This is a genomic window from Pseudoalteromonas sp. SR45-6, assembly GCF_014163545.1.
In the GTDB taxonomy this organism is placed as follows: domain Bacteria; phylum Pseudomonadota; class Gammaproteobacteria; order Enterobacterales; family Alteromonadaceae; genus Pseudoalteromonas; species Pseudoalteromonas rhizosphaerae.
Window position 1 is genome coordinate 1 of sequence record NZ_JACJDM010000015.1, and the last position, 57671, is coordinate 57671.

A 57671-nucleotide genomic window follows, 5' to 3' on the forward strand; every position below is an offset into this window, starting at 1 on the left:
GTAACAATAGCGTTTTGGACCCACCTGACCCCATGCCGAACTCAGTAGTGAAACGAAACAGCGCCGATGATAGTGTAGCATTTGCTATGTGAAAGTAGGACATTGCCAGGCTCCAAATTGAGAAACCCGTTACAGCGATGTGACGGGTTTTTTGTTGTCTGGAATAAAATGAAAACACCAAGCCAAGACCCCATGGTGAACTCAGTAGTGGCCGCTCTTGCATATCCTGTGCTTCACGGCATTCGTATTCCTATACATCAAACAAACCAGCTCGAAGGCGAGCCCCGCACAAGGCCGCCCCGACACAAAGATAGTGTCGCATTTGCTATGTGGCTCTCTACCGCTGTGGGCACTACGACATCGCCAGGCTCCAAATTGAGAAAGCCCGACTAGAAATAGTCGGGCTTTTTTACGTCTGGAATAAAGAAGGTTCGAGGTGAAAGGTAATAGGTTAAAGGAAAAGAATAAGAGCCTAAAGCCTACTCTATACATTTGCTATGTGGCACTCTACCGCTGTGGGCACCACGACATCGCCAAGCTCCAAATTGAGAAAGCCCGACTAGCAATAGTCGGGCTTTTTTACGTCTGCAGGAAAGCTATTGGCTTCGAGCCGTCAGTGTTAACCTTTGACATGCGTGTACTGCCACTTTTTAATCTTAAAAAACTCGCGCTACCCATAAGAAAATGCAAGCTCGCACTCTTTGTAAGTAAAAGGCAAATCAGCATTATTCATAAGTGACTGTAAGCGTGTTTTATTAGGTATTATTTGAGTAATAAAGTCAGTCTGCTTTTCTTCTAATATGGTAGAATTTTATTTCTGTTTTCAATGCCAATGAGGGTTACCTTGCCTACCTCTGATTATCAACAAGTCTTAAATGAAATTACCGCTGAGGTGCAACCACTGTTATCACAAGGTAAAGTGGCGGATTATATTCCAGCATTGGCTGAGGTTGATGCTAACCAATTTTCTATTGCTATATATACGACTGATGGCCAGACATTTTGCGCAGGCGATTGCTCGCAACGCTTTACAATTCAATCTGTTTCTAAAGTAATGACGTTAACGTTAGCGCTGCAGCGCTATGGTAATGAATTATGGCAACGAGTCGGCAAAGAGCCGTCAGGTACTGCGTTTAACTCTTTGACTCAGCTTGAGTTTGAAAAGGGTATACCGCGTAACCCTTTCATAAATGCCGGTGCTATCGTTACCTGTGATGCGTTATATAGCCGCTTGTCTGCACCTATGCATTCAATGTTAGAAACATTTAGGTTATTGTCTGGAAATAAGGGCATAGTGATTGATAAGAAAGTCGCTAATTCTGAGTATGAATTTCGTCATCGTAATGCTGCAATGGGGCATTTAATGAAGTCCTTTGGTAACTTTAAAAACGAAGTTGATGATGTGTTATGGGCATATTTTAATTTTTGTGCAATAGAGCTCAATTGTGTCGAATTGGCTAAAGCATATAACTTTCTGGCCAATAAAGGGATAGATAACGTGTCTAATAGACGCGTACTTTCAAGTCTGCAAAACAAACAGCTCAACTCATTATTATTTACCAGCGGCCTCTATGATGCGGCGGGCGATTTTGGTTATAGGGTTGGTATGCCGGGTAAATCAGGAGTATCGGGCACTATATTAGCGGTGTTACCGAATAAGTTTACAGTGGCAGTATGGTCGCCTGGGTTAAATTCATTTGGCAACTCGGTGGCAGGAATAGCAGCCCTTGAGCTGCTATCTAAAAAACTTGATATCTCTATTTTTTAACTAATATGTATTGGGAGTTGTTACTGCTCCCAATAAACCTGTTCGAGGCAGTCTTCACGCTCAGGTAAACCACGAGATAAGCGCGGTGAATGCTGTACTAACACCTCAAAACTGGCACGGTTAGCATACTTACTAATTTGTGCTAATGATGAGTAGGTCATTGCCGGTTGCTGGTGTTTAGCTGAATTACCAACATTGAGCTTATGGTAAACATTTGCCGATAAGTCATGTAGTACCGCCGCTAATGCACAATCTCCTGCACCATTGGTGTTCTTAATAGAGTCTGGACCACCCATAAATGGCGCTGTATGGCTGTATGCACGAATTGGCTGCTGACAGTCAACTTTGCGCATAGCGCGCGAAAACTCATAACGATTGAAATCTGGTATTGCGCCAGGCAGCAATGGGTATTCTGTTTCTCGTTTAAATTGCTCATCGATGTAGCCTGCCATAAACAAGCCTTTTTCACCTGCGGTACAGATCACTAAATCTACCCAATCAAGTGCTTTATCAGCAGCAAGTAGAGGGTCTTCAAAGCCAGTTATTGCCAGCCCTTCTTCCTCATTCATTGCTAAAATATCAACATGTTTTTCAACAAAACTAGCCCACCAAGTAGGGTCTTGCTCGATTAAAAACTTAGTACCAAGAGTGAGTACGACAGGGATGCCAGCATCATTGGCATATTTGACAGCTTGCATTGTTGCTTCTGTCATCGTCTCAGAACCTTGCGTACGCATTAAGTAAGCACTGATCACTAATGCCGATGAGTTCTCTATTAACTCCTGATCGATTGATTCAGGTCGTAGGTGGTTCATCAGCCCTGCGCTGATGGCAAAAGTACGTTCACCAGTATCGTCAATGAGTGTAAAGCAGCGACCGATCGGACCATCTACCGGTTGTAAGTAGTCGAGATCGACACGACTTGAGGTGTTACATAAAAAGCGATAAGCGTAGCTACCAATTTTAATGTTTTCACTCATCACACCCAGTAGTACAGAGCGGTCATCCGCTAATACTGAGTAGTTGTGCATAGTGTTGCCGATAGTACCGCCTGCAAACTCATAATCGATCATATCGTTGAGTTTTAAGCGGTCATATAATGCATTGGTTATATCACTATCAATAACTTGCGACATACCTCGGCGCAGTTGAAATTCGTCAAGGAAAGCTTGATCGACTTTAGCTTCTATATCAACTACGATTTGATCTATCCCTGTGATGTAGCTGCGTTGCAACTTATCACTGGCGTTGAGTTGATTAGTAAGTGGATCTTTGGCTTCCACTGGAAAATAATGTTTATGCCTGCGGCGTCCAGGAAATTTCATTTGCTACCCGTGTGTTGTGAGCTAAATAAAAAAAGCGAGAGATTATATCGTAAATCGCACGGGGTGAGCCATGTTAAAGCTGTTTTAATTTGTTTTATTTTTATCACTAATCAGTATATTTAGCGTTTTAATGGCCTAAGTGAGTATAATTAAACAATAATTAGTTAAAGATTAAGTCAATGAGTGAACAATTGAACGATCAATATTGGATGGCGCAAGCTCTAGAGTATGCAAAAAAAGCGGAGCAGTTGAATGAAATTCCTGTCGGTGCTGTACTGGTCAAAGATAATCAGTTGATTGCAGCTGGCTATAATCGTTCGATTACCGATAACGATCCTTCTGCTCATGCAGAGATGATTGCGATACGCGAAGGTGGCAAGGTCGTTAATAATTACCGCTTGATTGATTGTACTTTATACGTCACGTTGGAGCCATGCTCTATGTGCGCCGGGTTGCTAGTACACAGTCGTATCAAACGTTTAGTGTTTGGTGCTGCGGATGAAAAAACAGGATCAGCAGGCTCTATTATGAATCTATTACAAGATCCTAGATTAAATCATCAGGTTGAAGTTGAGGCCGGAATACTAGGTGAGTTATGTGGGCAAACTATTTCTGATTTTTTTAAACGCCGCCGTCAAGAAATAAAAGCTGCAAAGAAAGCTTTGCGTGACCTGAAGGCTTAACCTGCAGGTGCTGCAATGGTTAACTCTGCCATTTGTTGCATTGCAAACATTCTGCGACGCCAAATTACTTTTCTATGTAAATTACGCAGCATTATTCTGCGACGGGTAGATGATGAATAAATAACATTTCGTTTGAACGAATGTGTACGCCGACGTTTCAGCATGGTTTCTCCTGAAAATGTGAGAGTGAGAAAAGATATAAGTTAATTATATACTTGATACTACACATTAGTGATCATTTGATGACAAGTAAATAGATATTTTAGTTTGCGCGTACCTATCGCATTTAAAGTTATTTTTATTGTTCGCCGTTATCTTTTTTTTGCGGTGCTTGCTCATCGATACTGTCATCTTTTGCTGGGGAGACCGTGGTTTGTATTGTGGCAGGCTTTGGATTTTTAATCTCAGCAGCTTGGGTAGTAGGTTGATCTATTTGTTCAGCATCATCGGGTTCAGTAGTCGGTGTGCTGATCGCGTCATTTTCATCTAACCAAACTAGTGCATCGTAGTAACGACGAATATTATCCACATACTTGACTGCAACGTCACCGCGCGAATAGCCATACTTGGTTTTACGGTAGTAACGTTTTTTGATTAATAGCGGTAAGCGTTTTTTCACATCAGCCCATTTATCAGGGCTAGCACCTTGCTGCTCGGTAATAATACGAGCATCGTTCACGTGACCCCAACCAATATTATAGGATGCTAAAGCTAGCCAAGTACGATCTGGCTGAGGAACGCGGTCGGGAATTCGTTTTTCTAGCTTCGTCAAATATTCTGCGCCGCCTTTGATATTTTGCTCAGGAGCAAGACGATTAGTTACGCCGACCTGCTTTGCAGTATCACGAGTGAGCATCATAATACCACGAACTCCTGTGGGGGATTTTGCTCGCGGATTCCACATTGATTCTTGATAACTTAAAGCTGCAAGTAATCGCCAATCTAGGCTGCCTGCATATTGCTCAAACCAAGGTTGATATTTTGGCAGTGTTTCTTTAATTGCTTCAATATAGGCAAGGGTATTAACGTAGTTAAATTGGCGGACATGGCCAAAATATTTTTCTTCAAGTACATAAAGCTGATTACTTTGTTTTACTTCACCAAAAAACGGCACCATTAACGCATATAACGAATCGTCGCCGTCTTTGCGCAGCAGCCAAGCAATGGGATCGTTACGAGTGACAGAAAAACCAATACTAAGATTAGGGTGATAGCGACGAAACAACGATAGGGTATGTGAGTCGGCAAGAGTGTAATCAATATCACCATCGATCACTGCTTGTAATAGCTCTTCTTCGTCGAGATCTTCTGTTTCGCGCCAATTTAAATTGGGGTGAGTTTGTTTAATTTGTTGCAGTGCCAATGAATGGCTACTTTTGGCAAGTACTGTCAGGTTATCGGTTAGATCATCAAAATCACGAGGTCTTACTCTACCTTGTTTATAAACCAGTTTTTGGCTAATTGTGCGATAGGTTGGGCCAAAACGGTAATCTTGGGCGCGTACTTTATTGTACGTTAAACCAGAGGCTATTAAGTCTAAATCGCCGCTATCTAAGCGTGAAAACATGTCGGATAAGTTAAAAAATGGCACCATCTCCAGTTCAACCCCAAGGTGATCTGCAAACTCTTGCGCTAACTCATATTCAAATCCTTGTTCACCTTGCACTGCTTGATAATAATTACTTGCTCCAGCTAACGTACCTACTCTGATTTTGTTTTGAGTTTTTATTTGGCTGAGTTGAGATTGCTGCTGTTGCATATCGCAGGCACACAAAAGCATTACTAACGTAATGATTGTTATTAGCTTTTGTTTAAACATACTGTGCCCCTTGAATGCTATTACACCCTTATATCAAAACTTTGCGATGACGTCACTTGGCGATTTGTCATAGTTGACTTTACTGTGTTTGATATTTCATCTGCCACTAGGCATTATTAGTAATAAACGATGCTAACTTATAGCGCTCTTGCCGCAATTTTAATTCCCTGCTTAACCTGTATTTCCGAGTTACTTGAGTATATAATACCCGCCTAAAATATCGTTCAATCCCTAACCCCGGATGAAAATACCTATGTTGATCCTTCGTGGTGCACCAGCACTTTCCGATTTTAGAGTTCAGAAAATTTTAGCCCGTTGCCAACAGGCGCAACTTCCAGTCACTAATGTATACGCTGAGTATGCACACTTTGCAGATCTAACCGCACAGCTGTCAAGTGATGAGCAAACTAAGCTTGAGAAGTTACTTACCTATGGTCCAACGATTGCCGAACATACACCTGCAGGCACTTTGGTGTTAGTAACGCCTCGTCCTGGCACAATCTCGCCATGGGCTTCAAAAGCGACGGATATTGCACATAATTGTGGCTTAACTCAAGTACACCGTGTTGAGCGCGGCATCGCTTATTATGTTGAAGGTGACTTAAACGCTGAGCAATTAAATCAAGTTGCAGCCTTATTACATGACCGCATGACCGAAGCAACGCACAGCGCAATGGACGACGCTGCGACGTTATTCCGTACTGATGCACCGAGTCAAATGTCATCAGTTGACATTTTAGCCGGCGGCCGTGAAGCGCTAGCAACTGCAAACGTTGAGCAAGGTTTTGCCCTTGCTGATGACGAAATTGATTACTTGGTAGAAAACTTCCAAAAGTTAGGGCGTAACCCGAACGACATTGAATTATTTATGTTTGCACAAGCAAACTCAGAGCATTGTCGTCATAAAATTTTTAATGCAGATTGGACCATCGATGGTGTAGTTCAGCCTAAATCGCTATTCAAAATGATTAAAAATACCTACGAGCTAAACCCTGAAAACGTATTATCTGCTTATAAAGATAACGCCGCAGTAATGAAAGGTTCGAAAGCAGGTCGTTTCTTCCCAAATGCTGAAGGTGAATATGCATATCATCAAGAGAACATTGAAATCTTGATGAAAGTTGAAACCCATAACCACCCAACTGCGATTGCTCCATTTTCTGGTGCTGCTACCGGTTCAGGTGGTGAAATTCGTGATGAAGGTGCAACAGGCCGTGGCTCTAAGCCAAAAGCAGGTTTAGTTGGCTTTACTGTATCAAACTTACGTATTCCTGGTTACGAGCAACCGTGGGAAACTGATTTTGGTAAGCCTGCTCGTATCGTTACAGCATTAGATATTATGACTGAGGGCCCATTGGGTGGCGCTGCGTTTAATAATGAGTTTGGTCGTCCAAACTTAGTCGGTTACTTCCGCACTTATGAAGAGCAAGTAATCAGTCATAATGGCCTTGAGGTGCGTGGTTACCACAAGCCAATTATGCTTGCCGGTGGTTTAGGTAATATTCGTACTGACCATGTACAAAAAGGTGAAATTCCTGTTGGTGCTAAGTTGATTGCGTTAGGTGGCCCAGCGATGAACATTGGTTTAGGTGGCGGTGCCGCTTCATCAATGGCGTCAGGCCAATCAAATGAAGATTTAGATTTTGCATCAGTGCAACGTGAAAACCCAGAAATGGAACGTCGTTGTCAAGAAGTCATCGATAAATGCTGGCAGTTAGGTGATGCTAACCCAATCGCGTTTATTCACGATGTCGGCGCGGGCGGTTTATCAAATGCATTCCCTGAGCTTGTTAATGACGGTGGTCGTGGGGGCAAATTCCAACTGCGCGATATTCCAAATGATGAGCCGGGCATGGCACCGCATGAGATCTGGTGTAACGAGTCTCAAGAGCGTTATGTACTTGCTGTCGCGGTTGAAGATTTTGACCGTTTTGAAGCCATTTGTAAGCGTGAACGTGCGCAATATGCAGTGATTGGTGAAGCGACTGAAGAGCGTCATTTAACCGTTGCAGATAGCCATTTTGGTAACAACCCCGTTGATTTACCACTGGATGTGTTATTAGGCAAAGCACCTAAAATGCACCGTGAAGCGCAATCTCAACAAGTTATTGGTAAAGCGCTGGATACTACAAATATTGACGTAAGTGAAGCGGCAACACGTTTATTACGTTTACCTGCGATTGCTGAAAAGACGTTCTTGATCACCATTGGTGACCGCTCAGTAACAGGGCTAGTTGCTCGTGACCAAATGGTTGGTCCTTGGCAGGTGCCAGTTGCTAACTGTGCCGTAACTGCAGCAACGTATGACACTTACCATGGTGAGGCAATGTCTCTTGGTGAGCGAACACCTGCAGCATTGCTTAATTACGGTGCATCAGCACGTTTGGCCGTAGCTGAATCATTAACCAATATTGCTTGTGCTAACATTGGACCGCTTGAAAACATTAAGTTGTCTGCTAACTGGATGGCAGCAGCTGGTCACCCTGGCGAAGATGCGGGTCTTTACGAAGCAGTTAAAGCGGTGGGTGAAGAGCTTTGCCCTGCGCTTGGTTTAACCATCCCTGTGGGTAAAGACTCTATGTCGATGAAAACCCAGTGGGATGAGAATGGCGAGCAGAAGTCAGTAACCGCACCATTATCACTTATTATCACCGCGTTTGGTCGTGTTGACGATGTACGTAAAACGGTTACTCCGCAGCTACGTACAGATAAAGGTGAAACCTCACTTATCTTGGTTGACTTAGGTGCAGGTAAAAACCGACTAGGTGCTTCAAGTTTAGCGCAAGTTTATAAGCAATTAGGTGATGTAACGCCAGATGTAGATAGCCCTGAATTACTAAAAGGCTTTTACAATGCAATGCAAGCGTTAGTCGCTGATAATAAGTTACTTGCTTATCATGACCGTTCAGACGGTGGTTTATTTACCACAGTGGCTGAAATGGCATTTGCGGGTCATACTGGTGTGACTGTTAATTTAGATGGTTTAACAGGTTCTGACATTGAAGCACTTTATAATGAAGAGCTCGGTGCGGTAATCCAAGTTGCTAACAGTGATTTAGAGGTCGTGAATGCAGTATTTGCTGAGCATGGCATTGCTGCAATCAGCCATGAAATTGGCACACTTAACAGTGACGACAGTGTGGTATTTAACCGCGCTGGTAACCCTGTACTTAGTAATACGCGTACTGAATTACGTACTATTTGGGCAGAAACCACCTACCAAATGCAAGCACGTCGTGATAACCCTGATTGTGCTAAGCAAGAATTTGATGCAAAGTTTGATGTTAAAGACCCTGGTCTTAACGTTAAACTAAACTTCGATTTAAATGAAGATGTGGCAGCACCGTATATTGCGACAGGCGCTAAGCCTAAAATGGCTATCTTACGAGAGCAAGGTGTTAACTCGCATTTAGAAATGGCAGCTGCATTTAACCGTGCTGGTTTTGCGGCAGTTGATGTACACATGAGCGATATTCTTGAAGGGCGTTTAAGTCTGGAAGAGTTTAAAGGCTTAGTGGCATGTGGCGGCTTCTCTTACGGTGACGTGTTAGGTGCTGGTGAAGGTTGGGCTAAATCAATCTTATTTAATGATATGGCACGTGAGCAGTTCCAAAGCTTCTTTGAGCGCCAAGACTCATTTAGTTTAGGTGTGTGTAACGGTTGTCAGATGTTATCAACATTAAAAGAGTTGATTCCTGGCACTGAACATTGGCCACGCTTTGTGACAAATAAATCGGAACGTTTTGAAGCACGTTTTAGCTTAGTTGAAGTGCAAGAGAATCCTTCGGTATTCTTCAACGGTATGGCGGGCTCTCGTATGCCTATCGCTGTGTCTCACGGTGAAGGTCATGCTGAGTTTGCTAATGATGCAGCAGTGAAAGCAGCGCTTGAGTCAGGTACTGTAGCGGTTAAGTTTGTTGATAACTACGGTAACCCTACGACACAATATCCTGCTAACCCGAACGGCTCGCCAGAAGGTATCACAGGTATTACTTCAGCTGATGGCCGTGCTACAGTAATGATGCCACATCCTGAACGTGTATTCCGTGCGGTTGCTAACTCGTGGCACCCAGATGAGTGGCGCGAAGATAGCCCATGGATGCGTATGTTCCGCAATGCACGTAAAAATGTAGGTTAAACTATATTTATACACACTAGATTCATTATCTAGTACTAGAATAAAAGGCTGCACTATGCAGCCTTTTTTGTTTATGCTGGTCAAAGGTCAAAGGTCAAAGGTCAAAGGTATTTTAAGGATAATATGTTTAAGCGTGTAGGTTGGGGGTTATTAATTCTAGTGCTAAGTGTACTTTCACTTGGTTATATTTTTCGCATGCCGATCACCTTGCATTTTGTTGCTCCTTCACTGCATCAAGCTGGAGTTGAACTGCATTGTTTGGATTGGTCGTTAACAACCAATCTGGATCTCCATGTACAGCGAGCATGTATTGGCTATCAAGGGCAGTTGCTTGAATTAGCTGATATTACGGCCAATACTCAAAACATCACGGTTAACCGTGCAAATTTAATACTGGTAACTCCCGATTCTTCGACTCAGCCTAGTGTGGCTAAAAAGCTTGCTTTGGCGTTACCGCAAGCTCGCCCGTTGTTACACCTAAAACGTTTAGTGATCACTCAGTCTCAATTAAAAAAACCACTTATTATCAGCATAAATGAGCCGGTGTTAAATCAGTTTGTTGTTACTGGTGATGTGAAAGCTGAGGTTGACGTTAAAAATACCAAGTTGGCAGGAAATATTGAGCTTGATGAGCGACTACTTTCTACAGTTAAGGCCGCGACTGTAAACTCGATTGCAGGACTTAATTTAACTAGCCAACATAGATTCGCTTTTGATGGTATTGTACTCGATATAGATACTCAGCTAGGTGCTGATTTCACTTACGCCATTAATACCTGCTCGATGACAATTAAAAGTAGTGGCAAAGTCAGCAGTCACTATAACTTAAATTCAAAAACATTAACCCTAGATGCTCAGCAATTAGCAACAACACTCAATGGCAAAAATGAGTGTTTACAAAGTTTGGCTGGTGTTATCGATGATGATGCACAGCAGCAATTTGTTACTCGGCAAATACCGTTAAATTGGCGATTAGTTTTACCTAGTAAGATAATTGTGCAAGACACTCAATTGACATTAGATCAGCTAACATTGCAGGCAGGATCACAACTGCTCATGAATGTTAAACAGTTAGCGGTTGATATAAAGAACCCTTTAGAAACCCTATTGGCACAATTCGCGTTGTCGTTTTCGAGTGATGATATTGCATTATTAGATATAGCCGCGAGTGTTGTTAGCAGTGATATTGATGGTAACTATCAGTTAAAAGTGGCTGCGCTGCCTGATTTTATCGATGTTGATGCGCAGCATATTAGTGCACAAGGGCATTTTTCAATAAATAGCATATTGGCTGCACAGCCTGCTCTCGAATTGTCAGCACAATTAGCGCTGGGGCAATTAAAAGTGCATGATATTGGTATTGATAATTACCAAGCAACTTTTAAGGCGAAGCTACAAAGTAATCAATACTTAACCGCTAGCTTATCGAGTCAGATTGATACTGTTAATATGGGGAGTATTAAACTATCTCAGCTGACGAATCAGCTAACTGCTGCAGGAAGTTTGTCAGCAGGGGAATTGTTTTTTGATTTAACTAGTGAAACAAAGTTAGCCAAGCTACAAACGGAAGAGTTACGACTTAACGATATTCGTATAAGCTCAACAGGTTTACAAAGTCGTGCTCTGCAAGCATCTCATCATATATATGTAGAGGGGATAGAGCTTGTGGCAATGCATAATATAACAAGCACAGCTCATCCATTTGAGGTGATAATTTCAGAGCAGTTAGTTACTAAGCTTAACCCACTGCTTCATCAATTTGTGCCGCTTGCAACCTTAACAGATGGTAAAGTCAGTGGCCGTATTGCTGGTGATATTAATCTGCAACAGGCCGATCTCTCTTTACAGCTAGTCGGTGTAAGTGGTTTATACACAGATTACCTTGCTAAGCATTTTAATACTCAATTTACAGGTCGTTATGATTCAGGGCAGCTTAATGTTGTGCCTTCTACATTTGAACTAAATGAATTACGAGCTGGTGCTGTGGTGAAGCAGCTAACAGGGTTTTGGCAAGTACAGGCAAATGAACTTGCTGTTACGGAGCTTACAGGGAAGGTTATGGGAGGGCATTTTTTGCTGGATAAATATCGCCTTACAGAAGAGCCGCAACAAGCATTAGTTACATTTGACAATATAGATGCTAGCAAGGTCATTACCCTTGATGCTAAATCGGGTATTAGCTTAACTGGAAATGTAGCTGGACACTTGCCTGTTTATTTCACAAAAGCAGGTATTGAGGTTAAAGGTGGGCAGCTTGTTAATCAAGGTGCTGCTAAATTACTTATCACTGATAATGCAGCTTTTAATTCGGTAAAGGCTCAACAACAAGAGTTAGGGCCTATACTTGGCTTGCTTGAAAATTTAGATATTCAGAGTATTAAAAGTAGTGTTAACTTAAAACCTGACGGCTGGATGACCTTAGGCGTTAATTTGCAAGGGTATAATCAACAGCAAGCACAGCAAGTTAATTTTAACTATAATCATGAAGAGAACGTGTTCACACTATTACGAGCACTGCGCTTAAGTGATGAAATTACGCAAAAAGTTGAACAAGAGTATTCAACAAAAGGAAGTAATAATGACTAAATGGTTAGTAATATTAACCGCATTGGGATTACTCAGTGCATGTACGCATCGTGTTGAGGTGGCCGCTAAGGAACCTATTACAATTAACTTAAATGTTAAGGTCGATCATGAAATCCGCGTAAAAGTTGATAGAGAACTCGACAGTTTATTTAGTGATGACAGCGAATTATTTTAAGGAGCAAGTATGAATATAGTAAAAAATAAAAAACTAAGCATTGTCACTTTATTAAGTGCGGTGTGTTTGTCGTTTTCGGCTTGGGCCATTTCGTTAGATGATGCAAAAAATCAAGGGCTAGTGGGTGAGGACAGCTCGGGTTATTTAGGCCTTGTGGTGCAAAATGCAGAGGCAAAAGTGGTTGTCGATGAAATTAATGCTAAACGTAAAGCACAATATTTAAAGCTCGCTAAAAAGAACAACTTGTCGCTTTCTCAAGTAGAAGCGCTGGCAGCTGCTAAAACGATTGAAAAAACCCAATCGGGTCACTTTGTTGAAGTGAACGGAGAATGGGTTAAAAAGTAACATTCCTTTTTACTAAAAGCTGAGTGATTAAGCACTCGGCTTTTTACATCCAGCAAGTAATTGTTGCCAAAAGTCGATGCCTTTTCGGCGAGCTAAATTGATGTTGTGATCTGGAATTGATTCAGGTTCATTATAATCATCAAGTGCTGCACTCATACTAGCCTCACGAATTAGATGTAAGGTAGGAAAAGGCGCGCGGTTAGTGTAATTTGCTGCATCATTGTCATCGCTATCAGCAAACACATAGTCAGGATGAAAGTTGGCTATTTGATATTTACCTTCAAAGCCTTGGGCAACTAATAGCGCATTGGCTAAATCCACTAAATCTAAAAATTCCTCAAAGTCAGTAAAGCCTTGTTCAAACATCAATAATGTAGTCTCTCGAGCCGGTTGTTGATCAAGTTCAATACATTGTTCGATCATCTCCATCACAGCATCATCAATGCTGGTTGCTTGGCTGGTTTGATAATGAATGCAATTATTTTCAACTTCTTTACGGGCAAAGGGGCAAAAGTTATATTTAACAATGACATTAGCTACCCATAAACGGGTTTGTTGTTCTGGTAAGGTTAGTTTTTTTTGTTCAGTCATTGTGTGGCTCTAAAAACTTGTTAATGATGGCGATCGTTTTCGCGATGGCGCCTTGGTTGTTAGCAACACATTGTGCTGCCTGTAGACCTAGCTGCTGGCAAAACGCTGGTTGTTGATGAAGCTCGTATAGTTGCTCCGCTAACATCTTTGTATCGCTTACTTGTATACACCCACCTGATGCAATCAGTTCAGGGTAAACATGGTTGAAATTATAGGTATGCGGGCCTGTTAAAACACCGACAGAAAATGCCGCTGACTCGAGAGGGTTATGCCCGCCACGTGCAATTAAACTGCCGCCAATATAATTGATGTTGGCCATACCATATAAACATTGCAATTCACCTAAAGTATCAGCAAGGAGTACTTGCTCGCTTTGATAGTTATTTTTACTGCGGCGGCTAAAGCTTAATGGTGAGTCTTCAAGCAATGTGGCGACCTTATCAAATTGTTCTGGGTGGCGCGGCGCAATAACTAGCAGTGCATCTGGAATCTGTTTTAGCAGCAGCTGCTGAGCAGCTAATATCAGCTCATGCTCACTAGGGTGCGTGGAACCGGCAACCCAGATAAAACGCTGATTATTGTATTGGCTTTTTAGGGTATCGACTTTGTCTAACTGCTCGCTAGTTGGCTTTATATCAAATTTAATTGAGCCAGTAATATGCACTTTTTGCTCATTGAGGCCAAGCTCAATAAAGCGTTTAGCGTCTTCATGATTATGACTAGCTAAAGCGGAAATTGATTGCATTATAACCTTAGTTAATGGCGCTACTTTTTGATAACCTTGTTGCGATTTTGCTGAAAGCCGCGCATTGAGTACCAGTACAGGAATATTTTGTTGTTTGCACTGCGCCATAAGATTAGGCCAAAGTTCGGTTTCTAAAATACACATTAACGTGGGTTTAACACGCTTTAAAAAGCGCGCTGTAGCACAAGGGTAATCAATAGGTAAATAGGCGCACTGTACCGAGTCTTTAAAATTATTATGTATTTGTTCACGGCCTGTGGGGGTGTTACAGGTTATCATAAATGAATTACTTGGCTGCTGGTATTGTAGCTCTTTGAGCAAAGGCGTTGCAGCAAGTACTTCACCAACTGAAGCGCAGTGGATCACTATTAGATCATCTTTTAATACTGTGCTTTCTTGTGAGGTATTTTTTATCGTAATGAAGCCAAATCGTTCCGCAAAGTGCGCGCGATAACCTGCGTTCTTTTTACCTCTAAGTATATATAAATAATAGGTTATGAGAGGACTAAGCAAATAAAGAATCAGTGAATAAAAAAAGCGTGCCATTTTCCAGCCTCGAATTATAAACACTAATGATAACGCGGATACCCTTTAAGCAAAATGCGAAATTGTTAAAAAGCGTTAGAACAGAGAGTTTTGGGTGTTTAGTTGCAGCTAATTTGGTAATATTTAACTACCATTATGAAAAATACAGTCGTTATGAAATTCAAATTGATAAAAGCCGTGGTATTAACCAGTTTTATGAGTTGCGCATTGCCTTCACTTGCAACACCAACTGCTTACTTACCAATTGGCATGGATGCACAGCTTGATCATCAGCTCGATACGTTATTTGCCTTGACGTCAGGCACACCGATGACAAAGCCTTATCGCTTAACGGAAGTTGAAGCGGCGCTTACTAAATTGCAAAATGCACAGCCAAGTTTAGTCGCGGCAATACGTGCTAAAATTAAGCCTTATCAAGGCAACGATAATATTACTCGAGTAGGTGTTAAGCTGCGTGCTGATGGCAGCAATGCAACCAAGCTTGCCAATCAACGTGGTGTGAGCTCTGATGAATGGGGGCAAGTGTTCTTTGAGGGTATTTGGCGTCCTAATGACTATACCTTGATGCAAGTGGGAGTTGATTATCGCGCGAAGCAAAATAAATTCGTTAATTATAACAGTTTTGTCAGTTTTGCTGGCGATGACTTGCAGTTAAATATTGGTTATAAAGAGCATTGGTTTTCGCCGTTTAAGCAATCAGCGCAGATTATTTCTACTAATGCCCGTACCTCGCCATCTATTTCATTAGGGATGGTGGCACCAGCCCATAACTGGTGGAACTTTGATTTTGAGCTTTATTACTCCGAGCTTGAACATGTTGAAAAAGGCATATTATATCAAAATGAATTGCATGATGGCACGCCTCGCTTAGCTGGCACACATATTAGTTTAGAGCCTGTAGATGGGTGGAAAATTGGCATTAATCGTATGATGCAATTTGGTGGTGGGCCTCGTGATGTTGGTTTTAGCGATGTAGCTAAAGCATTCTTTGACCCTGCAGGTAATGATAATGGTGCAATAGCGGGGGGCCCTGATAATGAACTTGGCGACCAGTTTGCTTCAATAACGAGTGTTGTGAACTTTAATTGGGGTATGCCGGCAGAGCTTTATTTTGAGTATGGCGGCGAAGATACCAAAGAACACAAAAACTACCAATTTGGTAATATTGTTTATAATTATGGCGTGTTCTTACCTCAATTAACTAGCGATCTGTCACTTCGCTACGAATATACTAGCATGCATAGTCTTTGGTATATGAATTACATATATCCAACAAATGGCAATACTAATGATGGCTATGTTATTGGTCATTATGCTGCTGATAAACGTTATTTTGGTGATGGTGTGCCTTCGAATATACATAGCCTTGAGGTCTCTTATGCAGCCACACAGGATTCTTTTTGGCGTACAAAGTTTACTTTAATAGATAACGAGAGTGGCTATGTTAACGATTTTGGTGGTGTTAGTGAGCAATATAAACAAGCCATTGAGTTACAAATCAGTAATAACCGAAAGTGGCAAGAATATAATATTGAAACAACTTTAACTTACGGCGAAGATGTCTTTGGTGATAACTATACGTGGTTGTCAGTGGCACTTTTTTGGTAGTAGCTAGTCAGACTAATTTTGAGAGGATTACCCATGTCTAATATTGATTCTGTAGCGAGCAGCTACCTTGAAAGTTTAACCCGTCACCAAGTATTGTTTGAAACGATGGAAACCTACCACCCTCAAGTAATGCAATTGCTTGAAGTTTGCCACAGTACTTTGCAAGCTGGTGGAAAAGTAGTTTGGTTTGGTAATGGTGGCAGCGCAGCAGATGCTCAGCATTTAGCTGCAGAGTTTGTCGTACGCTACAAATTAGAACGTGGCCCATTAGCATCTATGGCGCTAACAACCGACACTTCCATCTTAACTGCGCATAGTAATGACTATCACTTTGACACAGTTTTTGAGCGTCAGGTTCTTGCGTTGTGTAAGCCTGAGGATTTAGTGATTGGTTTAACTACCTCTGGCACTAGCGCTAATATTAATATAGCGTTAGCTGCTGCAAATGAAATAGGCGCTTATACAGTTGCATTTACAGGCCGCGATGGCGGTAAAGTAAAAGATATCGCTAAATTATCCATTATTATTAAAGATGACGAAACAGCACGTATTCAAGAAGCACATATGTTTATTGGTCATTGGTTATGTGAAGCCATTGATATGGTTGTAGCGGGGCAGAGTTAATGGATTTAGCGTTATTAAAAAACCTATCTAACGCTAAAATATTAGTGGTTGGGGATGTGATGCTTGACCGTTATTGGCATGGTGATTCAGGGCGCATATCGCCAGAAGCACCTGTGCCAATAGTGAAAGTAAGTAAATTTGAAGATAAAGCCGGTGGCGCCGCAAACGTGGCAAAAAATATTGCTCGTTTAGATGGTAAAGTTGGCTTGTTGGGTTTAATTGGTGAAGATGAAAGCGGCCAAATCTTAGAGCGAATTCTAGCTGATGAACGTATAGATTCACAATTAGTCAGTGTTTGTGATTTGCCAACTATTTCAAAAATGCGTGTGATTAGCCGTCATCAACAAGTCGTTAGACTTGACTTAGAAGAGATGTTTACTGAGCAACACAGTCAATTACTTTTAAACCGTCTGGAATTAGTATTAGATGAGTACGACTTTGTTTTATTCTCAGATTATAATAAAGGCTCATTAAGCTTGATCCAGCAAATGATAAAACTTGCTAAAGGTGCTGGAAAAACAGTTCTAATTGATCCTAAATCCTCAGACTTAAACTTATATCGCGGTGCTGATTTTATTACTCCTAACTTGAATGAATTTAAGCTTGCCGGTGGTAAAACAGATTCGGAACAGCATTTAGCAGACAGTGCTCGAGCACTGATCAGCGATGCAGGGATCGCGGCCATGCTATTGACTCGCTCAGAGCAAGGTATGTCACTTATTAGTGCCGATGAAAAACACGATTTTGCAGCGCAACAGCTTGAAGTCAGTGATGTTACCGGTGCTGGTGATACTGTTATTGCAACTCTGGCGGTGATGTTAGGTGCAGGAATGCAGCCTAAAGATGCAGTGGAAATTGCTAACCTTGCGGCTGGAATTGCAGTGAGTAAATTAGGGGCAGCTACGGTATCGCCTGAAGAGTTAAGTCGTAAGTTAGGTCAATACTTACAAAAAACCGGTGAGCATTATCAAACCCCATTTGATGATGTGCTTCAGCATATTGAGTTTGCAAAGCAAAATGGTGAAACTATCGTGTTCACCAATGGTTGTTTTGACATTTTACATGCGGGGCATGTGCGTTACTTAGCACAAGCCAAAGCACGTGGAGATCGTCTAGTCGTCGGTTTAAATAATGATGAATCAATAACGCGTTTAAAAGGTCCAGAGCGCCCTATTAACCCGCTTGATGAGCGTGCTATGGTGCTGAGCGCTTTGGCATCAGTTGATTGGGTAATTCCATTTGGTGCAGTTGAAGAAAACGATACACCCGCTAAATTAATTGAGCTGATCAGTCCTGATATCTTAGTAAAGGGTGGAGATTACACTGTTGAACAAATTGCAGGCGCTGATCATGTACTTCGCCATGGCGGAAAAGTTGAAGTACTTGAGTTTTTAAATGGCTGCTCTACGTCAAAAGTGATCAGTAAAATAAAGGCTTAACGGCTATATTTTAAGAGTGGACTGGTATGCTGTGTGTAACTGCTGCCAGTCTGTAGTTTGCCAATGCATTACTTTATTTCGGCCTTGCTCTTTATGAAACGAACGAGCAAGGCGGGTCATATTAGCTTGTTGCCAATTACTGGCGGGGAGTTTTAGTTCACCGCGGTCAAAGTCAATAATGTATATCTCGCCCGTTTCATCAAATAGAATGTTGTTAATATTCAAATCAGCGTGATACACCCCATGATTATGAAAATCCGCAATCGTGTGTGCTACTTTAATTAACTCTTGTGCGCTAAAGGGACGTTGTTTTAATATATCAAGCACACTTTGTGCGCCTGCAACAGCTTGAGTAATTATATCGCCACGGTAAATTAAGCCAGCTTGCGATATTTTAGCTGCAATCGGCTTTGGTACATTTAGACCTAATTCGCACAGTTTCATCATTAATGAAAACTCTTGGTAAACACGGGTTTTTTCCAGTCCAAAAAACACATATTGATCACTTAGCACTTTACCCACTAAACCGCCACGCCAATAATGCCTGAGCACTGCTGTTAGCCCGTTATGGCAGAAAAACCATGCAGTTGCGCGACCTTTTTTGGCGCCGACAATTTTTCCTTGCTGCTGCCAATATTCATTATCAAACCAATTTAAGCTAATTTCGGCACTATGCTCAGGATGGCTTAAAATAATGTGTTCATTGATGGTTTGCTGGTTAAACATGGCGTACTTATTTTATTGCAGGTGATAGTGCTATCTTAACCTGTTTTAAAGCCGAGCATAAGTGCTTGCAATAGTGGGTGGTTAATTTAAGATCATGGTAATTATCCAGCATAAAGCAAAGGACACCTGTGACTGACTCAACCACCTATTCAGATATTTGTATTTTAAGACTCTCAGCAATTGGTGATGTTTGCCATGGCGTATCTGCAGTGCAGGCAATTCAAAAAGCGCACCCCAATGCAAAAGTTACCTGGGTGGTCGGCAAAATTGAAGCCATGTTACTAGCTGATTTACCCGGTGTTGAGCTGGTGGTGTTTGATAAAAAACAAGGCAAAGCAGCCTATCAGCAATTAAAACAAAAATTTAAAGGGCGTAAGTTTGATGTGTTGCTGCATATGCAAGTGGCACTTCGAGCTAACTTAGTGGCGCGTTGTATTCCTGCAAAAGTTAAAATTGGTTTTGATTGGGCGCGCTCAAAAGAATTGCATAGCTTGTTTATTAACCAGCGCATTGCACCACAGCAGCAGGCTCATGTGTTAGAAGGCTTTAAAGGCTTTGCGCAGGCGATAGGTGTACCTGATTGTCAACCAAACTGGCAAATGCCAGTCAGCGAACATGATCAAAGTAATGCTGATGGATTACTTGGTACGGAGCGATTAGAGGGGCGAATTTTTGTGATTTCTCCAGCTGCCAGTAAAAAAGAACGCAATTGGTTGGCTGAACGCTATGCTAAGCTTGCAGAACATGCCTACAAGCAAGGGTTTCATGTGGTGATCACGGGTGGCCCGACAGAGCTTGAAGTGACGCTCAGTGATGACATTATTGCAGCCACTACAACGCCAATCCTTAATTTAGTGGGTAAAACCAAACTCAAAGAGTTGCTTTGCGTACTTAAACGAGCTGCATTGGTATTAGCACCTGATACAGGCCCTGCTCATATGGCCGTCACCGTAGGCACTCCCGTTATTGGTTTATATGCCCACTCAAACCCGAAACGCACTGGACCCTATTTATATCAAAATTACGTGGTTGAGGTGTATCACCAAAACTTACTCAAGCAAACTGGTAAAACCGCTGAGCGATTACCTTGGGGTACGCGGGTTAAAGGCAGTGATCTAATGAGCCAAATAAGTGTTGATGAAGTAGCTTTGATGTTTGACCTTGTGGTTGAGAAAGAGCAATTATGAGCAATATCAATAAAGCCTTATTTTTAGACCGTGATGGCGTGGTTAATATCGATCATGGTTATGTTTATGAGTCGGATAAATTTGAATTTGTGCCAGGCGTATTTACTGCATGTAAGGCGTTTGCGGATGCAGGCTATAAACTGATCATAGTGACTAATCAATCTGGTATTGGCCGTGGTTACTATTCAGAGGCGGATTTTCACGCTTTAACACAGTGGATGATAGCCCAATTTGCTGCGCATCAAGTAAAGGTGACGGATGTTTACTTTTGCCCACACCACCCGAAAAAAGCATTACCCGAATACCTCAAAGAGTGTGATTGTCGTAAACCAGCTCCGGGCATGTTACTGCAAGGTATCGCTGATCATCATATCAATCCAGCTTGCAGCATTATGGTTGGAGACAAACTAAGCGACATGCAAGCGGCAAGTAAAGCGGTTATTGGCACTCGGGTGCTTGTACGATCCGGGCAGGAGTTTGATGCGGTAGCCATCGACTCGGCAGATCATGTTTGTGATTCGTTAGCAGACTTACCCTCAATATTGCTATAGCCCAATGTAAACTGGCAGCATAAGTTGTCAGTTCCTTATTTCTGCGATGAACTACAAACAGTGCATTTGTTTGACTAAACTTTTACAATAGCCACAAAGATGAGCCGTGTTAACTTAAGTACGCTCACCCCGTTCAATAATTTGGAGATTACAGATGAGAGCATCTGCGTTTTTTACTCAGCTTCAGCAGCAAATTGAAGATGTAAAAGCCGAAGGCTTATATAAAAATGAGCGTATTATTACTTCGCAGCAGCAAGCACAAATTCAAGTTGCTTCTGGTGATAAAGTTATTAACTTCTGTGCAAATAATTACTTAGGTTTAGCGAATAGCCCTGAGCTGATCCAGGCTGCACAAAACGGCTTAAATGACCATGGCTTTGGTGTTGCGTCAGTACGCTTTATTTGTGGTACACAAGACATTCATAAAACATTAGAGAAGAAGATCAGTGAATTTTTAGAAACTGAAGACACGATTTTATATTCATCATGTTTTGATGCCAATACCGGTTTATTTGAAACAATTTTAGGCGCTGATGATGCGATTATCTCTGATTCGTTAAATCATGCCTCTATCATTGATGGCGTTCGTTTATGTAAAGCAAAGCGCTTCCGTTATGCAAATAATGATATGGCAGATCTTGAAAAGCAATTGATTGCTGCCGATGAAGCGGGTGCAAAAACAAAATTAATCGCCACCGATGGTGTGTTCTCAATGGATGGGGTTATTTGTAATCTTGAAGCGGTCTGTGACCTTGCTGATAAATACAATGCACTTGTTATGGTTGATGACTCTCATGCCGTTGGCTTTGTCGGTGAAAACGGCAAAGGCACACCTGAGTACTGCAACGTGCTAGACCGTGTTGATATTATCACTGGCACTTTAGGTAAGGCGCTTGGCGGTGCATCGGGTGGTTATACATCAGGTAAAAAAGAAATAGTTGAATGGTTACGCCAGCGCTCTCGCCCATATTTATTCTCAAACTCATTAGCGCCTTCAATCGTTACAGCATCAATCAAAGTATTAGAAATGCTCGAAAATGGCAGTGAATTGCGTGCTAAGTTATGGTCAAACGCTAAATACTTCCGTGAGCAAATGGAAGCGGCTGGATTTACCTGTGCGGGTAAAGATCACGCGATTATTCCAGTAATGTTAGGTGATGCTAAAGTTGCGTCGGCAATGGCTGATAAGTTATTAGCAGAAGGCATTTACGTCACTGGTTTTTCATTCCCAGTGGTGCCAAAAGGCCAAGCGCGTATTCGTACACAAATTTCTGCTGCGCACAGCATTGAGCAATTAGATACCGCAATTGACGCCTTTACCCGTATTGGTAAAGAAATAGGCATTATCTAATTAATTTATTTTAAACCGTTGCCTTCGCAGCGGTTTTTTTATTGAGTGTGATTCATGAAAGCATTATCTAAATTAAAAGCAGAACCAGGTATTTGGATGACGGATGCGCCAAAACCTGAAGTTGGGCATAACGATTTATTAATCAAAATTCGTAAAACCGCTATTTGTGGTACTGACGTACATATTTATAAGTGGGATGAGTGGGCGCAAAACACTATTCCTACGCCTATGGTAGTAGGTCATGAATATGTCGGTGAAGTGGTTGATATGGGTCAAGAAGTTCGCGGTTTTAGTGTTGGTGACCGAGTATCGGGCGAAGGGCATATTACCTGTGGCCATTGTCGTAACTGTCGCGCTGGGCGTGTTCATTTATGCCGTAACACCACTGGTGTAGGTGTTAACCGCGAGGGGGCTTTTGCCGAGTATTTAGTGATCCCAGCGTTTAATGCATTTAAAATTCCAGACAATATCAGTGATGAGTTAGCTTCTATTTTTGACCCATTCGGTAATGCAGTACACACAGCACTGTCATTCGACTTAGTGGGTGAAGATGTATTGATCACAGGTGCAGGCCCAATTGGTATTATGGCTGCTGCAGTTGCAAAACATGTTGGCGCACGTCATGTAGTGATCACCGATGTCAATGAATACCGATTAGACCTTGCACGTAAAATGGGCGCAACGCGTGCAGTTAATGTGGCTAATGAAAAGCTTGAAGATATTATTAAAGAGCTTGGTATGACAGAAGGCTTTGATATTGGTCTAGAAATGTCAGGCGTACCGGTTGCATTTAATAGCATGTTAAATAACATGAATCACGGTGGTAAAATTGCCATGCTAGGTATTCCACCATCTGATATGGCGGTTGATTGGAACCAAGTGATTTTTAAAGGCTTAGTGATCAAAGGGATTTATGGCCGTGAAATGTTTGAGACCTGGTACAAAATGGCCAGTCTTATTCAGTCAGGGCTCGATCTAAATCCAATCATCACTCATCAATATTCAATAGATGACTTCCAAGCTGGCTTTGATATGATGATTTCAGGCCAATCGGGGAAAGTAATTCTTAACTGGAATTAATTATCCACTTGTTAAGAGAATTAAAGGCGGCATTTGTCGCCTTTTTTGTAATTATAAGAGAGTACTATGGCATTTAAGCATATTTCAATTACCGAAACTCAAGCACTACTTAATAAAGATGATGTCGTGATTGCTGATATTCGCGATCCTAATTCGTATCAAGCAGGGCATATTCCGGGTTCAGAGCATTTATCAAATGCCAATATTGGCGAATTTATGATGAACAAAGAGTTTGATCAGCCAATTATTATTGTTTGTTATCATGGTATGAGCTCACAAGGCGCAGCCAACTACTTAGCTGAGCAAGGCTTTGAAGATGTATACAGTATGGATGGTGGTTTTACCCAGTGGGAAACCCAATTTCCGGAGCAAGTGGAACGATGATCGAACTGGGTAGTATAAATAATCCACGTGCAGCACAAGGCTTTATTGATTATATAAAAAGCCAAGGCTTACAGGGCGAGCTTCGATCGCAAGATGGAAAAACGGTAATTATTTGTGTTGCCCCAGAGCATTTCCATCAAGCTCAGCCATTATGGCAAGCGTTTGTAGAAAACCCCAATCATGCCCGTTATCAAGAGGCATCTTGGCAAGTAGGAAGTACGCAATCACCGTTGAGCTATCAAGGCCATGACTTAAATTTAAAAGCACGCTTTAAAGCATTGAGCTGGTTAAACCAAACGGTCACTTTATTATGTGTAGGTATTTACATTGCCTTCTTACTCGGTGGCTTTGAGTCAATTTATAGCGTATTACAGTTTAAACCCAATCAACCATTAACTTGGCTTACACCTGCAATTGTGCATTTTACTGCTGTGCACTTAGTGTTTAATATTATGTGGTGGATCATGCTAGGCGATGGTATTGAAAAGCTCAGTGGTAAAAGTACTTTAGTAGGTCTTTTTTTAGTGACCGCGCTATTTAGTAATTGGGCTGAGTTTATTATGGTTGGCCCTAACTTTGGCGGCTTAAGTGGCGTTGTTTATGGTTTACTTGGGTTTTGTTGGATCCATCGGGCATTGAACCCGCAACAACCGGCTTTAGTAACTAATGGTATTATTGGTTTTATGCTGATTTGGCTGGTACTAGGCTTTGCTGACATGTTGTTTGTAAGTATGGCTAACTGGGCGCACTTAGGTGGGCTATTAAGCGGTATGGCTTACGCGTTTACCGCTCAATTGTTTACTAAAAAAACAGCTTAAGATACTCAGTTATATAAGTACTTAGTGATATAAATATTTAGTAAATAATACTTCGCGAATGATCTCTTGCCCTGTTTCTTGTTTTAACAGGGTTTTGAGTTTTTCGGCACAACGCTTTCTGATCTCTTCACGGCCGGTGAGTGATTTAATTTTTTCTTCAGGCTCTTTTGATAAAATTTCTACCAATGCATCTCTAAGTAACGGGGTGTGATGCTCAACAATAGCAATGTTTGACATATCACTGAGCATTAAATCTACAGTAATACGCACATAACCTAACTTTTTATTACTCTGACCAATATAGTTGGTAATGATATCGGGTTCGAAACCAAAGTAGCCCACAGTTGATTCAGCTTTGCTTGCAAAGCTGCTAAACAAGCTAATAAAGAAAGTGCTAATTAATATGCCAGCGTAAAGCGTTTTTTTCATATTCAGTAGAGAGCCCTGTAATTAATTGTTATTAGTCTATACGTAATAATGGCTAAGATACAGGCTGATGCAGCTATTATATTCATTAATCATCACTTTTTCCCCGACGCGGGCAGTGGTATCATTTAAAGGGTTATTATTAAATAGAGTTATCGTGATCACATTTCCTATTTCTGTAACTGCGGATTGGCAGTTAGGTACATCAATCAATTCTTTGTCTTGTAACGAGCAAGACTGGCTACTTGAACCCAACTCACTGACGGCTAAATTAAAAACACAGTGTGGTGAATTCTCTGTAAAAGTGCTTAGTGAGAAAGAGTTTGAATTGAGTATTTCACAACAACAATTATTAGATTGTTCACAGCGTATTGGTATTAATCGTGAGGTTTTGTTGCTTTGTGATGGCATCCCTATGGTATACGCACAAAGCTGGCTGCCTGCCACCGATGATATGCAACAACAGCAATTATTGGCACTGGGTAATCGGCCTTTAGGTGATGTTATTTTTCAACATCCGGACTTAAAACGTACCGAAATTGAAATAGCACGTTTTGATTGTCAGCACCCAGTACAGCAGCTTGTTAGCCAATACTCTGCAGCTACAAAACCCTTGTGGGGGCGACGCAGTATTTTTTCGTTGGCGCAAAGCCGTTTTTTAGTAGCTGAAATATTTTTACCAGAGGCTTATCTATATTTATGAAATTTGCTGCCTTACACATTGCTCATATACCGTATTATAAGCAGTTAATGCGCACCGATAAGCCTATCGGTACTTTATTGCTGTTATGGCCTACATATTGGGCATTGTGGCTTGCAAGTGATGGTATGCCAAGCCTACTTAATTTTGTGGTATTTAGCTTTGGTGTATTTGTTATGCGCAGCGCAGGTTGTGTTATTAATGATTACGCAGATCGTAAAATTGATGGCGCGGTAAAACGCACAGCACAAAGACCCTTAGCTTCTGGCTTGGTGAGTAGTGGCGAAGCATTAAGCTTATTTTTGTTGCTTATCATAATTGCTTTCATACTGGTGTTGTTACTCAGTTGGCAAACCATATTATTGTCAGTCGGGGCATTGCTATTGGCATTTAGCTACCCATTTATGAAACGTTACACTAATTTACCGCAAATAGTGCTAGGTGCAGCTTTTGGTTGGGCTATTCCGATGGCTTTTATGGCTGCAACAGATAATATCCCACTGCTTGGCTGGTTGTTATTTATCGCTAATATTGCGTGGACTACGGCATACGATACTATGTATGCCATGGTAGACAGAGATGATGATTTGAAAATTGGCGTAAAGTCTACAGCGATATTGTTTGGTAGTGCCGATCGAATCATTATTTTTGCGCTAAATGGTGTATTTATAGGTTTGTTGGCTTTAATTGGTTATACGAGTCAATTAGCAATGCCGTATTGGCTTGGTCTATGTGTGGCATGTGGCTTTTTGGTTTACCAACAATTTCTAATTCATAGTCGTAATAGAGAGCATTGTTTTAAAGCTTTTTTAAATAATCATTATGTCGGTATGGTCGTTTTTATTGGCTTAGTGGCGTCCTTGCCATTTAATCTATAGTGTTAGCGAGGTGGATCAATAACGCCACTGATTGAAGTGTTTTTCCTAAACCAACCCGCAACTGAATAGCGATTATCAATTGTCGGCAGTACTTCATGCATAAAGCGTTCGCTTTCAAACATCACGAACGTGCCAGCTTTGGGCTGAATAGTGATTTCAACGTCTTTACTTTTAGGTTTGTAAATCACTAACTCACCACCAGATTGCACTGTATTTAAGTAAAATACAGTAGTAAATACACGGTTCGAACGCCCTTTAAATGCGTCGTAATGCTTTTTATAAAAGTCGCCATGCTGGTATTTCGCATAGTGACACTCATAATCAAATAAACCCATAAAGAAATAACGATTCAAGTTTACTCTAATATCTTCTAGCGCATTTTGATAATCAATTTGAGCTTGGCTACTACCATCAAACCAAAAGGTCTTGTCGGTGCGTATGCTCTTGTCTATTTGTAAATCCTGCTGACGGCCAATACCTGCTGATTTGAAATTGGGGTTGATACGATAACAATCTTCTATCAACGCGTTAGTCAGTGTTTCAGCAAACATATTTTCGATCACGGCGTAGCCATGAGTTTCTATGTCAGTTAAATAACGTCCAGGGATCAGGTTAAGGCTCATTAATTGTACTATATAGCAGGGAAGGCGCGTAGTTTAGCTTAAAATGATGCAAAGGTACTACTGAAGATTTAGAAACCAAGCCTGAGTTCTGCTTTAGGCTTGGTTTTCATGCTGTTACTTAAGAATTAATTGATAACGCTGTCTTTTCTATTAATGACAGGAGCTGGTTTATTGGGTCGTCAGCAGTAACTTGCTGGCTGGTTTGTACAATCAATTGCTCATGAGCTAAGTTCTTATTGGTTTTTAACTGGAGCAGATTATTATTCTCTGCGACCGAACTTGCATGTTCAATACTGCTAATTGCAACATGGTTTGATTTACACAACCCGTCCATTACTTGCTCAATACTGCCAACTTTTATACTGCTGGTCTTGTTTAAGCCATCGACAGCCTCATTCAACATAGTTTGAATTTGTTTTGATTGTGAAAAACAACTATACATAGGGTAATCATTTAAATCTTGTTTGCAAAGATTGTTCTTATTCGCAAGAGGATGGCTTTTTGCAACGAATAAAATAAGTTGATCAGGTAAGTGTATGTCATTGCCAATACTATTAACTGCTTGCGAACAAACGCTAATATCAATTTCACCTAATTGCAGTTTACGAACCAACTCACTTTGTTCTTGTAGTTGCATTTCGATTTTTACATGAGGGTATTGTGCTAAAAATTGGCCACATGAAATAGGCACTATGGCACTAGCATTATTGGTATAGCCAATCACCAGCTTTTCACTTGCACAGCCATTAACGGATTTAAATAAACGCTTTTTAGTTTCTTCGAGCTTGCTTAGAGTGTCTTGTGCGTACTCTAAAAAAAGCTCACCTTCAGTTGTTAGCTTCACGGAGCGAGTCGAGCGTTTGACTAATTCATAGCCAACTTCATCTTCTAAAGTCTGAATACTGCGCGTCAATGCTGAGGTACTAATTTTTGTTGTTTCGGCCGCTTGGCGAAAATGTCGTAGCTGGCCTAAAGCTACAAATTGCTCTAATTGTTCAAATCTCACTTTTATAGTCCTTTGTATAAGTAAGCCGCACTACTGGCGAACATAATTGATATTATTTTAATAGATAGTAATCCATTGTACCCAATTTGAAAAGCGCATTTCACACAATTGTTACAAGTATCAGTTAGGGTAACGCTCTTTTATCTCCAAAAAAAGTGTTAAATTGTTAATAAATATGTCCACAAGTTTTGGCTCAAACTGTTTGCCACTCTGTTTCTTGAGCAAATCGAGTACTTCTTCAAGTGGCCAAGCTTTTTTATAGCAACGATCACTGCCAAGGGCATCAAAAACATCCGCTAGAGCTGTAATACGACCAACAATGTGAATATCTTTACCTGCAAGTTGATTAGGATAGCCTGAGCCGTCCCATTTCTCATGATGTGTATGAGCAATGATTGAACCACATTTTAATATTTCGTTATTCGAATTCTTTAGAATATCATAACCAACTTCGGCGTGAGTTTGCATAATCGCCCACTCTTGATCATCAAGCTTACCGGGTTTATTGAGAATATGATCTGGAATACTTATTTTTCCAATATCGTGCAAGGGGGAGGCGAGTTTTATTACTTCACACTCAAAGTTATTTAAGCCATATAACTTACCTAACAGTTCACTATAGTGTGCAACTCTTTTGACATGTGAACCGGTTTCTTTTGAGCGTTTTTCAACGGCTTCACCGAGAATATACGATAGCTCTTTTTGCGAATCCTTCATCATTTCGCGTAATTTCAAGTTATCGTAAGCTAGAGCAATATTGTTGGCAAAAAACTCCAAAAGCTGATAATCGGTGGTTCCTAATAACGAGCCTTTGCGCACATACAACATCGTTTCGAGGCCCGCTTGAGTTGGAAAATAGCCAATGTAGTCATGCATGGTTTTTTGAGATGATTTGCGATTGTGTGCTTCAACAAATAATTGCTTTACATCTTCGGGGATCATATCGGCATTAGGTTCAGGCTCAACACCTGAAGCTGCCAGTAGCTTAAAATCAGTGGCTGGGGATGTTTGTTGGTTAACAGCTGCGGCACAATAAATTTCAGTGTCATCTAAGCCCATAACATTGGTTACATGGGATAAAATTGTTGATGCAAATTCATGGACACTATCACATTTTAAAAATGAGCTAGAAGCGTTGATTATTTTTTCAAGGCCTTTTCTATGACGCTCAATAATTTGAATATCACGATGTGAACGCAGAGCTGAATACAATAATGTTTTCATTTTTATTGCCGTCAGCTCGGTTTTATTTTTGTAATCGTTAATATCGTATTCACGGATCACCGCTTCTTCAGGGGCTTCGCCAGGTTGACCCGTTCGAAGAATAAGGCGGATGTCGTGGTTATTGATATCATCACGGATAAATTTTATTAAGTCTAAACCTGCATGGCTAGTTTCCATTACCACGTCGATTAAACCAACCGAAAAATCGAGATTTTGTTGCAATAATTCTTTTGCGGCTTTCGCTGAATAGGCATGATGTAAACACAAAGCTTTATCTTCAAAGGTAAAGCCAGATAGTACAAGTTTAGTGACTTGGTGAATATCATCCTCATCATCGACCACAAGGATATTCCAGAACGCTTGTGGTGACTGAGCTTCTGACTCTTCAATGACATTTTCTGAAAATAAAAAGTCGTTCACGTTTACGCCTTTAGTTTAATCATCCTGCTAAAGAGTATAGTGCTTGTTTTTTAGTCTGCCTTGTTGCTCAGTGGTTTTTTTTCAATGTTTTTAAGCTCAATTTCAATCGCATCACATGAAATATGTATTTCATATAAAGAGGTTAGCAACGATAGCGCAAGGCTGGCTAAGCTAATACCAAATAAAATTACGCCAGTGGTTTTAAACTCAATAAATAATGCAAACATTGAGAATGTACACATTAAAAAAGAAGCAACGCCATAGACTTGCATAGTTCGAATGAGTCTAATGCGTTTCCTTAGGTTAGTAATTTGTGCAACGACTAATGGTCGAATAGTGTCACCTTCACGGGCATTAAGTTCACGAATTAATTGTGCTAGCACTAAAAAACGATTGGTATATGCTAATAACAATAAAGAAATTGCAGGGAACAGCAGTCCAGGTGTCGTGAGGGTCATGATTATTTCCTATATAACAATTACTTCGCTTAGAGTAGCTTAGGGTAATTTAATCGCAAAGTAAAAGAGGTTGTCATTGCAAAATAAAATAAATAACAACAGTACAGAGCAACCCCCATTTCAATGGTTAACAATCTATTGCGCTGCAAATGCGGTAGAGGCAAACATTGTCAAAGGGTTATTACTTAACAGCAATATTGAGTGTCAGTTACTCGGTGAGTCCTTACAAGGAGCCGTTGGCGAAATACCTTTAGATCAAACCCAAGTGAGAGTGCAGGTTTTTGTGATTAAAGAGCGCCAGGCGCGGCAAATATTGGTAAACTACACTCAAGTACAACAATCCGCTCCTGATTGGGTATGCCCCAACTGTAACGAGCATAATGGGCCAACATTTGAAATTTGTTGGTCTTGCAGGACACCAAATAATGACTAAAGCGAATAATTTTCAGCGTATAAGAGAGCTTAACTATTTGCAACAAGCGGTACTGGCAGCAGCATTAATTGAACGCATGCTACCTAATTATGGTTTATTTAGTGAAGCAACAGGATTTGGTGACGAAGCTATTTTGCGTAGTGCACTTAATCTGTGTTGGGAAAAAATCTTACTGCCGAAAAGTAAAATAAGCCTTGAAAAGCAAATTGAGAAAATAGAGCCTAATGTTCCAGAACTCGCTGATTTTGATATGTTCGGTACTTATCCAGCGATAGATGCCGCCACTGCCTTATTAGGTTTAATGCATGGTTTAATTGCCAAAGATGAGCAAGAATTTATCAGCATTAGTAAAATCTCTCAGGCGACTGTTGCGCGTTTTATTGAATATCAATTAACGGTTGAAGGTGAACTGGCTGATAATACAGCGGTACGTGAACATCCGTTAATGCAATACGAAATTGAAGTGTTAGGCGAGTTAATTGATTTTGTTGAGCAGATGGGCAGAGTAACAGCTGAAAATGTTAAAGCGTTAAAGCAACACGCTATCGCTGATGGACAAACAAACATTGGTATTACACTTTAAGTAACCAGAAACTCTGGTTAATAGATTTATTTTAAGAATTTAAAAGTGCCAAAGGGCATGGGAGAAAACTGCAGTGCGAATTTTAGGCATTGAATCGTCGTGTGATGAAACGGGAATTGCAATCTATGATGATGAACAAGGTTTACTTGCTCATCAACTCTATAGCCAAGTAAAAGTGCATGCAGATTATGGCGGTGTAGTGCCTGAACTTGCATCTCGAGATCATGTTCGTAAAACCTTGCCATTAATCGATGCTGCTTTTGCACAGGCCGGTTGCGGACCTGAAGATATCGATGGTATTGCTTACACTGCAGGCCCAGGACTGGTGGGAGCATTATTAGTGGGTACTTCAATTGGACGCTCACTTGCCTATGGTTGGAATATTCCAGCAGTGGCGGTGCATCATATGGAGGGCCATCTACTGGCGCCCATGCTTGAAGAAAACGTGCCTGAATTTCCGTTTATTGCTTTACTCGTATCAGGTGGACACACCATGATGGTTAAAGTCGCTGGGATTGGTCAATATGAAGTATTGGGTGAATCGGTAGATGATGCCGCAGGTGAAGCATTTGATAAAACAGCTAAGTTACTTGGTTTAGATTACCCAGGTGGGCCACGGTTAGCTAAACTTGCTGAGCAAGGTGTTTCTAAGCGCTTTATTTTCCCACGACCAATGACAGATAAACCGGGCCTTGACTTTAGTTTTAGCGGCTTGAAAACGGCGGCTGCAATTACTATTCGTAATAATGACGATGATCAGCAAACCAAAGCAGATATCGCTCATGCGTTTCAAACCGCAGTTATTGATACATTAGTTATTAAATGTAAGCGTGCTTTAAAGCAAACGGGTATAAATCGCTTAGTAATTGCCGGTGGTGTAAGCGCCAATATAAAGCTACGTGCGCAACTAGAGCGGGTAATGCAAGGCATGAAAGGACAGGTTTATTATCCGCGCACAGAGTTTTGTACTGATAATGGTGCCATGATCGCCTATGCGGGTATGCAGCGCTTAAAGGCTGGGCAGTTTGCCAGCCTTGATATGAAAACGAGACCACGTTGGCCGATAGATAGTTTAGAGGCTATTTAAATTTAAGTATTGTTATCATCTTTAGTTGGTGGCGTTTTTTTGTCACCAATTTTAGGTTCTTTGCCACTAAATAAACGTTTAATATTGGCGTGGTGGCGAAAGATAATCAAAATAGTTAAAAATGTTACTGGTAAGGTATAAAGCGGTTTGATCCACCAAGTGTATAATGGCGCTAAAGAAACGGCGACTAATGCCCCAAGTGACGAATAGCGTGTAATAGCAACAACAGCCACCCAGGTTGAAATTAATAACCCGCCTAACAACAAGCCAATGGGTAGCAATGTTCCAAACGCAGTTGCAACTGCTTTACCGCCTTTAAAGTGAAAGAATACCGGAAACATATGTCCTAAACATGCAGCAACCCCTATCAATCCCAGCATTAGTGGTTCAAGTTGTAAAAAATAAGCGCCCCAGACAGGAATAGTCCCTTTGAGAATATCAAACACTAAGACTAAGCAGGCTGGAACAGCGCCACCAAGACGATAAACATTAGTTGCGCCTGGGTTGTTTGAGCCATTGCTGCGAGGATCGGGTAGTTTAAACAGCCGAGACACTAGAATGGCTGATGAAATCGACCCGAGTAAATAGGCTAAAACTAACATTAAAACGGCTATCACGCGCTTCCTTATTTTTTAATCGCAGTTTTTCGGCTATCATTGGCCGCAAAAATTGCATTCATACTTTTCGTGGTTCAAATAGCAGATACATAATGTATCTATACGCTTATATCATATGGGTAATTTTTACATGATGTACCTATAGGCTATTGTATGGGTAATTTTTACATAATAAAACACAGTTAAAGTGTATAAAGGCTATAAATGCAAATTATAGCCGATGTAGACTCAAGTCAATGAGTTTTAAGTTTTTGCCAGTTGGAGCAGTTATGGATAAGGTTTTTATATCGCAACTACATGTTGACACTATCATAGGCGTGTACGATTTTGAAAAAGAAACTAAACAGAGTTTGTATTTTGATATCGAGATGCTGTGTGATATTAAACCCGCAGCAAAAACCGATGACATTGCCTTAGCACTTGATTACGCAAAGGTAAGTGAGAGAGTAATCGCGCACACGACAGCAAAGCCTGTTGAGTTATTGGAGACCTTAGTAGAGCAACTAGCGGCTATCATTTTAACCGAGTTTGCTACAACACAAGTTACCATTCGAGTTAGTAAACCCGCAGCCGTCGCGCAAGCACGCACTGTAGGTGTTGAAATTACCCGACTCAAGGCACGTTAAGATGGCGCAAATTTATATTAGCCTTGGCTCTAATGTTGATAAAGAACATTATATCCGCCAAGCGTTAATTGCCCTAAAAGCACACCTTATAGAATTCGAGCATTCCAGTGTCTTTGAAAGCGAAGCAGTTGGCTTTGCAGGTAATAACTTTTACAACTCAGTCATTGGTGCACAAACACAGATACCGCTTCCCCAGTTATGTCAGTTACTCAAACAGATTGAACGAGAGAATGGTCGTACAAATAATGATAAAAAATTTAGTCCGCGTACACTCGATCTAGATTTACTGTTTTACGATGATGTAGTGTGTGATTCTCCTGCACAGTTACCCCGTGATGAAATCACCAAGAATGCCTTTGTTCTTCAGCCTTTGGCAGAAATAGCTCCCGATTTTTATCATCCTACAGCAAAGCAAACAATCGCTCAGTTGTGGGATACTTACAACAACCCCAAGCAAAAACTATGGAAGGTGGAGTTTACTAACCCATGAGTATTATCGAAATTATTGTTTTAGCCCTGATCCAGGGATTAACTGAGTTTTTACCTATTTCAAGCTCAGCTCACCTCATTCTCCCTTCACAAATTCTTGGCTGGCAAGATCAAGGCCTTGCCTTTGATGTTGCTGTGCATGTAGGCACGCTGATTGCCGTAATAATTTACTTCAGAAAAGAAGTTGTCGAAATACTTGCTGCATGGTTTAAATCATTTGGTGCACAAGGTACAACAGATGATAGTAAACTTGGCTGGTGGATTATTTTAGGCACTATACCAGCCGCTGTACTGGGTTTAATTTTTAAAGACTTAATCGAGCTCTATTTACGCAGTGCGTGGGTAATTGCAATCACCACTATTTTGTTTGGTTTATTACTTTGGTATGCCGACGTAAAAGGTAAGCAAACTAAAACAATTTATCAATTAACTTGGAAATCAGCACTGATGATCGGTATGGCGCAAGCGATGGCGATGATCCCAGGTACATCACGCTCGGGTATTACGATGACCGCCGGTTTAATGCTGGGGATGAATAAACAAAGCGCTGCGCGTTTTTCATTTTTACTCGCAATTCCAGTGATCTCAATGATGGGCTTGTATTACACCATTGAGCTGGCATTAGGGGATCATATAGTTGATTGGACAACATTAATTTTAGGCGCTGGTTTATCGTTTCTCTCTGCGTATGCGTGTATTTTCCTGTTCTTAAAAATAATCGAACGTATGGGGATGATGCCATTTGTTATCTATCGATTATTATTGGGTGTGGGTTTAATTGTTTTTTTGATGATGTAACGCTAGGTTTATAAAAGATCAATAAAAACGCCTTAACTCAATGAGCTAAGGCGTTTTTTTATAAGCCAAATGCACCTTAAATTAGAAAGTGTATTTTGCACCCATCGATAAGCGACCTTTCCAGCGAGGCTCTGCAATTACATCTACATTTGAGCGGTTAAGCATAAGTAAGGGAATTATTTAACTTATATACTTATTCGTTGTTATTTAGCACAAGTGTTGTGTTAGATGGCAATGGTAACTGAGCGCTATTTTTGGCATTATGGCATCTCATTTATTATCTATTTTTTAGCGCTGCGTAAGCTATGTGTGGCGGCAAAGGAATAATATGCATATTCATATTTTAGGCATTTGCGGCACCTTTATGGGTGGTATTGCAGCGATAGCTAAGTCGCTAGGTCATACAGTCACGGGCTCTGATCTAAACGTATATCCGCCAATGAGCACGCAACTCGAAGAGCTTGGTATTAAATTAACCCAAGGCTATGATGTCTCTCAGTTAGAACCTGCACCAGATATGGTGATTATTGGCAATGCAATGAGTCGTGGTAACCCATGTGTTGAATATGTATTGGACAAGGGCTTAGCGTATACTTCTGGCCCTGAATGGTTAAAGCATAATTTATTGCAAAACTCCTGGGTACTGGCGGTTGCTGGAACTCATGGTAAAACTACCACTGCAAGCATGCTGGCATGGATTTTAGAATACGCGGGTTTAAAGCCAGGGTTTTTGATTGGCGGTATCGTGCAAAATTTTGGTTTGTCGGCACGGGTTGGCGAAACGCCATTTTTTGTAATTGAAGCTGATGAATACGACACTGCATTTTTTGATAAACGCAGTAAGTTTGTTCATTACTTACCGCGCACACTGATTTTAAACAATCTTGAGTTTGATCATGCTGATATTTTTGAAGATTTAAACGCTATTAAAAAACAATTTCATCATTTGATGCGTACACTACCAAGTAGCGGCAAAGTTATTTGGCCACAACAAGACGATGCTCTGCAAGATGTAATTAACCAAGGCTGTTGGAGCGAAAGTGAAACACTGGGCGCTGATTGGGGATATGAGCTGATTAATGCCGATGGCAGTGAATTTGCAGTGTTACTCAATGATGAATACCAAGGCTCAGTAAAATGGCAAGCGTTTGGTGGGCACAATGTTAAAAACGCTATTATGGCTATTGCTGCCGCGCGCCATGTCGGGATTGCAATTGAACATAGCATTGCAGGGTTAGGGGAATTTATTAGTCCTAAACGTAGGATGGAGCTAAAAGCCGATATTGCCAATATTAAAGTGTATGACGACTTTGCTCATCACCCAACAGCTATCACTACAACGCTTGCTGGGTTGCGTGCAAAAGTAGGCAATGAAAAAATTATTGCGATATTAGAGCCGCGCTCAAACACTATGAAAATGGGTGTACATCAACATACGTTATTGGCGTCATTAGCTGATGCTGATGATGTGTATTTATTCGAGCCAGATAATTTAACCTGGTCATTAAGTGAGCAGGCCAAACAGGCTGGTATGTTATGCTTGAGTAATACCGATGAGATCGTTGAACAAGTGGTCTCCCAAGCGCAACCGCAACAACATATTTTGATCATGAGTAATGGTGGCTTTAATGGTCTCCACAACACATTGATAACAGCTTTGCAGCATAAATTTATCCAGCAATAAACCGGAGCGACAGTGCAATATAAAGAAACCATAACGCTGGCCTTTAGTGGTGCGTCAGGCGCGCCATATGGCTTACGATTACTTGAAGTATTGCTCGCGCAGCAGTTTCGCGTGTATGTATTGATCTCAAGCGCGGCGCGTGTAGTGCTAGATACTGAATCAAACATTAAATTATCAGCCAATGAAGATAAAGCCACCGAACAATTAAGTAGCTTATTTAAATCACAGCCAGGGCAGTTACAAGTATTTGGTAAAGATAACTGGTTTAGCCCTGTGGCGTCTGGCTCTGCAGCGCCGAAAAAAATGGTCGTGTGCCCGTGTAGTGCAGGCTCGGTCTCTGCAATAGCGATGGGGGCCTCTGATAATTTATTAGAGCGCGCCGCTGATGTCGTGATTAAAGAGCGTGGTCAGTTAATTTTAGTGCCACGAGAAACGCCATTTAGTGAAATCCATCTAGAAAACATGCTAAAGCTCGCAAAGCTCGGGGTAACAATTATGCCAGCTGCACCGGGGTTTTATCATCAACCGCAAACCATTAACGACTTAGTTGATTTTATGGTTGCACGTATTTTAGATCATTTAAATATTGCACACACACTAACTAAACGTTGGGGTTATGGGGAGGGTAAATCATGAGTAAAGCATTGGCTTTGAATATTGAAGGCCTTACCAAAGTATATAAAAATGGTGTTGAAGCCGTTAAAGGCGTTGATCTAAAAGTATATGAAGGTGATTTTTTTGCCTTGTTAGGCCCAAATGGCGCGGGTAAGTCAACTACCATTGGGGTGATCTCATCATTGGTTAATAAAACCAAAGGCTTAGTAGAGGTGTTTGGTCACAACATAGATTCAGATTTAGAAGCCGCTAAATCACAACTAGGCTTAGTGCCACAAGAGTTTAACTTTAGCCAGTTTGAAACGTTGACGCAAATACTGGTAAATCAAGCGGGTTATTACGGAGTTCCCCGTAAGGTGGCGCATCAACGAGCGGATAAATATTTAGCGCAATTAGGCTTACTTGAAAAGAAAGACAAACAAGCACGAACACTATCAGGTGGCATGAAACGTCGTTTAATGATTGCTCGCGCGTTAATGCATGAACCAAAACTGCTAATTTTAGATGAGCCAACCGCCGGTGTAGATATTGAATTACGCCGTTCGATGTGGGATTTTTTAAGACAAATTAATGAGCAGGGGGTGACGATTATTCTCACCACCCATTACTTAGAAGAAGCCGAACTGCTGTGTAAAAATATCGCGATTATTGATTCCGGCATTATCGTTGAAAACACCACCATTAAAGCACTGCTTGCCAAACTAGATAAAGAAACCTTTATTCTTGATTTAAAACAGCCTGTCCAGCCGGTTACCGTTACGCTTGATGGTTATAAGTTTACTATGGCTGATGATCATACTATTGAGGTTGAAGTAGCCAAATCACAGGGCTTGAATGCAGTATTTACAGCATTAACCGAGCAGGGCAATACCGTGCTTAGCATGCGTAATAAAGCTAACCGATTAGAAGAGTTGTTTGTAGGTTTACTAGAGCAAGGGCGGGGCAAGTAGATGTTTAAATATGGCGTAGCCTTAAAGAGTTTATGGTTTAAAGAGTGCATTCGATTTTTGCGTATCTGGGTACAAACACTCGTACCACCGGCAATCACTATGAGTTTGTACTTTGTGATTTTCGGTAATCTTATAGGCTCTCGTATTGGTGATATGGGGGGCTTTAGTTATATGGAGTTTATTGTGCCGGGTCTTATCATGATGTCGGTGATCACTAATTCGTATTCTAATGTGGCATCAAGCTTTTATTCAACCAAGTTTCAAAAAAGTATTGAAGAGCTGTTAGTTGCACCCGTGCCTAATTATATCATTGTGCTTGGCTATATGGGCGGTGGTATGACCCGTGGCATGCTGGTGGGATTAATTGTTACGTGTGTGTCGTTATTATTTGTGGATATTCAAATCCATAATATTTTTGTGATCATCGCGACAGTAATTTTAACTTCTGCGGTATTTGCTTTAGGCGGTTTGATCAATGCTATTTATGCTAATAGCTTTGACGATATCAGTATAATTCCGACCTTTATTTTAACGCCATTGACCTATCTAGGTGGTGTGTTTTACTCAATCACTTTATTGCCAGAGTTTTGGCAAGGCGTATCGCAGGTTAATCCAATTATTTATATGGTTAATGCCTTTAGGTATGGTTTCTTAGGCGTGTCGGATGTTGATTTAACGGTCGCATTTGGCGTGTTGTTATTATTTATTACAGCCTTATTTATATTAGCTTTAACGTTAATTAAAAAAGGTGTGGGGTTAAGACACTAATGAGTGATGCAAATTCACGAAGTATTGTATCGAATCAACAAGGCTTACATGAAAAGCTGGATGATATAGTTAATAAGCATTTAGCTGCCCAGTTTAAAAAACCCATTGCAGCTCATACGCAAACGGCGTTTGATCAAGTAAATGAAAAAGTGCAGGCTTTTAATGGGCCCATTATTTTAGATTCGTGTTGTGGGGTAGGTGAAAGCACCGCTAATTTAGCGAAACGACATCCTGATGCGTTAGTTATAGGTATTGATAAGTCATCGCATCGTTTAGATAAGCATGACATTGAATATAAACAAACCGATTCAGGTCAGTACATTTTAGTGCAAGCCGATTTAAATGACTTTTGGCGACTCGCAGTGGCGGCTAATTGGCAACCCACACATCATTATTTGCTGTATCCAAATCCGTGGCCAAAAGCGAAGCATATTCAACGTCGCTGGCATGGCGCTGCTATTTTTCCATTTATCGTTAAATTAGGTGGGCTGTTAGAAGTTCGCAGCAATTGGGATATTTATGTGAAAGAGTTTGCTCAAGCACTCAAACTCACCGGACATGACTGCACAGTAGAGCTTTATCAAAATGATTTGGCAGTTACGCCATTTGAACGTAAATATTGGGCAAGTGGTCAACAAAGTCACCGTTTAGTAATTAATTTAGATCCTGGCTCGAAATAAAAATTAAGTATTTTATAACTTAATGTTTTCGTAAATCTCTTAACCTGAGTTTAGGTTAAGAGATTGGATACGGTTGGTTTTTATTTGCAGTAATATGTGGCACAGGCTCGGCAAAGTAATAGCCTTGCATTAGTGTCACATTAGCTTTTTTAAGCGCGTTGGCGATAGGCTTACTCTCTACATGCTCAGCAATTAGCTGTAAGTTGAGTTGCTTAGCAAAGCTGGCAATATGCTCAATATATAAATAAATATCTTTATCGTTGATAATTTGCTTGATCAAACTACCATCAAGCTTAATGCCATCTACTTCTAATTTTAGTACATTAGATATATTCGAATAACCTGTACCAAAATCATCAATTATTACCCGTACACCACGATTTTTAACCATGGTTATAAATGCTTTTACCTCAGAAAAATTTGCGATAGCTTCGGTTTCCAATAGTTCTAGGGTGATATTACTCGGTAGTGGATAGCGTTTAAATTCGTTTTCTAAAAATTCAGCAAGGCTTGGGTCAAGCATATCTTGGGCTGTGATATTGATGCTCCAGCACGTACTGGTTTTTCTAAATCGTGCAAAGCATTGTGTGAGCATTGTGCGGGTGAGCATTCCATCCATGCGAGAGCGATTAACGACATCTAAGAATGATTCTGGTTTTAGGACTTCCCCGTGACAGGTGATCATGCGAGCCAAACATTCATACTGAATAATGGCATTCGTTTCATTATCATAAATTGCCTGAAAATAAGGCACAATTCTATTGTTCTCAAATGCTTCACGCACTTCTTTTGCCATTGCTACATTGTACTGATATTGGTTTTTTACATCATGGAGTGCGCTTGAGTAATTAATCACAGTGCGGCGACCTTGTTTAGCTTGTAATGCGGCAATATGAGCATTTTCAAGTAACATTGATTTATTGCCACTGGCGATGCCTGCGCACAAGGTGATGTATATAAAAGGGTCGGTAAGTAATGGGGTACTGCAATTATAAGCTTGGATCACCTCGAGAAAACCTGCATTATCTTTACCAAAAGGAGCGATGAGGACTATTTTGTTGGTCGTTAGACGAAACATCTGGCTACCCGCAGGGCGGCGCTTTTTGAAGTGTTGCAACAAGTTTTTCATAACGCGGTCGCCTACTTCTGTACCATAAAAACTGCTTATATCTTCAACTTCATTTACCCAAATAACAGCAAGTTGCAGATGATGATTAGGGGAGTTTTTAATATAATATTCAAGTGCAATATGATTGGCAAAGCCACTACTGGTATCGGTTGAAATCGCACGTTTCAATAAATACACATAAATACCGGCAACCAACAGAGCAATAAAAAAGAAAAACATAGCCATGCCCGCAGCTTTAGATACACTTTGCGCTAATCGCTGATTGAGATCGTATATGGTGATATCGGCCCCAGTTAAATAGGTGACTCCATTGGCATCGACAAAAGGGACAAAAATTGTTTTAAAATGCCCCCATTGATCTTTTGAAATTTCAAACACTGGCTCTGTTGAATAAAACGCGCCAATATTAGCGGCAGTTGCTTCAGGGTATAGATCGAGTAATTGGGTGATTTTACCGGTATTTTGATCGTTCTGAGTGTAACTCGATGCACTAAAATGTACATTACCGTCTTTTAAAACCATGGCATATACATAAGCGATATTTAACGCATTAGCAAACTCTGAAAGTTGCCGGCTTTTTTGTTGGTATTCGGTTGATGATATATATTGGCCTGCATTGATTTTTTGATGGTATTCATCACCAAGCATATGCTTAACGCTTAATGCCGCATTGAGTAATCGAGTATCAACGCTGTGCATAATATCGTTACGAGTGCTGTTGTAGGTGTAATAGATGTAGCTCAATAAACTGATAAAAAACAGCATGAAACCCGCGATTATCCAATTTGTCCGTAAATTTGTATTTATCATGCTCTTCCTTGATTTATTAGCCCTTCTATTATACAAAAAAAGGCTGTATCGCCTATAAAAATATAGTTAGTTATTTGAATGATAAATATTAATCAAATTATCATTAATTTGTCATGCAATTGGCTACTTTTGTGGCTTTATACGAGACATTTCAACTCTATTACAGTAGAGTTAACGCATTTCGTGGAATCATTGTAGTTTTGGCGTTATTAGTAATGGAGTTCCTAGAGATGGATCTTCAGCTAAACAAAGCTACATTTACTGGGTATAAAGATGGATCAAAAGCGTTGTGCCGTCGCCTCTAAAGAAACTCTGATGCGTATATTTACTGTGCCTGAAGCACCAGACTCAACTTTGAGTAAAATCGAACTTGAGATCTCAAGCAATTTAGCAGGTTTTTTGAATGAGAACATAGCGGCAATTGAAAAGCCATTGCATGAGATTGAAAAAGATTTTCAATCGGCAGCAATCCCAGAAGATCCGACTTTTGTATCTGCTTATGCGCAAGATATTATGGAGCAACTTGTCGCTCATTCAGTGCATACCGCTGCGCCAAGCTTTATTGGGCACATGACGTCAGCATTACCGCATTTTGTATTGCCACTTTCTAAGTTGATGGTTGGTCTTAATCAAAACTTAGTAAAAATAGAAACCTCCAAAGCATTTACTCCACTTGAGCGCCAAGTGCTTGGTATGATGCATCATTTGGCATACGGGCAAGATGACAGTTTTTATAGCAAATGGATGCACAGTGCGAAAACGTCGCTAGGTGCGTTTTGTTCGGGTGGCACAATCGCCAATATTACCGCATTGTGGATTGCTCGTAATCGCTTACTGAAAGCGGACGGCGAATTTAAAGGGATTGGTTCACAAGGTTTGATCAGTGCCATGTTGCATTATGGATATAAAGGCCTTGCAGTACTTATTTCTGAACGTGGCCATTACTCGCTAGGAAAATCAGCTGATTTACTTGGCATTGGTCGTGATAACTTTATTGCCATTAAAACTGCAGATAACAATAAGGTTGATGTTGATGCAATGCGCGCCAAAGCCCATGAGCTAGCAGCGCAAGGTATAAAAGTGGTGGCGATTGTTGGGGTAGCCGGCACGACTGAAACTGGCAATATTGATCCTCTTGATGCTATGGCTGATTTAAGCGCTGAACTCAACTGCCATTTTCATGTCGATGCAGCATGGGGAGGAGCTACGCTGCTTTCTAATACATATCGCTCGTTACTGAAAGGCATTGAGCGAGCAGATTCAATTACCGTCGATGCTCATAAACAAATGTATGTGCCAATGGGCGCTGGGTTAGTGCTATTTAAAGATCCTACAGCTACGGATGCTATAGAACATCATGCAGAATACATCTTACGTAAAGGATCAAAAGATTTAGGTAGTCATACGCTTGAAGGTAGTCGTCCTGGTATGGCGATGTTAGTGCATGCTTGCTTACGCGTTATTGGCCGTAAAGGCTACGAAATCTTAATAGATAAAGGGATTGAAAAAGCCCGCTACTTTGCTGATTTAGTGAAAGCAGATGATGACTTTGAGCTGATCTCAGAACCTGAGTTATGTTTACTGACATACCGTTATGTGCCAAAACAGATAAAACAAAAAATAGCTCAAGCAGATGAACAAACGCGTTTGGATATCTTTGCCTCGTTAAATCGTTTTACTGCCAGTATGCAAAAACGTCAACGTGAAGCCGGTCGTTCCTTTGTATCCCGTACCCGTTTAACTCCCGCGCAGTATGATCATCAACCTACAGTGGTATTCAGAGTCGTACTTGCAAATCCGCTGACATCAGAGAGTATTTTAAAAGATATACTTGCTGAGCAAAAAGAGCTGGCTAAAACAGATCCTGTATTTAAGAAATACCTTAGTAAATACATGGACTGAGCAGTAACAGTTGCGTTATTCCCAGATTGCGTGGGGATAACGCAAGCAGCACTTTCTTTGTTAGCTAAAACACGATGTTCTGATCATTTCAGTGATAATATGTTGAGATGGTTTAATTTTTTCCATCGCCAAAAATTCATCGGGTTGGTGAGCCTGATTAATTGAACCCGGTCCCATCACAATCGTTTCACAGCCCAATTGTTGAATAAATGGCGCTTCAGTACAGTAGTTCACTGCAACTGCTTGCTCTCCTGATATTTTTTCTGCCAGTTTAACTAATGCCGAATCAGTACTGCCGGTAAACGCGGGGATTGGCTCGTGCATATCCATCACACTGACTGAATCGGGATATTGGTTATTGATCTCTGTAGCTATTTTTAACAGCATCATTTGCAGTTCTTGCACACTTAGACCCGGTAAAGGGCGCATATCAATATGCATTTCACAGCAGCCACATATGCGATTTGCATTATCGCCACCATGAATGTGTCCTAGATTTAAAGTAGGGTAAGGAATAACAAAATGCTCAACTGCATATTTATTCTTTAATTGCTCTTTTAAAGTTAACAGTTTTGCAATAACTTTATGCATCACTTCAATGGCATTTAAACCACGTTCAGGATCAGAGCTATGTCCGGAACGACCGACTACGCGAATCGCGCTGCTCATATGTCCTTTATGTGTGAAAACAGGCGTCATATCAGTAGGTTCACCAATAATACACCGAGCTGGCTTTAAGTTTTTATGCTGACAAACTTGCTGTGCACCGGCCATGGTGGTTTCTTCGTCGGCAGTAGCTAGAATCAAAATTGGCTGTGTTTGAATATTCTTATCTAGTTCACTGATTGCCTGTAATACAAAAGCGAAAAAACCTTTCATATCAATACTGCCTAGACCATATAATTTATTGTTATCTTCACTTAATTTAAACGGATTATAGTTCCAACGACTATCATCAAATGGGACTGTATCGGTATGACCGGCAAGCATTAAACCACCATCTCCCTGGCCACGTTTTGCGAGTAAGTTAAAACGACCTTTAGGGCCCGACAACTCAGTAATTTCACATTCAAATCCAAGACTTGTACACCAAGTAGCTAATAAATCGATCACCCCTTTATTGCTCATAGACAATGACTCATCCATGGCACTAATTGAAGGTGCAGCAATCAATTGCTGATACATAGATAAAAAAGACGGTAATGACATAAAAAAATCCAAAATAAGTATTCAATCTAATTGCATAACAATATAAAAGTATTTATGATGAATATCAATTCACTTTTTAAGCATAAATATATTAAAGCGACGCAATGAATATAAAACGACGATAACCAGATTTCATTCATAAAATAGTGTTTTATGCACTGTTAAACCCGATTTGAATATATATGTAGTAACAAAAAACCAAAAAGAGTAACGAATGAAAGTAGTGATTATTGGCGCAAGTGGCTATAGCGGCGCAGAATTAGCAAGTTTGGTAGTAAAACACCCGCAATTAACCTTAGCTGGTTGCTATGTATCTGAGCAAAGCTTAGATAAGGGTAAATTATTAAGTGACTTGTATCCTGAGCATTTAGGTTTGCTTGATTCTCCTTTATTGCCTCTTAGTGATAGCGCTTATAACGATATTGAAAAGTCGGCCGATTTTGTATGTTTGTGTACTGATCATAAAGTGAGTGTTGACTTAGCGCCACGTTTTTTAAGCATGGGCAAAAAAGTATTTGATTTATCGGGTGGCTACCGTTTAAGCAGTAATGAAGATTATCAAACCTATTATGGTTTTGCGCATCAACATACGGAATTACTAAGTGAAGCGGCTTACGGATTGGCTGAATGGAATAGTGAAGCAATCGCCAAGGCGCAGTTAGTCGCTGTGGCTGGTTGCTATCCAACAGCAGCGCTGAATGCGTTAAAACCATTGCAACAAGCCGGCTTATTAGCCGAGCAAACCATTATTATTAATGCTGTATCGGGTGTAACCGGTGCGGGGCGTAAAGCTAGTGTAGCCACGCATTTTTGTGAAGTGTCGTTAGCACCTTATGGATTGTTTAATCATAGACACAGTCCTGAGATTGAGCAGCATTTAGGTCACAAGGTGCTATTTACGCCGCATTTAGGTAATTTTCCACGCGGTATTTTAGAAACTATTTATGTGCAATTGAAACCTGGAGTTACACCAGAGCAAGTTACACAAGCTTATCAAGTGCTTGCTGATGAGCCACTGATCAGATTGCTTGGTAATAAAATGCCATCAATTAAAGGAGTTGCAAAGCAGCCTTACGTTGATATTGCATGGCAGCAGCAAGGTACGCAGCTAATTGTGATGGCAGCTATTGATAACTTATTAAAAGGTGCTGCAGGGCAAGCATTGCAGTGCATTAATTTAGCCATGGGTATTGCCCATAGTACAGGTTTAAAAGGGTAGTTAGTAATGCAAACATGGGTCATTAAACTCGGTGGTGCAGTACTCAATACAGAAGACGCGGCTAAAGCGTTATTTGAGGCGCTTGCATCGCAAACTCAAGCACAATTTGTCATCGTTCATGGTGGCGGTTCACTAGTTGATAATTGGTTGACTGAGGCTGGTTTTGCTAGTGCGAAACATCAAGGTTTACGCATCAGTCCAAAAGAGCAAATGCCTTATATTGTTGGCGCGCTTGCGGGGTGTGCTAATAAACAATTAATGAGCCAAGCAATTATCGCAGGTCATAAACCGGTCGGGCTTAGTTTATACGAAGCGGGCATTATTTCGTCACAAAAACTCAAAGCGCTTGGTCAAGTTGGTAATTGTGACGGCGGTGTGCAAAGTGTGATACCGGAGTTATTAAAACTTGGTCGTTTACCTCTGGTCAGCTCTATCGGTTTTGGTGAAGATGGCCTTTGGTATAACGTAAACGCTGATGAAGCGGCGGCGGCAATAGCTAAAGAGCTTAATGCGGAAATTATTTTTATGACTGATGTAGAAGCTGTACTTGATGCAAATAAACGGCCGTTACATCAACTTGACACAAACCAGATCAATACTTTAATTGCAGAAGGAGTAATTTTGGGTGGGATGGAGGTCAAAGTTAAGACCAGCCTTCTTGCTGCCCAGCACTTACGACGTGGCGTTTACATTTCGAGCTGGCAAAAGCCAGAAAACTTAATTGCTCTACTCGCGGGTGAGCACGTCGGAACAAAAATTACACCATAGGTTTTATATGTTTAATCATTTTTTATCGGGTCTAGAGTTAGACCAACAAGGCGCACTTAAATTACTTAACTTAGCGCAAAAAATTAAAGCTAACCCAGCTGATTTTAGTCAAGCACTGGCTGGCAAATCGGTGGTTACTTTATTTGAAAAACCAAGCTTACGTACGCGTTTATCATTTGATATAGGTATTAATAAGTTAGGTGGACATGCGGTGTATCTTGATTCACAAAATGGCGCCATGGGCGCACGTGAATCAGTAAAAGACTTTGCATTGAACATTGCCAGTTGGGCTGACGGTATTGTGGCGCGGGTATATCAGCATAAAACATTAACCACACTTGCTGAATTTTCAAGCGTACCTGTGGTCAACAGTTTGTGCGATTTATATCATCCATGCCAAGCACTTGCTGACTTTCTAACACTGCAAGAAGTATATGGCGATGTAAGCCAGCTAAAATTAGCTTATTTAGGTGAAGGCAACAACGTAACGCATTCACTGATGTTACTTGCGGCTACTTTAGGCACCGATTTTGTTGCCGTATGCCCTAAAGGCAGTTCACCAGACTCGCAAATTTTAAAGCAGGCTGAGCAAATTGCCGCAATGAATGGTGCATCAGTGATGGTGAGTGATCGTGTTGAAGCGGCTGTAGGCGCTAACGCAGTGTATGCCGATACATGGGTATCAATGGGCGATGATACGCCACTTGAACAAGTAAAAGAAAAGTACATGCCGTATCAATTAAATGCGGCGTTGCTTAAACAGACTGGGGCTGACACTGTACTGCATTGCCAGCCAGCACACCGTGAATTTGAAATTACTTCTGAGGTAATGGATGGTCCGGCGTCAAAAATTATACAACAAGCAGAAAACCGTATGCATGCGCAAAACGCATTGCTTGTTTCATTATTAAATCCAAATTTTGTGTAAGGTATCACCAATGAGTTCTATTAAAAAAGTTGTATTAGCCTATTCTGGTGGTTTAGATACGTCAGCCATCGTGCCATGGTTAAAAGAAAACTACGGTTGTGAAGTTATCGCGTTTGTGGCCGATGTAGGTCAAGGTGCTGAAGAACTTGAAGGCGTTGAAGCAAAAGCGATCGCATCTGGTGCTTCTGAATGTTATGTAGTTGACTTAAAAGACGAAATGGTAAGTGATTATATTTACCCAACGTTAAAAACCGGTTCAATTTACGAAGGTACTTATTTATTAGGTACGTCAATGGCACGTCCTATTATTGCTAAAGCGCAAGTTGAGATTGCTCGTAAAGTAGGCGCTGATGCACTTTCTCATGGTTGTACAGGTAAAGGTAATGACCAAGTGCGCTTTGAATCTTGTTTTGCGGCCCTTGCGCCTGATCTTCAAGTTATTGCGCCATGGCGTGAGTGGGACTTATCAAGCCGTGAGTCATTACTTGATTACTTGGCAGAGCGTAATATTCCATGTTCTGCATCGGCAACTAAAATCTACAGCCGTGATGCAAACGCATGGCATATTTCTCACGAAGGTGGCGAGCTTGAAGATCCGTGGTGTCAACCAAGTGAGCAAGTGTGGACTTGGACTAGCTCACCAGAGCAAGCACCCAATGAGCCTGAATTTGTTACCTTAAACGTGGTTGAAGGTGAAGTTGTTGCTGTCAATGGCGAGCAGCTTAAACCGTATGACTGTCTAGTTAAACTTAATGATATTGCATCCCCGCATGGTGTTGGTCGTGTTGATATCGTTGAAAACCGTTTAGTGGGCATGAAATCCCGTGGCTGTTATGAAACCCCTGGTGGCACAGTGATCATGGCGGCATTACAAGCGATTGATGAGTTAGTACTTGATAAAGCAAGCCGCAAATGGAAAGAAGTACTGGGCGGCGAGTTTTCACATTTAGTCTATGACGGTCGTTGGTTTACACCACTTAAAGATTCAATCTTAGCGGGCGCAGAAGCGTTATCAACAGTTGCTACTGGCGAAGTTATTCTTAAGCTTTATAAAGGCCAGGTAACAGCGGTTCAGAAAAAATCACCTAATAGCTTATACAGCGAAGATTTTGCAACGTTTGGTGCAGATGATGTTTACGACCAATCGCATGCTGAAGGCTTTATTCGTTTATTCTCGCTTTCAAGCAGAATTTCAGCACTAGCGAAGAAGTAATTTTACTACAGCCCCGTAACAATAAGGCGGGGCAATTTCAGGGTTTGGAGAGATTTCATGGCATTATGGGGCGGACGTTTTTCTACGGGTCCAGATGAGGCGTTTAAACAATTTAACGACTCACTTCCCTTCGATTATCAACTCGCAGAGCAAGATATAGTTGGCTCTGTAGCGTGGGCAGGTGCCCTTAAGCAGGTTGATGTATTAAGTAGTGACGAACACAAAAAGTTAGTCGCTGCATTATATGAATTACTCGACGAAGTAAAAGCTGATCCACAAGCAGTGGCAACGTCAGGAGCTGAAGATATTCACTCACATGTTGAAGCTGCATTGATCGAAAAAGTGGGTGACTTAGCTAAAAAATTACATACCGGACGTAGTCGTAACGATCAGGTCGCTACTGACTTTCGTTTATGGTGTCGTGATACCGCCGCTCACATACTTACGGCGCTTGGTCAGTTAAAAGGTGAGTTTATCGCTTTAGCTGAACGTGAGCTGGGCACTATCTTACCTGGTTATACCCATTTACAACGTGCTCAGCCATTGTTGTTTAGTCATTGGTGTATGGCTTACGTGGAAATGATCGAACGTGATGAAAGCCGTTTAGCAGATGCTAAAGCGCGAATGAATTTTTGCCCTTTGGGCAGTGGGGCACTTGCCGGTACTGCGTACCCAATTGATCGGCAAGCACTTGCCGTGGGGTTAGGTTTTACCGCTGCGACTAAAAATAGTTTAGATGCCGTATCAGATCGTGACTTTGTGGTTGAGCTATTAAGCTGTGCATCAATCTCTATGATCCATTTATCGCGTATGTCAGAAGATTTGATCTTTTATAATTCGGGTGAAGCGGGTTTCATTGAGTTAGCAGATAATGTTACTTCAGGCTCATCATTGATGCCACAAAAGAAGAACCCCGATGCGCTAGAGCTTATTCGCGGCAAAACAGGGCGTGTATTTGGTGCCTTTAGTGCCATGATGATGACGTTAAAAGCACTGCCACTTGCTTATAATAAAGATATGCAAGAAGATAAAGAAGGCTTATTTGATGCCATGCCAACGTGGCTAGCTTGTATTCATATGGCGCAAGCGTGTATCAAAGGTATAAAAGTAAATGGCGAGCGAACGCTAGCTGCTGCGAAAGGCGGGCACTCCAACGCTACAGAGCTTGCTGACTATTTAGTCGCCAAAGGGATCCCTTTTAGGGAAGGTCATCATATTGTTGGTGTGTTGGTACAAATGGCTATCGCACAAGGGAATAACTTAGAAGATTTAAGTTTAGAACAATTCCAATCGGTGCATAGTATTTTTGCACAGGACGTATATGCTGTACTAGAGATAGACGCATGTATAAAAGCGCGCCAAGCACTTGGTGGTACATCTTTAGAGCAAGTTACAGTTGCAGTTAAAGATGCCAAAAAAAAACAGCAAATAACAGTTCGTGACGCTAATCTTGACGATGTAGAGTCAATTGCTAAATTGATCCAGCACTGGGCTACGGTAGGTGAAAATTTACCGCGTGCTAAAAGCGACATGGTACATTCAATCAATGAGTTTGCGGTTACCGAAGTTGCTGGAGAAGTCGCGGGCTGCGCATCACTGTATATTTATGATACTGGTCTTGCTGAAATTCGTTCTTTAGGGATAGATCCTGAAACCGGTATTACTGGGCAAGGTCGTCAGTTAGTTGAACATTTATTAGTTAAAGCCAAAAAATTGGCACTCAATCGCATCATTGTTTTGACGCGAGTACCTGATTTCTTTGAAAAACAAGGTTTCACATTCTGTACCAAAGACAGCTTACCGGAAAAGGTAATGAAAGATTGTGAACTGTGTTTACGCAGAGACAATTGTGACGAAGTCGCGATGGAATTTATTTTGAAGCAAAGTCGGAACGCGGAGATCCCGTGTAAAAATGTAGCTTAAAATCCCTGGATATAAAAAACGTACGGTTATCCCTGTGCGTTTTTTTATGCCTTATCATATCTGGTATGACCTGTTGTGTGGGATGCGCTGTAGCAAATAAAAGATCAAAAAAGATCGTTTTTTAAAATGTTGGATCAGTAATTGCTTATTACTAGATGTAAGATGGCTCAGCGTGAGTTCATCTTTAAAAGCGCCAAGCAGTTATCAGAGCGTTAAAAACAGTGGCTTATTTAATAAGTCATTTATTCAACATTTATTGAAAGGATTAATCTTATGCAAGTTACAGCTAACAGCCAATTACAAATGCAAGCATACAATAATATGCAACAATCAAAGCCAGCACTTGAACAAAGCGCTAGTAATAAAACCCTACAATCTGATACAGTGTCTATATCTAATGAAGCCTTACTAGCGGCTAAAGGTGAAGCTGAAATCCAGCGCGGTGGTGGGGTGATGCTTCCTCGAGATAAAAGGCCTCAATAGGAGTGAAATGTTTTTAACTGAACAATTTGGTTTTTTCTCCCTTTCTGCATTGAGTGCTTGGGGGTTTTTAATGGCATTTTTTTTTAATATCTTTATATACTCTATAGATGTTAAAAGAAAAACTACGCTGTTAATCAGTTCATTTATTATGATGATCTCCTATATGGCAGGGGATCATTTCTTTACATGGCTATCTTCTACTGCAGTCACATATATGCATTGGGCATTATATGATTTTGTGACATTACTATGTTTGGCGGGATGCTATCTCGTTATAAAGAACTCTACACCGTCATTTATTTATCTTGTCTGCGGTTTGTCTATAAATATCCTATTGTTTGTTTCTGTGTATTTAGATGTTCAGGTTTATGAAAATTCAACTTATTGGATTCTTTGGGACATATACTCTTTTGGTGTAAATATCATTGATTTTACAATGATAGTAGCCTTGATTGTCGATCGTGACATTTTAGGTTTAATTAGGCTTAAAAATGCAATTAAAGCATTATTTAAAACACATCACATAAAACACTCCATTTAGCCTATGTTTATAAATGACGTAGTTGGTCCGTACATCGGTGTATTTATCGAGTGGGGATTCTTAATGGTCTTTTTATTAAATTGGGTACTGTACATAAATAACCCCAATAAAAGCATAGTAATACTTTCATTTATAATGGCCGTTTCTTATATAACGAGCGAGCTCTTATATTTAGTGTATTCAATTTATTTGAACTGGTTTATATACGATTTGCTTACTCTTACATGCATTGGATTGTTGATAAGATATCAAAAGATTAGCCCCTCTCCAGTTACTTGCTATATTATGTGTGGGCTTATCTTAAATGCGATTTTAATTGCCGCAATTTATTGCGATATCTATGTGCGTTTAAATTCTGAGCCTTGGTGGCTTTGGTCAGTTTATTCTTTTGGTGTCAATATATGCGATGTGATAATGATAACAGCCTTAGCTATAAATAAAGATTTTTTAGGCTTAAGCAAATTATTACAAAAAGCTAGTATAATCAAGGGCCTAAATAAAAATCAGGCCCTTGTTTCGAAAACTTAAAACCGGTATTCCCAGCTGGTTTTTAATGCGCTGTTGGTATCAGACTCGTTAGCAAGTTCGTCTTTATACACTGAGCCGCTGATCTTCCATAAACCACTAAAAATAGCCTGCTGATAACCAAGCTCTAATTGTAAGCGTTCAAACGTTTCGGCGACTTGGGTCAAGTCGGTGATGTCAGTTTTAAACCAACGTAACTTCGCATAGCCGCCATAACCGTTCATAGTATGATAATGCGCACCTAATACTGCTGATTTACTTTGCTGTGGTGTTGCAGAGCCAATTAACCGATCTTTATGATTATAGGCTTGGGCATAATTAATAAATGCTTCATTAGCATCGTCACAACTAAGTTGGGCTGTACAATCTTGTTGTGTATTTGAATATTCAAAATAGGTTTTTAGTAATTGCTCTTGGCCGCCAAAAAAGCTCTCAACGCCAATTGTATAAAAAGCATCACTTGGCGCTAAGCCACTGTCATTTTTTCCCATTATCTCGGTGTAAAATGCAATCGGTTGCTCTGCTATAGTAGTTGAGTATTTGGCATCTAAGCTTGTTAAGCGTTGCTTATTTGTTATTACTTCCAGCGTATTAGGATTTACTTCTGTATTGGTTAAATAGTCAGAGCCCGCTGAGCTAAATGCAACCTCAAGTCCTGGTAGTGGTGTGCTGGCAAAGCGCATAGCCCAGTAGTCGCCTTTTTCACCATTACTTAAATGTGGTTTTTGTTTTGCGTAAATACCAGTCAACTGCCAGTTACCAATGAATGATAGCCAGCTTGGGCCGACATATTGGGTGTTAGCACGGTTAATTCTTAGCCCTTTCATTGGTGCGGCATTATTCGACAGTAGTAATGCATTGTCGTTACCTGGCCCCCACCAATGGCTTACTTGTTCGGCGCTAACAGACCAATTGCCCATTAATACTGCTAAGTAGCTGCCATGATAGTTTATGTGTTCATCATCAAGTGCCTGATCAGCGTAATTAACACTTACTTTGGCGCTAACACGGTCGCCAGTGATAGAGCCATAGCTATTAATGCCACTTTTTTGTTGATCGCGTTTGCCAAAGCTTTGTTGCAAAGCCGGCTCACTATTGTAGTTAAGCCTCACACCAGAGCTACTGCCTTGTTTAGCGTTCTCTAAGGCATGTTTTACGTGTTGATAAGCAAATCGACTTTGTGTTGATAAACTGCTGCTTTCAATTGTATTTAAATCTCTGGCAATGCCTTGCCACATCAAGGGATAACTATTGATCGGTTGTTTAATCACGCCTTGGTTAAAGAGCATCTCAATTGAGGCTCGTAATAAAGGGTCGTCACTTTCAATCCAAGGTGATGCAAACGCGGGTGTGGCAATCACAACAAGGGTGCTTAAATAGATATTTAACTTCATCCGTGTAACTTTTCCTGTAATGCTTTTACTACAATAGGGTGTACAAACTCACTGACATCGCCTTTATGACGCGCGACTTCTTTAACTAGGGTTGAAGAGATAAATGAGTTCTTTTCAGCTGGGGTTAAAAAAACACTCTCTAAATCAGGATTTAAACGACGATTCATATTGGCAAGCTGAAACTCATAATCAAAGTCAGACACCGCACGAATACCGCGGATCAGTACATTCGCACTATGATCGCGTGCTAAATCAGCTAATAATCCAGAAAAACCGATCACGCTAACGTTATCTAAATGAGTGAGTAAACTATTGGCAATTGCTACCCGCTCATCTAGGCTAAAGCAGGGTTTTTTACTAGGATTGTGAGCAACTGCAACAATTACAGTATCAAACATTTTAGCTGCCCGCTGAATCAGATCTGTGTGTCCATTGGTTAATGGATCAAAGGTGCCAGGATAAATTGCGGTGACTTTCATAAATATCATCTTAGTGTTATTTTGAGGGTTATATTAACAGTCTTTGTTGTCCAGATCAGCCTGCAAATTGCGACTGCATATTTTCATTTGTAAATGAGTTTATTTCAATAAGAAACAATAACTACGAATTATGGATTAGAAATTTTCAAGGTGGTATTTTATTGGATTATATTTGTATATACTGCGCGGCTAATAATACTGAGTGAATTATGGGCATTTACTCTAATAAAAATAATCAGAGTAGCAGGATATGAGTACCAAGGATAAAATAATTACAACCAGCATAATGCTATTTAACCAACATGGCGAGCGTGCGGTCACAACCAACCATATCGCTTCACATATGGGCATCAGTCCCGGTAATCTTTATTATCACTTTAAAAATAAAGAAGACATTATTCGCCATATTTTTGCATTATATAGTAAGCATTTACACACTCAATTTGTGCCAATGGAAAAGCAGGATGAAGCACTAACACACTTAACTGGGTATCTTGATGCTTTGTTTGAGTTGATGTGGCGTTTTCATTTTTTCTATGACAATTTGGGTGACATTTTATCTCGCGACGAAGTACTGAAAAAAGATTATATTGAGTTTCAAGAGGCTTTGTTAAGTCAAGTGCGCGAAATTGTGATTGGCCTGCGTGAAGGTGGGATGATCGCAATTGATGATGAAGATACCGTTGAACTTGCTCATATGCTAAAAATCACCGTCAGTTTTTGGACTCCTTACATTAAAGCCAGACGGTTAAGCGGTGAGTTAATGCAGCAAGATATTTATAATGGTATTTTAAAAGTGTTAGCGCTTTTTAAAGCATTTGGTACCGAGCAAAGTATCCCAAAAATTAACTTGTTACGCGAAAAATACAGTAAATTAGCGGCACAAGCAGAGCCTGTTTAATTAAACGCAGCGGTTGTTTATTTCCTAGACGTTAGATTTTTTGTTATAATCGCGCGCCCAACACGTGGGTGCGTGAATCCTAAATATTGTCTAACGAGTAAACTATGCTTAAATTTATCGTCAAACTCCATCCTGAAATAGCCATTAAAAGCCGCTCTGTGCGTAAACGCTTTACTAAGTTGTTAGAAAACAACATTAAAATTGTGTTACGCAAGCTTGACGAAAAAGTACAAGTACAAAATAACTGGGACAATATATCCGTCGTAACTAAATCAGATGACGCACAAATGCGCCTTGATTTTATCGATGGCTTACAACGGATCCCTGGTATTGTGCAGTTTATTGAAGTGACCGAAACTAACTACGAAAACCTGCACGATATTTACGAAAAAGCGTTAGATATGGTTGGCCACACCGTCGTGGGCAAAACATTCTGTGTACGTTGTAAGCGCCAAGGTAAGCATGATTTCACCTCTACCGATGTAGAGCGTTATGTGGGTGGTGGTTTAAATCAGCACGTCGATGGTGCCAGCGTAAGACTGAAAAATCCTGAAGTAACTATTCGTCTTGAAATTAAAGATGATAAAGCTTACGTCGTAACGCACACCCATCATGGTATGGCCGGTTTCCCATTACCAACGCAAGAAGATGTCTTGTCGTTAATGTCAGGTGGATTTGACTCGGGCGTTGCTAGTTATCAAATGATCCGCAAAGGCGCTCGTACGCACTTTTTGTTCTTCAATTTAGGCGGTGCGGCGCACGAGATTGGTGTTAAACAAGCCAGCTATTATATTTGGAAGCAGTTTAGCTCAACCCATAAAGTTAAATTTATCAGTGTTGACTTTGACCCCGTTGTTGCCGAAATTTTAGAAAATGTTGAAAACAGTCAAATGGGTGTAGTCCTCAAACGTATGATGATGCGTGCAGGCAGCCAAATAGCTGAAAAAATGGGGATTCAAGCGCTCGTTACCGGTGAGAGTCTAGGCCAAGTTTCAAGTCAAACATTAGCCAACTTAAGTGTGATTGACCGTGTTACCGAAACGCTTATATTACGCCCGCTGATCCAACACGACAAACAAGAAATTATAAACATCGCTCGTAAAATTGGCACCGCAGAAATGGCCGAAACTATGCCGGAATACTGTGGTGTGATTTCTAAAAAGCCTACAGTTAAAGCTAAAATTGCCGTAGTAGAAGCTGAAGAGCAAAAGTTTGATTTTGATGTGCTCAATACTGTTATTGAAAACGCACGTATTATGGATATTCGTGACATTGACGTTGAAGCTAAACAAGAGCTAAAAGAGGCCGAGTCAGTTTCTGATTTACCAGCTGATGCAGTTGTTGTTGATATTCGCTCGCCGGAAGAAGAAGATGCAGCACCGCTTGAAATTGATGGGATAGAAGTTGTGCATTTGCCATTTTTCCGCTTAGCGACCAAATTTGCAGACCTACCGCAAGACAAAGACTACTACTTATATTGCACTAAAGGTGTAATGAGTCAGCTACAGGCGCTTATTTTACATGAAAATGGCTTTGCCAATGTTAAAGTTTATCGCCCGTAAGGTTGATAGTTATTAATAACAAGCGCGAGTTAAATCGCGCTTTTTTTATGTCTGATAGCATCGAGTAAAGATTGATTGTGAGGGGTATTAACACCGAGTTGATTACCTTTTTGGCAAATATAACCGCACATCGCGTCAATTTCTGTGATGCGATTATGGGCGATATCTTGATGCATTGATGAGTAATTGTTTTTGGTATCACTCATCACTTGATAGGCGTTCGCCAATGCTTCAGCAAGTCGCACATTAATACCTAGTTTATTTGCTACGGTACACGCTTCGTTTAAGATATTTAAAATTATGCCACTAAACTGTGGTTCAGTCAGTGCGCCATTTTTCACATTGTGCAGCGCACTGAGTGGATTAATAGCAATATTAACGAGTAATTTTTCAAAGCGTAATTGTTGTATATTATTTGTGGTTGTTAATTCAGGAATAGCGTTTAGTAGATTTTTAACTTCAGCGAGTTGTGTTTTTGCTTGCTGGTTACAATCACCTAAAATGCTGCTCCCGATACCAGTATGCAACACACTAAAAGGTGTATCTTTGTAGCCCGCTAAACGTGTTGTTAAAAAATATAGTCCTTGTTGTTTTGTAAGTTCGCTATTTATTTCATCTACATTACCCATGCCATTGTGAGATAAAATCAATTGGCATTGAGCGCTTAAAAAAGGCTTTAGTTGCCTAAATGCGGTGGCAACTTGATATGCTTTAACAGTAAAAATAATAACATCGACTTGGCCGTGCTCGGATAATTGAGTCAGGTTTGTCAGTTGGCAATTAATTGTTTGTTTTGGGGCTTTAGCTTGTTGATAAAAACGAGGTTCGTCAATAGCATGCTTGGTAAGTAGGGTAACCCTGTGCTGTTGACTCAAATAATGGCTATAGAGCAGCCCAATGGCACCATCGCCAACGACGAATATATTAGCCATTTTGATTCTTTTTAAAACGAGAATAAATACCGAACAACAAAAAGAAACTAGCAGCCCCAGAAAAGTCAGCAACAACATCAGCAACAGAGGCGCTACGATAAGGGATTGTGCTTTGCATTAGCTCAATAGCAATGCCATAAAATGCTAATAACACGAGGTGAACGAATACAGGTAGCTTGAATGCTCTGACCATGACGGC

57 protein-coding genes and 1 rRNA gene (1 of these 58 running past the window's edge) are annotated in these 57671 nt (G+C 40.7%); 40 read left to right on the forward strand and 18 right to left on the reverse strand.

The genetic code is table 11. From position 1 onward, the window contains the following. Together rrf and glsB are read left to right on the forward strand one after the other, a co-directional pair. Nucleotides 1-111 (forward strand): 5S ribosomal RNA (rrf, locus tag H5158_RS08805); the annotation flags it as partial. Between the two features lie 733 nt (nucleotides 112-844). Then, complete coding sequence (gene glsB, locus H5158_RS08810) at nucleotides 845-1768, forward strand: glutaminase B (RefSeq protein WP_145235030.1); 924 nt, start codon at nucleotides 845-847, stop codon at nucleotides 1766-1768. A gap of 20 nt (nucleotides 1769-1788) precedes the next feature. On the opposite strand, the gene H5158_RS08815 is transcribed toward glsB, so the two are convergent. Further along, nucleotides 1789-3093: an inosine/guanosine kinase gene (locus H5158_RS08815; protein WP_145235032.1), complete on the reverse strand. Its 1305-nt coding sequence runs from the start codon at nucleotides 3091-3093 to the stop codon at nucleotides 1789-1791. Between the two features lie 179 nt (nucleotides 3094-3272). Between H5158_RS08815 and tadA the strand changes: the two genes are divergently transcribed. Then, on the forward strand, nucleotides 3273-3776 hold the full coding sequence (gene tadA / locus H5158_RS08820; RefSeq protein ID WP_145235034.1) for a tRNA adenosine(34) deaminase TadA: 504 nt from the start codon (nucleotides 3273-3275) through the stop codon (nucleotides 3774-3776). On the opposite strand, the gene H5158_RS08825 is transcribed toward tadA, so the two are convergent. Together H5158_RS08825 and mltF are read right to left on the reverse strand one after the other, a co-directional pair. After that, nucleotides 3773-3940 (reverse strand): hypothetical protein, encoded by a 168-nt coding sequence (locus tag H5158_RS08825; RefSeq protein ID WP_182739866.1) that lies wholly within the window; start codon nucleotides 3938-3940, stop codon nucleotides 3773-3775. The genes tadA and H5158_RS08825 overlap by 4 nt on opposite strands. Before the next feature lie 134 nt (nucleotides 3941-4074). Then, complete coding sequence (mltF, locus tag H5158_RS08830; protein ID WP_259398799.1) at nucleotides 4075-5595, reverse strand: membrane-bound lytic murein transglycosylase MltF; 1521 nt, start codon at nucleotides 5593-5595, stop codon at nucleotides 4075-4077. A gap of 253 nt (nucleotides 5596-5848) precedes the next feature. Between mltF and purL the strand changes: the two genes are divergently transcribed. From purL to H5158_RS08850, 4 genes are all read left to right on the forward strand, one after another. Then, nucleotides 5849-9733, forward strand: coding sequence for a phosphoribosylformylglycinamidine synthase (gene purL, locus H5158_RS08835; RefSeq protein WP_182718398.1), 3885 nt, complete (start codon nucleotides 5849-5851; stop codon nucleotides 9731-9733). A gap of 123 nt (nucleotides 9734-9856) precedes the next feature. After that, the gene (locus H5158_RS08840; protein WP_182718397.1) at nucleotides 9857-12319 is read left to right on the forward strand and encodes a YdbH domain-containing protein; all 2463 of its coding nucleotides are present in this window, start codon (nucleotides 9857-9859) and stop codon (nucleotides 12317-12319) included. Continuing rightward, nucleotides 12312-12494: a YnbE family lipoprotein gene (locus tag H5158_RS08845; RefSeq protein WP_149981408.1), complete on the forward strand. Its 183-nt coding sequence runs from the start codon at nucleotides 12312-12314 to the stop codon at nucleotides 12492-12494. The genes H5158_RS08840 and H5158_RS08845 overlap by 8 nt, the downstream gene beginning before the upstream one ends. A gap of 9 nt (nucleotides 12495-12503) precedes the next feature. Beyond that, nucleotides 12504-12839, forward strand: coding sequence for a YdbL family protein (locus tag H5158_RS08850; protein ID WP_149981407.1), 336 nt, complete (start codon nucleotides 12504-12506; stop codon nucleotides 12837-12839). A gap of 27 nt (nucleotides 12840-12866) precedes the next feature. On the opposite strand, the gene H5158_RS08855 is transcribed toward H5158_RS08850, so the two are convergent. Together H5158_RS08855 and waaA are read right to left on the reverse strand one after the other, a co-directional pair. Beyond that, nucleotides 12867-13430, reverse strand: a complete 564-nt coding sequence (locus H5158_RS08855; RefSeq protein WP_182718396.1) for a DUF1415 domain-containing protein — start codon at nucleotides 13428-13430, stop codon at nucleotides 12867-12869. After that, a complete protein-coding gene (waaA, locus tag H5158_RS08860; protein ID WP_182739867.1) occupies nucleotides 13423-14721 on the reverse strand; it encodes a lipid IV(A) 3-deoxy-D-manno-octulosonic acid transferase in 1299 nt (432 codons plus the stop codon). Before waaA ends, H5158_RS08855 begins: the two co-directional genes overlap by 8 nt. Before the next feature lie 153 nt (nucleotides 14722-14874). On the opposite strand from waaA, the gene H5158_RS08865 reads away from it, so the two are divergent. From H5158_RS08865 to hldE, 3 genes are read left to right on the forward strand one after another with little or no spacing between them, the layout of a single operon-like run. Continuing rightward, on the forward strand, nucleotides 14875-16329 hold the full coding sequence (locus H5158_RS08865; protein ID WP_182739868.1) for a capsule assembly Wzi family protein: 1455 nt from the start codon (nucleotides 14875-14877) through the stop codon (nucleotides 16327-16329). Between the two features lie 33 nt (nucleotides 16330-16362). Then, nucleotides 16363-16953 carry an SIS domain-containing protein gene (locus H5158_RS08870; protein ID WP_182739869.1) on the forward strand — a complete coding sequence of 197 codons (591 nt, stop codon included), beginning with the start codon at nucleotides 16363-16365 and terminating at the stop codon, nucleotides 16951-16953. Beyond that, nucleotides 16953-18392 (forward strand): bifunctional D-glycero-beta-D-manno-heptose-7-phosphate kinase/D-glycero-beta-D-manno-heptose 1-phosphate adenylyltransferase HldE, encoded by a 1440-nt coding sequence (hldE, locus tag H5158_RS08875; protein WP_149981403.1) that lies wholly within the window; start codon nucleotides 16953-16955, stop codon nucleotides 18390-18392. Before H5158_RS08870 ends, hldE begins: the two co-directional genes overlap by 1 nt. 3 nt (nucleotides 18393-18395) lie before the next feature. Here the strand turns inward: hldE and H5158_RS08880 are convergent, their stop codons facing one another. Then, nucleotides 18396-19118: a 3-deoxy-D-manno-octulosonic acid kinase gene (locus H5158_RS08880; protein WP_145235056.1), complete on the reverse strand. Its 723-nt coding sequence runs from the start codon at nucleotides 19116-19118 to the stop codon at nucleotides 18396-18398. Nucleotides 19119-19246: 128 nt separating this feature from the next. Between H5158_RS08880 and H5158_RS08885 the strand changes: the two genes are divergently transcribed. The 6 genes from H5158_RS08885 (at nucleotide 19247) to glpG (ending at nucleotide 24489) form a co-directional block, all read left to right on the forward strand. Beyond that, the gene (locus tag H5158_RS08885; RefSeq protein ID WP_182739870.1) at nucleotides 19247-20305 is read left to right on the forward strand and encodes a glycosyltransferase family 9 protein; all 1059 of its coding nucleotides are present in this window, start codon (nucleotides 19247-19249) and stop codon (nucleotides 20303-20305) included. Then, the gene (gene gmhB, locus H5158_RS08890; RefSeq protein WP_182735366.1) at nucleotides 20302-20856 is read left to right on the forward strand and encodes a D-glycero-beta-D-manno-heptose 1,7-bisphosphate 7-phosphatase; all 555 of its coding nucleotides are present in this window, start codon (nucleotides 20302-20304) and stop codon (nucleotides 20854-20856) included. Before H5158_RS08885 ends, gmhB begins: the two co-directional genes overlap by 4 nt. 154 nt (nucleotides 20857-21010) lie before the next feature. Further along, nucleotides 21011-22207 carry a glycine C-acetyltransferase gene (locus H5158_RS08895; protein WP_182739871.1) on the forward strand — a complete coding sequence of 399 codons (1197 nt, stop codon included), beginning with the start codon at nucleotides 21011-21013 and terminating at the stop codon, nucleotides 22205-22207. A 54-nt stretch (nucleotides 22208-22261) separates the two neighbouring features. Continuing rightward, complete coding sequence (gene tdh / locus H5158_RS08900) at nucleotides 22262-23287, forward strand: L-threonine 3-dehydrogenase (protein WP_145235065.1); 1026 nt, start codon at nucleotides 22262-22264, stop codon at nucleotides 23285-23287. A gap of 66 nt (nucleotides 23288-23353) precedes the next feature. After that, entirely contained in the window at nucleotides 23354-23671 is a 318-nt protein-coding gene (glpE, locus tag H5158_RS08905; protein WP_182739872.1) for a thiosulfate sulfurtransferase GlpE, read from the forward strand. Further along, nucleotides 23668-24489, forward strand: a complete 822-nt coding sequence (gene glpG / locus H5158_RS08910; RefSeq protein WP_182739873.1) for a rhomboid family intramembrane serine protease GlpG — start codon at nucleotides 23668-23670, stop codon at nucleotides 24487-24489. Before glpE ends, glpG begins: the two co-directional genes overlap by 4 nt. A gap of 21 nt (nucleotides 24490-24510) precedes the next feature. Here glpG and H5158_RS08915 read toward each other — a convergent pair whose 3' ends face one another. Next, nucleotides 24511-24918 carry a flagellar basal body-associated protein FliL gene (locus H5158_RS08915; protein ID WP_145235070.1) on the reverse strand — a complete coding sequence of 136 codons (408 nt, stop codon included), beginning with the start codon at nucleotides 24916-24918 and terminating at the stop codon, nucleotides 24511-24513. A gap of 154 nt (nucleotides 24919-25072) precedes the next feature. Here H5158_RS08915 and H5158_RS08920 point away from each other — a divergent pair, with 154 nt between their 5' ends. Then, complete coding sequence (locus tag H5158_RS08920) at nucleotides 25073-25618, forward strand: chorismate lyase (RefSeq protein ID WP_182739888.1); 546 nt, start codon at nucleotides 25073-25075, stop codon at nucleotides 25616-25618. Next, nucleotides 25615-26493: a 4-hydroxybenzoate octaprenyltransferase gene (gene ubiA / locus H5158_RS08925; protein ID WP_182718388.1), complete on the forward strand. Its 879-nt coding sequence runs from the start codon at nucleotides 25615-25617 to the stop codon at nucleotides 26491-26493. Before H5158_RS08920 ends, ubiA begins: the two co-directional genes overlap by 4 nt. A gap of 2 nt (nucleotides 26494-26495) precedes the next feature. Here the strand turns inward: ubiA and H5158_RS08930 are convergent, their stop codons facing one another. The 4 genes from H5158_RS08930 to H5158_RS08945 form a co-directional block, all read right to left on the reverse strand. Next, nucleotides 26496-27116: a 2OG-Fe(II) oxygenase gene (locus H5158_RS08930; protein ID WP_182718387.1), complete on the reverse strand. Its 621-nt coding sequence runs from the start codon at nucleotides 27114-27116 to the stop codon at nucleotides 26496-26498. Nucleotides 27117-27234: 118 nt separating this feature from the next. Beyond that, nucleotides 27235-28122: a LysR family transcriptional regulator gene (locus H5158_RS08935; protein ID WP_182739874.1), complete on the reverse strand. Its 888-nt coding sequence runs from the start codon at nucleotides 28120-28122 to the stop codon at nucleotides 27235-27237. Between the two features lie 120 nt (nucleotides 28123-28242). After that, nucleotides 28243-29766: a DUF3369 domain-containing protein gene (locus tag H5158_RS08940; protein WP_149981395.1), complete on the reverse strand. Its 1524-nt coding sequence runs from the start codon at nucleotides 29764-29766 to the stop codon at nucleotides 28243-28245. A gap of 50 nt (nucleotides 29767-29816) precedes the next feature. Next, nucleotides 29817-30224, reverse strand: coding sequence for a DUF2721 domain-containing protein (locus H5158_RS08945; protein WP_149981394.1), 408 nt, complete (start codon nucleotides 30222-30224; stop codon nucleotides 29817-29819). Nucleotides 30225-30300: 76 nt separating this feature from the next. On the opposite strand from H5158_RS08945, the gene H5158_RS08950 reads away from it, so the two are divergent. The 3 genes from H5158_RS08950 to tsaD all read left to right on the forward strand — a co-directional run bounded on the left by H5158_RS08950 (nucleotide 30301) and on the right by tsaD (nucleotide 32327). Continuing rightward, nucleotides 30301-30657: a DUF2007 domain-containing protein gene (locus H5158_RS08950; protein WP_182739875.1), complete on the forward strand. Its 357-nt coding sequence runs from the start codon at nucleotides 30301-30303 to the stop codon at nucleotides 30655-30657. Beyond that, nucleotides 30650-31240, forward strand: a complete 591-nt coding sequence (locus tag H5158_RS08955; protein WP_145235087.1) for a YjaG family protein — start codon at nucleotides 30650-30652, stop codon at nucleotides 31238-31240. Before H5158_RS08950 ends, H5158_RS08955 begins: the two co-directional genes overlap by 8 nt. A 73-nt stretch (nucleotides 31241-31313) precedes the next feature. Continuing rightward, the gene (gene tsaD, locus H5158_RS08960; RefSeq protein ID WP_149981391.1) at nucleotides 31314-32327 is read left to right on the forward strand and encodes a tRNA (adenosine(37)-N6)-threonylcarbamoyltransferase complex transferase subunit TsaD; all 1014 of its coding nucleotides are present in this window, start codon (nucleotides 31314-31316) and stop codon (nucleotides 32325-32327) included. A 2-nt stretch (nucleotides 32328-32329) separates the two neighbouring features. Here tsaD and plsY read toward each other — a convergent pair whose 3' ends face one another. After that, on the reverse strand, nucleotides 32330-32944 hold the full coding sequence (gene plsY, locus H5158_RS08965; protein WP_145235091.1) for a glycerol-3-phosphate 1-O-acyltransferase PlsY: 615 nt from the start codon (nucleotides 32942-32944) through the stop codon (nucleotides 32330-32332). Nucleotides 32945-33213: 269 nt separating this feature from the next. Here plsY and folB point away from each other — a divergent pair, with 269 nt between their 5' ends. The 8 genes from folB (at nucleotide 33214) to H5158_RS09005 (ending at nucleotide 39554) form a co-directional block, all read left to right on the forward strand. Beyond that, the gene (gene folB, locus H5158_RS08970) at nucleotides 33214-33570 is read left to right on the forward strand and encodes a dihydroneopterin aldolase (protein WP_145235093.1); all 357 of its coding nucleotides are present in this window, start codon (nucleotides 33214-33216) and stop codon (nucleotides 33568-33570) included. Between the two features lies 1 nt (nucleotide 33571). Beyond that, on the forward strand, nucleotides 33572-34060 hold the full coding sequence (gene folK / locus H5158_RS08975) for a 2-amino-4-hydroxy-6-hydroxymethyldihydropteridine diphosphokinase (protein ID WP_149981390.1): 489 nt from the start codon (nucleotides 33572-33574) through the stop codon (nucleotides 34058-34060). After that, a complete protein-coding gene (locus tag H5158_RS08980) occupies nucleotides 34057-34857 on the forward strand; it encodes an undecaprenyl-diphosphate phosphatase (protein WP_182739876.1) in 801 nt (266 codons plus the stop codon). Before folK ends, H5158_RS08980 begins: the two co-directional genes overlap by 4 nt. Nucleotides 34858-35185: 328 nt before the next feature. Further along, entirely contained in the window at nucleotides 35186-36541 is a 1356-nt protein-coding gene (gene mpl, locus H5158_RS08985; protein WP_182739877.1) for a UDP-N-acetylmuramate:L-alanyl-gamma-D-glutamyl-meso-diaminopimelate ligase, read from the forward strand. Between the two features lie 12 nt (nucleotides 36542-36553). Next, nucleotides 36554-37177 carry a flavin prenyltransferase UbiX gene (locus H5158_RS08990; RefSeq protein ID WP_182718381.1) on the forward strand — a complete coding sequence of 208 codons (624 nt, stop codon included), beginning with the start codon at nucleotides 36554-36556 and terminating at the stop codon, nucleotides 37175-37177. Then, nucleotides 37174-38106, forward strand: a complete 933-nt coding sequence (locus tag H5158_RS08995; RefSeq protein ID WP_145235104.1) for an ABC transporter ATP-binding protein — start codon at nucleotides 37174-37176, stop codon at nucleotides 38104-38106. The genes H5158_RS08990 and H5158_RS08995 overlap by 4 nt, the downstream gene beginning before the upstream one ends. Next, nucleotides 38107-38874: an ABC transporter permease gene (locus H5158_RS09000; RefSeq protein WP_145235106.1), complete on the forward strand. Its 768-nt coding sequence runs from the start codon at nucleotides 38107-38109 to the stop codon at nucleotides 38872-38874. It abuts the gene before it with no gap. Next, nucleotides 38874-39554 (forward strand): tRNA (guanosine(46)-N(7))-methyltransferase TrmB, encoded by a 681-nt coding sequence (locus H5158_RS09005; RefSeq protein ID WP_182718380.1) that lies wholly within the window; start codon nucleotides 38874-38876, stop codon nucleotides 39552-39554. Before H5158_RS09000 ends, H5158_RS09005 begins: the two co-directional genes overlap by 1 nt. 55 nt (nucleotides 39555-39609) lie before the next feature. Here H5158_RS09005 and H5158_RS09010 read toward each other — a convergent pair whose 3' ends face one another. Further along, nucleotides 39610-41493, reverse strand: coding sequence for a bifunctional diguanylate cyclase/phosphodiesterase (locus H5158_RS09010; RefSeq protein ID WP_182718379.1), 1884 nt, complete (start codon nucleotides 41491-41493; stop codon nucleotides 39610-39612). Between the two features lie 273 nt (nucleotides 41494-41766). Here H5158_RS09010 and panP point away from each other — a divergent pair, with 273 nt between their 5' ends. Further along, nucleotides 41767-43395: a pyridoxal-dependent aspartate 1-decarboxylase PanP gene (gene panP, locus H5158_RS09015; RefSeq protein WP_182739878.1), complete on the forward strand. Its 1629-nt coding sequence runs from the start codon at nucleotides 41767-41769 to the stop codon at nucleotides 43393-43395. 60 nt (nucleotides 43396-43455) lie between these two features. Here the strand turns inward: panP and argE are convergent, their stop codons facing one another. Further along, nucleotides 43456-44604, reverse strand: coding sequence for an acetylornithine deacetylase (gene argE / locus H5158_RS09020; protein WP_182718378.1), 1149 nt, complete (start codon nucleotides 44602-44604; stop codon nucleotides 43456-43458). Nucleotides 44605-44818: 214 nt separating this feature from the next. On the opposite strand from argE, the gene argC reads away from it, so the two are divergent. The 8 genes from argC to H5158_RS09060 all read left to right on the forward strand — a co-directional run bounded on the left by argC (nucleotide 44819) and on the right by H5158_RS09060 (nucleotide 52207). Next, nucleotides 44819-45823: an N-acetyl-gamma-glutamyl-phosphate reductase gene (argC, locus tag H5158_RS09025; RefSeq protein ID WP_145235116.1), complete on the forward strand. Its 1005-nt coding sequence runs from the start codon at nucleotides 44819-44821 to the stop codon at nucleotides 45821-45823. Nucleotides 45824-45829: 6 nt separating this feature from the next. Continuing rightward, nucleotides 45830-46591 carry an acetylglutamate kinase gene (gene argB, locus H5158_RS09030; RefSeq protein WP_182739879.1) on the forward strand — a complete coding sequence of 254 codons (762 nt, stop codon included), beginning with the start codon at nucleotides 45830-45832 and terminating at the stop codon, nucleotides 46589-46591. 7 nt (nucleotides 46592-46598) lie between these two features. Next, nucleotides 46599-47519 carry an ornithine carbamoyltransferase gene (locus H5158_RS09035; protein ID WP_145235120.1) on the forward strand — a complete coding sequence of 307 codons (921 nt, stop codon included), beginning with the start codon at nucleotides 46599-46601 and terminating at the stop codon, nucleotides 47517-47519. Between the two features lie 10 nt (nucleotides 47520-47529). Next, nucleotides 47530-48732, forward strand: a complete 1203-nt coding sequence (locus H5158_RS09040) for an argininosuccinate synthase (protein ID WP_145235122.1) — start codon at nucleotides 47530-47532, stop codon at nucleotides 48730-48732. A gap of 57 nt (nucleotides 48733-48789) precedes the next feature. Next, the gene (gene argH, locus H5158_RS09045) at nucleotides 48790-50655 is read left to right on the forward strand and encodes an argininosuccinate lyase (protein WP_149981380.1); all 1866 of its coding nucleotides are present in this window, start codon (nucleotides 48790-48792) and stop codon (nucleotides 50653-50655) included. Between the two features lie 273 nt (nucleotides 50656-50928). Next, nucleotides 50929-51138 carry a hypothetical protein gene (locus H5158_RS09050; protein WP_149981379.1) on the forward strand — a complete coding sequence of 70 codons (210 nt, stop codon included), beginning with the start codon at nucleotides 50929-50931 and terminating at the stop codon, nucleotides 51136-51138. 7 nt (nucleotides 51139-51145) lie between these two features. Continuing rightward, nucleotides 51146-51679, forward strand: a complete 534-nt coding sequence (locus H5158_RS09055) for a hypothetical protein (protein WP_149981378.1) — start codon at nucleotides 51146-51148, stop codon at nucleotides 51677-51679. A 63-nt stretch (nucleotides 51680-51742) separates the two neighbouring features. Further along, nucleotides 51743-52207 carry a hypothetical protein gene (locus H5158_RS09060; protein WP_182739880.1) on the forward strand — a complete coding sequence of 155 codons (465 nt, stop codon included), beginning with the start codon at nucleotides 51743-51745 and terminating at the stop codon, nucleotides 52205-52207. Here H5158_RS09060 and H5158_RS09065 read toward each other — a convergent pair. Together H5158_RS09065 and coaD are read right to left on the reverse strand one after the other, a co-directional pair. Continuing rightward, entirely contained in the window at nucleotides 52204-53598 is a 1395-nt protein-coding gene (locus H5158_RS09065; RefSeq protein WP_182739881.1) for a capsule assembly Wzi family protein, read from the reverse strand. The genes H5158_RS09060 and H5158_RS09065 overlap by 4 nt on opposite strands. Further along, nucleotides 53595-54077, reverse strand: a complete 483-nt coding sequence (gene coaD, locus H5158_RS09070; RefSeq protein WP_145235133.1) for a pantetheine-phosphate adenylyltransferase — start codon at nucleotides 54075-54077, stop codon at nucleotides 53595-53597. The genes H5158_RS09065 and coaD overlap by 4 nt, the downstream gene beginning before the upstream one ends. Before the next feature lie 250 nt (nucleotides 54078-54327). On the opposite strand from coaD, the gene H5158_RS09075 reads away from it, so the two are divergent. Next, nucleotides 54328-54978 (forward strand): TetR/AcrR family transcriptional regulator, encoded by a 651-nt coding sequence (locus tag H5158_RS09075; protein ID WP_149981376.1) that lies wholly within the window; start codon nucleotides 54328-54330, stop codon nucleotides 54976-54978. 104 nt (nucleotides 54979-55082) lie between these two features. Next, the gene (gene thiI / locus H5158_RS09080) at nucleotides 55083-56540 is read left to right on the forward strand and encodes a tRNA uracil 4-sulfurtransferase ThiI (RefSeq protein ID WP_182718375.1); all 1458 of its coding nucleotides are present in this window, start codon (nucleotides 55083-55085) and stop codon (nucleotides 56538-56540) included. 29 nt (nucleotides 56541-56569) lie between these two features. Here the strand turns inward: thiI and H5158_RS09085 are convergent, their stop codons facing one another. Beyond that, entirely contained in the window at nucleotides 56570-57472 is a 903-nt protein-coding gene (locus tag H5158_RS09085) for a ketopantoate reductase family protein (protein WP_182739882.1), read from the reverse strand. Next, nucleotides 57465-57671, reverse strand: the 3' portion of a protein-coding gene (locus H5158_RS09090) for a VanZ family protein (RefSeq protein ID WP_149981373.1). The gene runs 147 nt beyond the window's last position; only the last 207 of its 354 coding nucleotides appear in the window; its start codon lies beyond the right edge, outside the window — the gene reads right to left on this strand; the stop codon is at nucleotides 57465-57467. The genes H5158_RS09085 and H5158_RS09090 overlap by 8 nt, the downstream gene beginning before the upstream one ends.

What these genes read in the sequence shown, in the direction of transcription:
- H5158_RS08825 (WP_182739866.1), bottom strand. Translation starts at nt 3,940, where the DNA reads ATGCTGAAACGTCGGCGTACACATTCGTTCAAACGAAATGTTATTTAT.
- H5158_RS09050 (WP_149981379.1), top strand. Translation starts at nt 50,929, where the DNA reads ATGCAAGTTACAGCTAACAGCCAATTACAAATGCAAGCATACAATAAT.
- waaA (WP_182739867.1), bottom strand. Translation starts at nt 14,721, where the DNA reads ATGGCACGCTTTTTTTATTCACTGATTCTTTATTTGCTTAGTCCTCTC.
- H5158_RS09085 (WP_182739882.1), bottom strand. Translation starts at nt 57,472, where the DNA reads ATGGCTAATATATTCGTCGTTGGCGATGGTGCCATTGGGCTGCTCTAT.
- H5158_RS08980 (WP_182739876.1), top strand. Translation starts at nt 34,057, where the DNA reads ATGAGTATTATCGAAATTATTGTTTTAGCCCTGATCCAGGGATTAACT.
- H5158_RS08845 (WP_149981408.1), top strand. Translation starts at nt 12,312, where the DNA reads ATGACTAAATGGTTAGTAATATTAACCGCATTGGGATTACTCAGTGCA.
- H5158_RS08815 (WP_145235032.1), bottom strand. Translation starts at nt 3,093, where the DNA reads ATGAAATTTCCTGGACGCCGCAGGCATAAACATTATTTTCCAGTGGAA.
- coaD (WP_145235133.1), bottom strand. Translation starts at nt 54,077, where the DNA reads ATGAAAGTCACCGCAATTTATCCTGGCACCTTTGATCCATTAACCAAT.
- H5158_RS08880 (WP_145235056.1), bottom strand. Translation starts at nt 19,118, where the DNA reads ATGTTTAACCAGCAAACCATCAATGAACACATTATTTTAAGCCATCCT.
- H5158_RS08955 (WP_145235087.1), top strand. Translation starts at nt 30,650, where the DNA reads ATGACTAAAGCGAATAATTTTCAGCGTATAAGAGAGCTTAACTATTTG.
- H5158_RS08915 (WP_145235070.1), bottom strand. Translation starts at nt 24,918, where the DNA reads ATGAAAAAAACGCTTTACGCTGGCATATTAATTAGCACTTTCTTTATT.
- H5158_RS08865 (WP_182739868.1), top strand. Translation starts at nt 14,875, where the DNA reads ATGAAATTCAAATTGATAAAAGCCGTGGTATTAACCAGTTTTATGAGT.
- H5158_RS08855 (WP_182718396.1), bottom strand. Translation starts at nt 13,430, where the DNA reads ATGACTGAACAAAAAAAACTAACCTTACCAGAACAACAAACCCGTTTA.
- folB (WP_145235093.1), top strand. Translation starts at nt 33,214, where the DNA reads ATGGATAAGGTTTTTATATCGCAACTACATGTTGACACTATCATAGGC.
- purL (WP_182718398.1), top strand. Translation starts at nt 5,849, where the DNA reads ATGTTGATCCTTCGTGGTGCACCAGCACTTTCCGATTTTAGAGTTCAG.
- gmhB (WP_182735366.1), top strand. Translation starts at nt 20,302, where the DNA reads ATGAGCAATATCAATAAAGCCTTATTTTTAGACCGTGATGGCGTGGTT.
- argB (WP_182739879.1), top strand. Translation starts at nt 45,830, where the DNA reads ATGCAAACATGGGTCATTAAACTCGGTGGTGCAGTACTCAATACAGAA.
- mpl (WP_182739877.1), top strand. Translation starts at nt 35,186, where the DNA reads ATGCATATTCATATTTTAGGCATTTGCGGCACCTTTATGGGTGGTATT.
- argH (WP_149981380.1), top strand. Translation starts at nt 48,790, where the DNA reads ATGGCATTATGGGGCGGACGTTTTTCTACGGGTCCAGATGAGGCGTTT.
- H5158_RS09055 (WP_149981378.1), top strand. Translation starts at nt 51,146, where the DNA reads ATGTTTTTAACTGAACAATTTGGTTTTTTCTCCCTTTCTGCATTGAGT.
- H5158_RS09065 (WP_182739881.1), bottom strand. Translation starts at nt 53,598, where the DNA reads ATGAAGTTAAATATCTATTTAAGCACCCTTGTTGTGATTGCCACACCC.
- H5158_RS08945 (WP_149981394.1), bottom strand. Translation starts at nt 30,224, where the DNA reads ATGACCCTCACGACACCTGGACTGCTGTTCCCTGCAATTTCTTTATTG.
- H5158_RS08870 (WP_182739869.1), top strand. Translation starts at nt 16,363, where the DNA reads ATGTCTAATATTGATTCTGTAGCGAGCAGCTACCTTGAAAGTTTAACC.
- ubiA (WP_182718388.1), top strand. Translation starts at nt 25,615, where the DNA reads ATGAAATTTGCTGCCTTACACATTGCTCATATACCGTATTATAAGCAG.
- H5158_RS08850 (WP_149981407.1), top strand. Translation starts at nt 12,504, where the DNA reads ATGAATATAGTAAAAAATAAAAAACTAAGCATTGTCACTTTATTAAGT.
- H5158_RS09000 (WP_145235106.1), top strand. Translation starts at nt 38,107, where the DNA reads ATGTTTAAATATGGCGTAGCCTTAAAGAGTTTATGGTTTAAAGAGTGC.
- hldE (WP_149981403.1), top strand. Translation starts at nt 16,953, where the DNA reads ATGGATTTAGCGTTATTAAAAAACCTATCTAACGCTAAAATATTAGTG.
- H5158_RS09005 (WP_182718380.1), top strand. Translation starts at nt 38,874, where the DNA reads ATGAGTGATGCAAATTCACGAAGTATTGTATCGAATCAACAAGGCTTA.
- H5158_RS08930 (WP_182718387.1), bottom strand. Translation starts at nt 27,116, where the DNA reads ATGAGCCTTAACCTGATCCCTGGACGTTATTTAACTGACATAGAAACT.
- H5158_RS08995 (WP_145235104.1), top strand. Translation starts at nt 37,174, where the DNA reads ATGAGTAAAGCATTGGCTTTGAATATTGAAGGCCTTACCAAAGTATAT.
- thiI (WP_182718375.1), top strand. Translation starts at nt 55,083, where the DNA reads ATGCTTAAATTTATCGTCAAACTCCATCCTGAAATAGCCATTAAAAGC.
- H5158_RS08895 (WP_182739871.1), top strand. Translation starts at nt 21,011, where the DNA reads ATGAGAGCATCTGCGTTTTTTACTCAGCTTCAGCAGCAAATTGAAGAT.
- glpE (WP_182739872.1), top strand. Translation starts at nt 23,354, where the DNA reads ATGGCATTTAAGCATATTTCAATTACCGAAACTCAAGCACTACTTAAT.
- folK (WP_149981390.1), top strand. Translation starts at nt 33,572, where the DNA reads ATGGCGCAAATTTATATTAGCCTTGGCTCTAATGTTGATAAAGAACAT.
- mltF (WP_259398799.1), bottom strand. Translation starts at nt 5,595, where the DNA reads ATGTTTAAACAAAAGCTAATAACAATCATTACGTTAGTAATGCTTTTG.
- tadA (WP_145235034.1), top strand. Translation starts at nt 3,273, where the DNA reads ATGAGTGAACAATTGAACGATCAATATTGGATGGCGCAAGCTCTAGAG.
- panP (WP_182739878.1), top strand. Translation starts at nt 41,767, where the DNA reads ATGGATCAAAAGCGTTGTGCCGTCGCCTCTAAAGAAACTCTGATGCGT.
- H5158_RS09035 (WP_145235120.1), top strand. Translation starts at nt 46,599, where the DNA reads ATGTTTAATCATTTTTTATCGGGTCTAGAGTTAGACCAACAAGGCGCA.
- argC (WP_145235116.1), top strand. Translation starts at nt 44,819, where the DNA reads ATGAAAGTAGTGATTATTGGCGCAAGTGGCTATAGCGGCGCAGAATTA.
- H5158_RS09075 (WP_149981376.1), top strand. Translation starts at nt 54,328, where the DNA reads ATGAGTACCAAGGATAAAATAATTACAACCAGCATAATGCTATTTAAC.
- glpG (WP_182739873.1), top strand. Translation starts at nt 23,668, where the DNA reads ATGATCGAACTGGGTAGTATAAATAATCCACGTGCAGCACAAGGCTTT.
- H5158_RS09060 (WP_182739880.1), top strand. Translation starts at nt 51,743, where the DNA reads ATGGTCTTTTTATTAAATTGGGTACTGTACATAAATAACCCCAATAAA.
- tdh (WP_145235065.1), top strand. Translation starts at nt 22,262, where the DNA reads ATGAAAGCATTATCTAAATTAAAAGCAGAACCAGGTATTTGGATGACG.
- H5158_RS08840 (WP_182718397.1), top strand. Translation starts at nt 9,857, where the DNA reads ATGTTTAAGCGTGTAGGTTGGGGGTTATTAATTCTAGTGCTAAGTGTA.
- H5158_RS09040 (WP_145235122.1), top strand. Translation starts at nt 47,530, where the DNA reads ATGAGTTCTATTAAAAAAGTTGTATTAGCCTATTCTGGTGGTTTAGAT.
- argE (WP_182718378.1), bottom strand. Translation starts at nt 44,604, where the DNA reads ATGTCATTACCGTCTTTTTTATCTATGTATCAGCAATTGATTGCTGCA.
- H5158_RS09010 (WP_182718379.1), bottom strand. Translation starts at nt 41,493, where the DNA reads ATGATAAATACAAATTTACGGACAAATTGGATAATCGCGGGTTTCATG.